The organism is Allobosea sp. BH3 (genome assembly GCF_025499465.1).
In the GTDB taxonomy this organism is placed as follows: Bacteria; Pseudomonadota; Alphaproteobacteria; order Rhizobiales; family Beijerinckiaceae; genus Allobosea.
In genome coordinates, this window is the sequence record NZ_JAIMCA010000009.1 from 1 (window position 1) to 53,996 (window position 53,996).

Here is a 53,996-nt window from a genome sequence, read left to right on the forward strand (position 1 = left end):
CTCGCGCAGGAAGACGGTCTCGCGCTTGTTGTTGGGCAGCTCGATGCCGATGGCGTTCTTGCCCTGCACCACCGCGACGCGCGCCGAGATCGCGCTCATCGAACGCGCGATGTCGTCGGCCAGCGAAATCACCCGCGAGGACTTCGTGCCAGGAGCCGGCTCAAGCTCGTAAAGCGTCACAACCGGGCCGGGGCGGACCTGCGTGATCTCGCCGCGCACGCCGAAATCCTCGAGCACGCCTTCGAGCAGGGTTGCATTCTGCTCCAGCGCGTCGGCCGAGACGGCGTTCGCCGGGGCCTTCTTCGGCTCGGCCAGATAGGTCAGCGGCGGCAGTTCGAAGGAGTCACGGTCGAGGAAGGAGGGTTGCGCCTCGCGCTGGATGCGCTTGCCGGGCTTCGGCGCCGCCTGCGGCAGGGTCACGCGCGAGGCGTTGAGGTCGCGCAGCTCCTGCGGCTCGTCGTCCAGGTCGAAGGGGACGTCGTCGAAATCCTCGGGCTCCGGCTCGGCCAGAGCGGCGCGAGGGCGCGGGTTCGGCAGCGGCTCGGGGTCGAATTCGGGTAGCGGGCGGCGCGGCGCGGGGGCCTCGCCAAATTGCGGCTCGCGCCGGACGCGGCCCTGGCGCTCGGCCGGCATCAGGCCGGTGTCGACTGCAGGCTGGGGCGGCTGCGGCAGGCGGCGGAGGATGGCCGCGCGCAGCGCCATCGCGGCATGGGCCAGCCAGCCGATCAGGATGACGGCGATGCCCGGCTCGTCGTCGCGGCGCTCCTCGGCGTCGGACCAGCTGTCCTCGGCTTCCGATTCGTCGAAAACCGGATCCTCATCGGTGACGAAGCCGAAGCCCGCCGCCGCGGTGACGGCGAGGATGGCGATGCCGGCATAGAGGAAGCCGACCAGGCTGCCGACCGCGCTGCCGGCGATGCCAGCGATGTTGCGGGTGCCGAAAAGCAGGCCATCGCCGATGACGCCGCCCATGCCGGTCGGCAGCGGCCAGCGGGGTGTCGCCGGAAGCGCGCTGGCGACGGCGGCGCTGGCGGCGATGCCGACGACCCAGAGGCCGAGCTTGAGCGCGCCGCGGTCGAAGAGGTGAAAGCGAATCAGCCGCAGCGACCAGATCAACGGCGGGAACAGCAGGGCGATGACGCCGAGCCCGACGAGTTGCATCAGAAGATCGGCGACCATGGCGCCGGGGCGCCCGAGCCAGTTGCGGACGGCCCCGCTGGTGGCGTTGTTGAGGCTGGGATCATCGACCGACCAGCTCGCCAGCGCGACCGCGATGCCTGTCATCAACGCCAGCAGGCCGAGCCCGGTGAGCTCCGACGCGCGGCGCGACAGGAACTCCCGCACCGGATCGGGCAGGCGGTCCATGAGCGATTGGGAGCGGCGGATGGTGCGCATGCGGAGGCGGTCGAGGTCCGGACTGTTGGGCCGCTTCATTCCGGCCGTGATCGGGAGGTTAGGAAGGCGAGGTTAAGACCCGCTTAACCTTGCGGGCCCGAGCGAAGCTCTGCGACGCAGCCCGCAAAGAAAAACCCCGGCGGTTGCCCGCCGGGGTCCTGTTTCACGTGAATCCGTAGTGCGGATCAGTTGTGGTAGGCGCGCTCGCCATGCTCGGCGATGTCGAGGCCTTCGCGCTCCTGGTCGGTGGTGACGCGCAGGCCGACGATCACGTCGACGATCTTGTAGAGGATCGCCGAGCCGACGCCGCCATAGACCAGCGTGAACAGCACCGCCTTGATCTGGGCCATCACGGCCGTGCCGAACTCATAGGTGCCGACGACGAGCTCGCCCGGCTTCGTGGAGTAATCGGGGATGCCGCCGCCGCCGAGGGCGGTGTTGACCAGGATGCCGGTGCCGATGGCGCCGATGATGCCGCCGATGCAGTGGACGCCGAAGACATCGAGCGAGTCGTCGTAGCCGAGCGCGTTCTTCACGGTCGAGCAGAAGACGAAGCAGACCACGCCGGCGACCAGGCCGAGGATGATCGAGCCCATCGGGCCGGCGAAGCCCGCCGCCGGGGTGACGGCGACGAGGCCGGCGACGGCGCCGGAGACCATGCCGAGCATCGAGGGCTTGCCCTTGACCGCCCATTCCGCGAACAGCCAGGCGACGGCCGCGGCCGCGGTGGCGACGAAGGTGTTGATCATCGCCAGGGCGGCGGTGCCGTTGGCCTCGAGGTTCGAGCCGGCGTTGAAGCCGAACCAGCCGACCCAGAGGAGGGCGCCGCCGATCAGGGTCATGGTCAGCGAGTGCGGGGCCATCAGCTCCTTGCCGTAGCCGATGCGCTTGCCGATCAGGATGCAGCCGACAAGGCCCGCGATACCGGCGTTGATATGGACGACCGTGCCGCCGGCGAAGTCGAGCGCGCCCCACTTGAAGAGCATGCCGGCATCGGCGTTGACCGCGTCGAGAGCGGCCTGCGCAGCGACCTTGCCGTCAGCGCCGGCATCGGCGAGCGCCTTGGCGGCGTTGCCGACCGCGTCCGGGCCGCCCCAGTACCAGACCATGTGGGCCATCGGGAAGTAGATGAAGGTGACCCACAGGACGGTGAACAGCAGCAGCGCGGAGAACTTCATGCGCTCGGCGAAGGCGCCGACGATGAGGGCCGGCGTGATGCAGGCGAAGGTCATCTGGAAGCAGATATAGACCAGCTCGGGGATGACCACGCCGTTCGAGAAGGTGCCGACGGTGGTGGTCGGATCGACGCCGCGCAGGAAGGCCTTGGAGAAGCCGCCGACGAAGTCATTGAGGCCGCCGCCATTGGTGAAGGCGAGCGAGTAACCGAAGATCACCCACATCAGGGAGACGATGCTGGTGATGGCGAAGACCTGGGTCAGCACCGAGAGCATGTTCTTGCTGCGGACGAGGCCGCCGTAGAACAGCGCGAGGCCGGGGATGATCATGAGCAGCACGAGCACCGTGGAACTCATCATGAAGGCGACGTCGCCCTTGTTCGGGGTCGGGGCCGCGGGGGCCTGGGCGAACGCGGAGCCCGCGACGCCGGCGAGCGCGAGCCCGACGAGTCCGGCCCGGCTGAGAGTCTTGAAATTCATTGCTGGAAACTCCTGAAAGGGTCGGGGCTCAGAGGGCGTCCGCGTCGGTCTCGCCGGTGCGGATGCGCACGGCCTTCTCGATCGACGAGACGAAGATCTTGCCGTCACCGATCTGGCCGGTGCGGGCGGCGGCGGTGATCGCCTCGATCACCTTGCCGACGAGATCGTCGGAGACCGCGACCTCGATCTTGATCTTCGGCAGGAAACTCACGGCGTATTCGGCGCCGCGATAGATTTCCGTATGGCCCTTCTGGCGGCCGTAGCCCTTAACTTCCGTCACTGTAAGGCCGTGGACGCCGATGGCTGTGAGCCCGTCGCGCACCTCCTCCAGCTTGAACGGCTTGATGATCGCCATCACGATTTTCATATGCTGGGTTTCCCCGTCTGCGCCGCCAAGTCGTCAGCCCCGGCGATCTCGTTGCTCCGTCGCGCGCCCTGCGGACCACAGCGCGTTGGACCCCCAATTCAAGGCGCGTGCCAACAGGCCTCGCGCGCCATCGCGGCGCTGTCCGAGGCAGAATGGCAGCAAATCGTTCGGGTAAAAAAAGCGTGCGCCTAAATTCTGGGCATTCGCACAGATACTAGACAGTCGCCTAAACTCTGTTCAGGCGATCTATTCCTGCCGGGCGTTCAGCCGAGATCGGGCCGGGGGCGGATGAGCCCTTCCTGTGCGACGGAGGCGACGAGCCGGCCCTGCCGGTCGAAGATCAGCCCGCGCGAGAAGCCGCGTGCGCCCGAGGTCGAGGGGCTGTCCTGCGAATAGAGCAGCCAGTCGTCGGCGCGGAAGGGGCGATGAAACCAGAGCGCATGGTCGAGGCTCGCACCCTGGATCTTCTGGTCGAACACCGTGGTGCCGTGGGCGATCAGGCTGGAATCGAGCAGCATCATGTCCGAGGCATAGGCGAGCACGCTCTGATGAAGTGCAGGCTCGTCCGGCAGCGGTTCCATCGCCCGGATCCAGACGTTGAACTTCGGCTCCATCTTGCCGCCGGTCCGGTAACGCTCCAGCTCGACAGGGCGGATCTCGATCGGCCGCTGGCGCTGGTAATAGGCCTGAAGGGGATTCGGCATGTGCGGGAGCAGGCTTGCGGTCATCTCCTCGCGGCCCGGCAGATCCTCGGGCATCGGCACATCGGGCATCGGCATCTGGTGCTCGTAGCCCGGTTCATCGACCTGGAAGGAAGCCGACATGGCAAAGATCGCCTCGCCCTTCTGGATCGCCAGCACACGGCGCGTGGTGAAGGAGCGGCCGTCGCGCAGGCGGTCGACCTCGTAGACGATCGGGATCTCGGGGTCGCCGCCCAGCAGGAAATAGGCGTGCAGCGAATGGGGCTGGCGTCCCTCCACCGTCTTGCAGGCGGCGTAGAGAGCCTGGCCGATCACCTGCCCGCCGAAGACGCGCGGCCAGGTCGATTTGGGGCTGCGACCGCGGAACAGATTGCGCTCCAGCGGCTCAAGGTCGAGGATCGACGTCAGGGAGGCGCTGATCTGTGTCATTGTCGGCGGCGTCGCGGTGTGGTTGACGAGGCGTCCGGCGGTTCAGAATGAACAGCCGGATTCGCTTCGCATCAGCACCGACGCATCCCGCGCCGTCAAGCGCGGCCGCGATAGCATCGGACCGAAAAGTGGAATCCACTTTTCGGAAGAATCCGATGCAACAACAGATGGATAGATCATCGTGATCGCGTCCGGTAGGACGCGCGATGATCTAGGGGAGCAATAGCATGTCCAATGAGCAGGGCCGGCGGGCGCGCATCGTCATCGCGGGCGGCGGCATTGCCGGGCTTTCGCTGGCGCTGGCGCTGAAACAGGCGCTCGGAGCGGATTTCTCGGTCGTTTTGGCCGATCCGGCGCTGGCAGGCGCGCCGCGCGCAGACAACCGCGCCTATGCGGTGGCGGCCGGTGCGCGCGCCATGCTGGAGACGCTCGGCGTCTGGGAGGCGGTGGCGGCGACGTCTCAGCCGATGACCGAGATGGTGATCTCCGACAGCCGCACGAAGGATGCGGTGCGACCGGTCTTCCTGACCTTCGACGGCGAGGTCGAGCCCGGACAGCCCTTCGCGCATATGGTCGAGAACGCAGGGCTGGTGGCGGGTCTGAAGGCGGCCTGCGAGCAGGCGGGCGTCGAGCTGCGCGCCACCGGCGTGCGGCGCTTCGCGACGCAGGAGGGGTCCGTCGAAATCGTCTTCGGCGATGATTCGCGCATGGCGTCCCTGTTGCTCGTGGCGGCCGACGGGGCGCGCTCGAAGCTCCGCGAGCAGGCTGGGATCGGCTGGGTCGGCTGGGGCTATGGCCAGTCCGGCATCGTCGCCACGGTCGGGCATGAGCGGCCGCATCATGGCCGCGCCGTCGAGCATTTCCTGCCGTCGGGGCCTTTCGCGATCCTGCCGCTGGCCGATGGCGGCAGGCTCGGGCATCGCTCCTCGATCGTCTGGAGCGAGCGCACCGGGAATGTGCCGGCGCTGCTGTCGCTCGACAATGAGGACATGCTGACCGAGATCGAGACGCGCTTCGGGCTGGAGCTCGGCGAGATCGCGCTGGAAAGCGCGGTGAGTGCCTATCCGCTCGCCTTCGGCGTGGCGCGCCGCTTCGTCGACGACCGCTTCGCGTTGCTGGGCGATGCAGCGCATCTGATCCACCCCATCGCCGGACAGGGGCTCAATCTCGGTCTCAAGGATGTCGCGGCGCTGGCGGAGACGATCGTCGATGCGGCGCGGCTCGGGCTCGACCCCGGCGCGCTCGACGTTCTGGAGGGCTATGAGAAGGCGCGCCGCTTCGACACGGTGGCGATGGGCGCGATGACCGACGGGCTCAACCGGCTGTTCTCGAACGATGCGACGCCGCTGCGGCTGGCGCGCGATCTCGGGCTCGGACTGGTGGACCGGCTGCCCGGGCTGAAGCGCTTTCTCATCCGCGAGGCGGCAGGCCTCGCCGGAACGCCGCCGCGGCTGCTCAGGGGCGAGGCGCTCTGAAAGGTCGTCATAGTCGGGCTTGACCCGACCATCTCTTGAAGAATGGGCGCCTTTATCGGCACGAGATTCTCGGGTCGAAGCTTCGCTTCGCCCGAGAATGACGCCTTGGCATCACTCCTCTAGCGGCCGGGCCTCTTCCGGCAACATGATCGGGATGCCGTCGCGGATCGGGTAGGCGAGCTTGGCGGCGCGGCTGATCAGCTCCTGCTTCGCCGCATCGTATTCCAGCGTCGCCTTGGTCAGCGGGCAGACCAGGATCTCGAGAAGCTTGGGGTCGATCCGTGTAGTGGTGTCGGTCTCGCTCATCGTCTTGATCCTGTTCAGGCGCTCTTGCGCTCAGGGGTTCTTGCGCGGCAGATCGGCCAGCATGCCTGCCGCTACCATGAGCTTGGGCAGGGTCAAGCCGGAACTCGTGATCGCGTTGACCGTGGTGCGGGTCCGCTCCGTCTCCTCGCCGCGCTCGGAGAGCCAGCTTTCCAGCGTGCCCTTGGCCTTTGCGCTCGCCGCAATTTCGCGCGTCAGGCTGGAATGGGCGTCGTCGAGGGTCTCGATCGCACGTTCGCGGGCGAGGCGCTCGTAGTCGTCGGTCGCCGGGACGGCGGCGGCGGCCGTTTTCAGGTTCGTCAGGCCGAACTGGGCATCGATACCGAAATGGATGCGGGCCACCTCGTCGATGTTGCGCTTGGTCGCTTCGGCGATGTCGACGATGTCGGTCGCCTCGGCCAACGCCGGCAGGCTGGCGATGCGGGCCGCGAGCGTCTGCGGCACGCCTTCCGCCGTCAGCACGGCGATGCGGGCGAGCCTCGCCTGCGCGGCGGCCTCGGGCAATAGCTCGCTGAGATCGGAGGCCAGCGCGGCGACGCCTTTCGCATAGCGGGCGATGGTCTGCTCGATGGTGCCGGGCTTGGCGACGCCGTGGCGCAGGAACCAGCCCATGCGGTCGGTGACGAGCTCCTGGGCGGCAGCATATAGCCCGAGCTGCGTCCTGCCGGGGATTTTCGCGTCGAGTGCGTCGATTTCGCCGTTGAGCGCGATCAGGTCGAAGGAGTCGCGGGCGATGGCGTAGGCGGCGGCGATGGCCGGCGCGTCAGAGCGGGTCAGCGCCGCCAATACCGGGACGAGCGCGGGACCACCACGGTTGACGATGGCGTTGGCGAGCTGCGTCGCCACGATCTCGCGCCGCAGCTTGTGGCTGGCGATGCCGTCCGGATAGGCGTCGCGCAGCGCCTTCGGGAAATAGCGGACGAGTTCGCTGGCGAGATAGGGGTCGTCCGGCATGGCCGATTCCAGCAGCGCGTCGTGGAGCGAGAGCTTCGCATAAGCCAGGAGCACGGCGAGTTCCGGCCGGGTCAGCCCCTCACCGCGCTTCTCGCGCTCGACGAGCAGGGCATCGCTCGGCAGGTACTCGACGCTACGGTCGAGCCGGCCGTCCTGTTCCAGCGTCTGCATCAGGAAGCGCAGACCCGGCGTTGCCGCGATCCCGCGTGCTTCCGTCAGGGAAAGCGAGAGCGTCTGGAGGTAATTGTTGCGCAGGACGAGGTCGCCGACCTCGTCGGTCATCGAGGCGAGCAGGGCGTTGCGCTTGTCTTCCGTCAGGCGCCCGTCCTTTACCGGGCCGGCGAGCGCGATCTTGATGTTGACCTCGACGTCCGAGGTGTTGACGCCGGCGGAGTTGTCGATGGCGTCGGTGTTCAGGCGAACGCCCTTGCGGGCGGCCTCGATGCGGCCGCGCTGGGTGACGCCGAGATTGGCGCCCTCGCCGATCACGAGCGCCCTGATCTCGGCGCCGGCGACGCGGATCGCGTCATTGGCGCGGTCGCCGACCTGGGCGTCGGTTTCATCGGAAGCGCGGATATAGGTGCCGATGCCGCCGAACCAGAGCAGGTCGACGCGCGCCTTCAGGATCGCGGTCATCAGCTCGGGCGGGGACACCTCCTTGCGGTCGATGTCGAGCAGGGTGCGCAGCTCGGCCGAGAGCGGGATGCTCTTGGCCTGGCGCGAGAACACGCCGCCGCCCTTGGAGATCAGTGTCTTGTCGTAATCGGCCCAGGACGAGCGCGGCAGCTTGAACAGGCGCTGGCGCTCGGCCAGCGAAGCGGCCGGGTCCGGATCGGGATCGAGGAAGATGTCGCGGTGGTCGAAGGCGGCGACGAGCTTGATCGCGGGCGACAGCAGCATGCCGTTGCCGAAGACGTCCCCGGACATGTCGCCCACGCCGGCCACGGTGAAGGGCGTGCTCTGGATGTCGACGTCGATCTCGCGGAAATGGCGCTTCACGGCCTCCCAGGCGCCGCGGGCGGTGATGCCCATGCCCTTGTGGTCGTAGCCCTGCGAGCCGCCGGAGGCGAAGGCGTCGCCGAGCCAGTGATGCTTCTCCAGCGAGATGGCGTTGGCGGTGTCCGAGAAGGTCGCGGTGCCCTTGTCGGCGGCGACGACCAGATAGGGGTCGTCGCCGTCATGGCGCACCGTGTCGGCCGGCGGGATCACCGTCTCGCCGTCGAGATTGTCGGTGAGCTCCAGCAGGTTGCGCACGAAGATGCGGTAGCTCTCGGTGCCCTCCGCCAGCCAGGCGGCGCGGTCCGAAGCCGGGGGAAGCTGCTTGGGGAAGAAGCCGCCCTTGGCGCCGACCGGCACGATGACGGCGTTCTTGACCTGCTGCGCCTTGACGAGGCCGAGCACCTCGGTGCGGAAATCCTGTGGCCGGTCCGACCAGCGCAGGCCGCCGCGCGCCACCTTGCCGAAGCGCATGTGCACGCCCTCGACGCGGGGCGAATAGACGAAGATCTCGTAGAGCGGGCGCGGCAGCGGCAGCCCGTCGACCTTGCCGGATTCGAACTTGAAGGTGATCGTCTGGCGCGGATGCCCGTCCGGCGCGGTCTGGAAGAAGTTGGTGCGCAACGCGGCGTCGACCAGGTTGACGAGGCGGCGCAGGATGCGGTCCTCGTCCAGGCTGGTGACGGCGTCGAGCGCCTGCTCGATCTCCTCGCGCTTCTGCGCCGTGCGCTGCTCGCGCTCGCCCGTCGGGATGCGCGGGTCGAACCGGGCGAAGAAATAGCCGACGAGCGCGGAGGCGATCTCGGAATGCCGGGTCAGCGCATCGGCGATGTAGCTTTGGGCATAGGGCGCACCGGCCTGACGCAGATAGCGGCCCAGCGCGCGCAGCAGCGCCGCCTCCCGCCAGGCAAGGCCGGCGGAGAGCACGAGCTGGTCGAAGCGGTCGGACTCGGCGAGCCCGCGGAACTGCGCCATCAGCGCGGCCTCGATGGTCGGGTCCAGGCGCTCGATATCGATCGTGCCGCCGTCGGCGCGCTCCAGCGTCATGTCGTGCAGCCAGACGCGGATGCTCTCGCCGCCCTCGGTGCCGCTGCCCTGCGGCAGCACGTTGTAGGTCCGCTCGTTGATGACGCGGAAGCCCATGTTCTCAAGCACGGGCACGCGGGCCGAGAGCGAGATCGGGCTGCTGCGCGAGAACACCTTGAGGTTAGCGCGCGTGGCGTCGTCGCCCTCGCGACGATAGAGGTTGACCGCGCGGGCCCGCTCGGGCGTGAGCTGCTGCAGCAGGTCGATGTCGACCAGCGCCTCGGCGGGGGAGAAGCGGTCGCGATAGGCGGCGCCGAAGGCGGTGGCGTAGCGCTCGGCCAGCGCCCGGGCGGCGGGACCGGCCCGTTGCTCGTCGAGCACGTCCTTCAGCCCGTCGCTCCAGGTGCGGATGATGGCGCCGATGCCGGATTCGAGCGTGGCGCGGTCGATCTTCGGCGTTTTCCCGTCATCGCGGCCGATGATGTAGTGGGTGCGTGAGAGCGGCCCTTCCGGATAGGCCGGGTAGGCGGCGGAGAGGCGGCCCTTGTAGATCCGCGCCAGGAACTCGCCGACGCGCTGGCGGACGGTGGTGTCGTAGCGGTCCTTGGGGATGAAGACGAGGATCGAGACGAAACGGTCGAATTCGTCGACGCGGGCGAGCGCCCGCACGCGTGGCCGCTCGGTGAGCTGCAGCACGTCGAGGGCGAAATGCTCCAGCGTCGGCACGTCGATCTGGAAGAGCTCGTCGCGCGGATAGGCGTCGAGCACGTTCATCAGCGCGCGGCCGGAATAGCTCGCCGGGTCGAAGCCGATGCTGCGGGTGACGCGGGCGACCTTGAGCCTGAGATAGGGAATCGCCTGGGCGCTGCCGGTATAGGCGTTGGAGGTGAGGAGACCGACGATGCGCAACTCGCCATCGAGCCGCCCCTCGGGGGTGAACAGCTTCACGCCGACATAATCGAGATGGACGCGCCGGTGGACGCGGCTCTTGACGTTGGCCTTGGTGATGATGAGCGCCTGGGGCTTGGCCAGGAAGGCGCGGATCTCGGGCGTGATCGCGACCAGCTCGTGGCCGCGGCGCAGCACCTTGACGGCGGGATCGCGCAGGATGCCGAGGCCCGAGCCTTCGATCGGGTCCGCGGCGACATCGCCGCCGGGGAAGCGGTAGGCGCGGATGCCGAGCAGCGTGAAATTGTCGCCGGCGATCCATTCGAGGAACTGCAATGCCTCGGCGATCTCGTCCTCCGGCAGCGGCGGGGGATTGGCGCGATAGGCCTGGATCACCTCGGTGATGCGGCCGCGCATGGCGGCCCAGTCGTCGACGGCCAGCCCGACATCGGCATAGACGCGGTCCAGCGCGGCGCGCAGGCGCTCGCGAGCCTCGGGCGTGTCGATGCGGTCGATATGGATGTGCAGCAGGCTCTCGCGTCGCGTGCCTTCAGGGGCGCGCCCGGCCGCCTCTCCGGCCAGCGAGAGGAACTTGCCTTCGGCATCGCGCGCCACGGCCAGGATCGGATGGGCGACAAGGCGCGGTTCGTGGCCCTGCTCCTGCAACTCGGCCAAGGTCGAATCGAGCAGGAAGGGCTTGTTGTCGTTGATCACCTCGAGAATCGTGATCTGGCGTCGGCGCTCGCCCTCGCCGAACTCGTCATCGCGGAAACGCAGATTGATCGTTTCGGGCTTTCGGGATTCCGTCAGGTGCTCATAGGCAGCGGCAGCGGCCCGTGCCAGGAGTTCCGGCGGCAGCGCATCGAGGTCCTCGGCGACGGAACGGCCGTAGAGCAAAGCGGGGAATTCCGCCGGCATGGTGCTCTTGAGCCCCGCGGCCGCGGATCCGATTGCGGCAATGGACCCCGCAGTCGCGTTGGTCACCCGTTTGCCCATGTCGCATCCCCCATTTGTCCCTCCGCAGCGATGGCATAGGCTGCGCAGCCCTTCAACTTGCCTTGCCTGGAAAAGCGGCAAATCGACCGCGACCCAGCGAGAGGACGCACCATGGCAACAAAGCGTGACAAACCCAAGTTCGGCGAGATTCCGGCGTCGCAGGATGCACCGCCCGTGGTGATGGCGCTGAATCTGCCTCCAGCGCCGCTGTCAGCGGAGAACGAGGCGTATTTCGAGAAGTGCCGGGAGAAGCTCGGCTTCGTGCCGAATGTGCTTCTCTCCTATGCTCATGACGATGCGAAGCTCACCGTCTTCGCCGCCTTCTACAACGACCTGATGCTGGCGCCGTCCGGACTGTCGAAGCTGGAGCGGGAGATGATCGCCGTCGCGGTTTCGAGCGTGAACCGCTGCTATTACTGCCTCACGGCCCATGGCGCCGCGGTGCGTCAGCTCTCCGGCGATCCTGTGCTGGGTGAGCTGATGGCGATGAACTATCGGGCGGCGGAGCTGTCGGCGCGCCACCGCGCCATGCTCGACTTCGCGGTCAAGCTGACCGAGACGCCGCATCTGGTCGAGGAGGCGGATCGGGAGGCCCTGCGCAAGGCCGGCTTCGGCGAGCGCGACATCTGGGACATCGGCGCGGTCGCGGCCTTCTTCAACATGTCGAACCGGATGGCCTCGGCGGTCGATATGAGGCCCAACGCCGAATATCACGGCCAGGCGCGCTGAGGCGGGAAAGGCATCCCGCAAAAGAAAACGGCCGGCGTAACGCCAGCCGCTAGTTGGCCTCGATGTTGAAGGCCCGGCTCCGCCGGAACTCCGGGGGGCTGGGGGGCTGACAAACCGGAGCTCAGCAAAGCCGGGCCGTCGAGGCAACGAGGGGAGTTGAACCGCGCAACTTGGCGCTCGCTTGGCGCGTTCGCGGCGAAAATGCGGCATTTCGAATGGGACCTTGCACCGGGTTCCACCGGGTCCGCGCGGCAATCGATCTCTTGCCAGCGCAGGAGTGCAGGCGCATCATTGCCAGAGCGAACAGGAGAGGCCCTGCCAGGGAGGCGCCATGAGCGAAAGCGAAACGCCGCAATCGCAGCAGGCCGGCGCGGTGGTCCATTTCCCGGCGCCGGCTCGGCCGACAACCGTGACCTTCGACCGGCGCGAGCTCAGCGAGCTGCTCAATCTCTATGGCCGCATGGTCGCGGCGGGCGAATGGCGCGACTACGCCATCGATTTTCTCAAGGACAAGGCGCAGTTCTCGGTGTTCCGACGCTCCTCCGAGATGCCGCTTTACCGCATCGTCAAGGATCCCGCGCTCGCGCGCCGGCAGGGCGCCTATTCGGTGGTCGCGGCGACGGGGCTCATCCTGAAGCGCGGCTCCGAGCTTTCCCGTGTGCTCAAGGTGCTCGACAAGCAGTTGAGCGTCGTCAGTTAAGGGCTTGATTTCTCATCTGTATCGCCCCCTTCGCCTTCAAAAGGACGGGGGCGTCGACGCGCCTTCGCCCAGCTCCTTCTGCATCAGCATCTGGTCGAGCCAGCGGCCGTGCTTGAAGCCGACCTTCTCGGCGATGCCGATCAGCCGGAAGCCCGCCTTCTCATGCAGCCGCCGCGAGCCGACTGACGCGCCGGTGCCATCGCCGATTACCGCGATCATCTGGCGGAAGCCGCGTTCCGTGCAGGCGCTCATCAGCGCTTCCAGCAACAGGCCGCCGACGCCGAGGCCCTGGGCTGCGGGGGCGATGTAGATCGAGTTCTCGACCGTGGTGCGATAGGCCGGGCGCGGCCGGTAGGCGCCGGCATAGGCATAGCCCAGCACCTCCCCGTTCCTGTCGGCGGCGAGATAGGGATAGCTGCCCGCTAGAATTGCCTCGTAGCGCCGCAGCATCTCGGCCTCTCCCGGCGGCTCGAGCTCCCAGGAGGCCGTGCCGTGGAGCACGGCATGGGCATAAATGCCGGCGATGGCGGGAATGTCCGCAGGGGTGGCAGGGCGAATCGTGGGCGTGGTCATGGCCCGATCTTGAGCAATGCCCATGCCAAGGAGAAGCCGTGCCGACGGCACCCGGCCAAACAAAAAGCCCCGGCCGCGAGGCCGGGGCTGACGCTGCCCGCTTTAGCGGGAAGCCTGGCGATGCTCACTCCTGGCGATTGCCGAAGAGCGAAAGCAGCATCTGGAACATGTTGACGAAGTTCAGGTAGAGCGACAGCGCGCCGTTCACCGAGAGCTTCGCCGCCGACTCGGCGTCGAGGTCGGAATAGAGATACATCTCCTTCAGGCGCTGCGTATCCCAGGCGGTCAGGCCGGCGAAGACGAGCACGCCGATGACCGAGATCGCGAAGCCGAGCGCGCTCGAAGCCAGGAAGATGTTGACCAGCGAGGCGATCACCAGGCCGATCAGGCCCATGATCAGGAACGAGCCCATGCCCGACAGGGACTTCTTCGTGGTGTAGCCGAAGAGGCTCAGGCCGCCGAAGGCCGCAGCCGTGATGAAGAAGACGCGCCCGATCGACTCGCTGGTGTAGACGAGGAAGATCGACGCCATCGACACGCCCATCACCGCAGCGAAGGCGAAGAACATGCTGCGCGCAGCCGAGGAGCTCATGCTCTCGGCCTTGAACGAGAAGAAGAAGATGAAGGCGAGCGGAGCCAGCATCACCACCCACTTCAGCGGGCTGGCGAAGAGCGCGACGCCAAGCGGCGTCAGGCCGGCGACCTTGCCGGTCGGCGTGTAGCCGGCAATGGCGAACATCGAGATGCCGATGGCGAACAGGCCGGTGATGGCCAGGCCGATCGACATGTTGTTGTAGACGCCGAGCATGAACGAGCGCAGGCCCTGATCCATCTCGACGGCGCTGGTCTGCTGTGCGCGGCCGGCACCCCAGACTGGAGCATTGCGGTCGAAGTTGCTCATTAAGAGAGTTTCCCCTGACGTAGTTTCGGACGACGGAGGGCGCGCGAGCGCCAGCCGTCCTCGCGCTTGGTCAGCGCGATGAGGGGAATATGAGGGGCTTTTCCGGTTCTTACAAGACCCCGCCATGGTTAAGGCGGGGCGGGTCATAGAAGTTCGACGCCAGTCCTATGCAAAGTGACAGGACTTTAATGTCTTTCTTATGCCTCTCTCAGATAGTCATCATAAATTCCTGAGATGAGAAGCCGGCGCTTTCGCCAGTATTTTTATCGTCCCCACGAGCCCGAACAGGACGGTAACACCGACAGCAGCAGTCGCGGCCAGTAGTGCGCCGGTCGGATCACTGACGAAATCGATGCGCATCACTTGGGTGACGATGCCCCAGCCCGCCGCACTACCCGCGACAACCCCGAACAGGGCTGCGACGAGGCCGATGGCCGCGTATTCAAGGGCGTACGACGAAAGTATGAAGCGGCGGGTCGCGCCGAGCGTCTTCAGGATCATCGCGTCATAGAGCCGCGCCCTCTGGCCGGCGGCGAGCGCGCCGCCCAGCACGAGCAGGCTCGCGGCGATGGCGAGGCCCGAGGCGCCGCGGATCGCCATGGCGAGCTGGGCGACGATGGTGTTGACCGCCTCGAGCGCGTCCTTGACCCGCACCGCCGTGACGGCCGGGAAGTCGAGCGCGAGCCGGCGCATCAGCGCGGCATCGGTCACGCCCTTGCCGTCCGGGCTGGTCGAGACGGTGGCGAGATTGGTGTGCGGCGCGCCGGCGAAGGTGTTCGGCGAGAACACCATGACGAAGTTGATGCCGAAGGAGCGCCAGTCGACCGTGCGCAGATTGGCGACGCGGGCGGTGATGCTGCGGCCGAGCACGTTGACGGTGAGCCGGTCGCCGATCTTGAGCCCGATGCCGGCGGCATTCTGCGCGTCGAAGGAGACCAGCGGCTCGCCGCGATAATCGGCCGGCCACCATTCGCCGGCCGCGAGCCGGGAGCCCTCCGGCAGGGCGGCGGCATAAGTAATGCCGCGGTCGCCATCGAGCACCCAGGCGGATTGCTCGCTGGCCTTGATGTCCTCGGCGCGGGTTTCGTTCACCGAGAGAATACGCCCGCGCATCATCGGGACGCGCTCGAGCTTGGCGCCGGGGCGCTGCTCGGCGAGGAAGGCGTCGAAGCGATCAGCATCGCGGCTCGGCACGTCGAGGAAGAAGAAGCTCGGTGCCTTGTCCGGCAGCGCGCCGGTGAGCTGCCGCGTCAGGCTGGCGTCGATGAAGGAGAGGGCAGAGAGCAGGGCTACGCCCAGACCCAGCGAGAGCACGAGTGAGGGCGTCAGCGCGCCGGGCCGGTGGCTGTTGGCCAGCGCCATGCGCAGCGAAGGACGGTTCGGGCGGGGCAGGCGCCGGGCCAGCGCCATCAGGCCGGTGGAGACGGCGCGCAGCAGCAGGAAGACGCCGAACATCACGCCGATATAGATCAGCGCGATGCGCCGATCATAGGCGAAGGCGAAGGCGACGCCGACGAGCCCTGCCAGCGCGGCCCCGCAAAGCGCGAGATAGATCCAGCGAGGACGGCGGGAATTCGGCTCCACCTGGTCGCGGAACAGGGCCGAGACCGGAATGTCGTGCGCCCGGCCGAGCGGGATGATGGCGAAAACCAGTGCGGTCAGGAGCCCGTAGAGCGCCGCGACCGCGAGCTCGCCCGGCGCCAGCGTCGGCTCGAAGGGCACGGGCAGGATGCTCTGGACGACCGCGCCGAGGCCGAAGGGGGCCGCGGCGCCGAGGATGAGGCCGATCGTGGTGCCGACCGCGGCGACGAGCATCACCTCGGTCAGGTGGATCGCGACGACACGTCCTCCGGAGGCGCCGACCGCCTTCATGGTGGCGAAATCGAGCTTCTTGGCCTCGACGAAGCGACGCACCGCATTGGCGACGCCGACGCCGCCGACGAGAAGCGCGGTCAGGCCGACCAGGGTCAGGAACTGGGTGAAGCGCTCGAGATTGCGCTGGAAGCTCGGCGCGGCATTGGCCCGGGAGCGGATTTCCCAGCCGGCATCGCGCTGTTCGCGGCCCGCATCGGCGATCAGCCTGTCGAGATCGGCGTCGGTGGTCGCGGTCTGGGGCAATTGGACGCGGTAGGTCCAGCGAATCAGGCTGCCCGGCTGGAGCAGGCCGGTCGCGCGCAGCGCCTCCTGCGAGATGAGGAGGCGCGGGCCGAAGCCGACGCCGGCGGCGATCTTGTCGGGTTCGGAGACGAGATGGGCGCGAAGCTGGAGCGTTGCGTCGCCGAGCCGGATGGTGTCACCGGGCTTGAGGTCGAGCCGGCCGAAGAGGACAGGGTCGGCGGTCGCGCCGAAAATGTCGCCGCGCTGTTCCAGCAAGCCGGGCAGCGGCTGCTGCGGATCTGTCTCGACGCTGCCGATCCCCGGATAGGCGGAATCGACGGCCTTGATCTCGACGAGGGCAGCGCCCTTGTCGCCGGCATTGGCCATGCCGCGCATGCCGGCGATGCTGGAGACGGTGCCGCGCGCCGTCAGGAAGGCGAGTTCCTGCGGCGTGGCCTCGCGATGGATCAGGCTGAAGGCGGTGTCACCGCCGAGGATGCGCCGGCCTTCGCGGGCCAGCCCCTCTGTCAGACCCCGCGAGGCGGAGGCGACAGCCGCGATGGTCATGACGCCGAGCGCGAGACAGGCGATGAAGACGCCGAAGCCGCTCAGGCCTCCGCGCAGGTCACGGATGGCAAGTCGGAAGGCGAGGCCGATGCCGAACGAGCGTGAGGGCGGGTTTGCGGGCGGCTTGACGGGAGCATGCATCGTCAGGCGACCGCCGCTTCGGTTTCCGTTTCGATCACGCCCGAGCGGAGCCGCACGGTGCGCTCGCAGAGGGCTGCGAGCGAGAGGTCGTGGGTGACGAGCACCAGCGTCGCGCCGCGCTCGCGCTTCAGCGCGAAGATCAGGTCGACGATGGAGCGGCCGGTCGATTCATCGAGATTGCCGGTCGGCTCGTCGGCGACGAGGATCGCCGGATCGGGCGCGACGGCCCGCGCGATGGCGACGCGCTGCTGCTCGCCGCCGGAAAGCTGGGCGGGATAGTGGTCCATGCGGTGCCCGAGCCCGACGCTGCGAAGCTCGGCCTCGGCGCGCGCGAAGGCATCGGCCTGGCCGGCGAGTTCCAGCGGCAGCGCGACGTTCTCGCGCGCCGTCATGGTCGGCACGAGGTGGAAGGACTGGAAGACGATGCCTATATGCCGGCCGCGGAAGACCGCGAGCCCGTCCTCGTCGAGCGCGCCGAGATCCTGCCCCGCGACGCGGACGAGGCCGGAATCGGGGCGTTCGAGGCCGGCCATGGTCATCAGCAATGTCGACTTGCCCGAGCCGGAGGGGCCGACCAGGCCGGTCGCCTCGCCATCGTTGAGCGATACGGAGACCCCCTTGAGGATATGGACGCGGGCGGCGCCACGCCCCAAACTCAGATGCACATCCTGCAACTCTATCGCCGGGGCGGCTTTCTCGCTCATCACGCCATGATCCTGACTTACGCTTCCATCGGTGCTGTGCCGCGATATGGGCGCGCCTTCGCGCTTGTCCAATCCGCTGCGGCGTTTTTCATCGTCTTCCTGCTGTCTCTCACCGGTGCATCCAGCATGGCTTCGGCCCAGGCGCCCGCTCCTGAGGCCAAGCCCGTGAAGCTCGTGGCGCTCGGCGATTCGTTGACGGCGGGCTATAATCTCCCCGGCAGCGCGGCCTTTCCGGTGGTTCTGGAGCAAGCGCTGCGCCGGAAGGGGGTCGCTGTCGAGATCGTGAACGCCGGCGTCTCCGGCGACACGAGCCAGGCCGGGCTTGAGCGGCTCGACTGGTCGGTGCCGGACGGGACCGACGGCGTGATCGTCGAGCTCGGAGCGAACGATGCGCTGCGCGGCGTCGATCCGGCGCAGACGCGCCAGGCGCTCGAAGCGATCATCACCCGGCTGAAGCAGCGCGGCATCGCCGTGATGCTCGCCGGCATGTATGCGCCGCGCAATCTCGGTGCCGATTATGCGAAGCGCTTCGACGCCATCTACCGCGAGCTTGCGGAAAAGCACGGGCTGGTGCTTTACCCGTTCTTCCTGGAAGGCATCGCGGGCGACCGCGCGCTGAACCTGCCGGATGGGCTCCATCCCACGGCCGAGGGCGTCAACGTCATCGTCCGCTCCATCCTGCCGACGGTCGAGCGCTTCATCGCCACGCTGCCCGCCAAGCCCTGATCCTCTCCATCCGTCCGCCCCGGACGGATTTCCCGCTTCTCGCCTGATTCTTGCCTGCCGCCTGCCGGCATCGCTTCCGGAGTTGCTTTTCCATGGAATACCGCCGTCTCGGGCGCACCGATCTCAAGGTCTCGGTGATCTGCCTCGGAACCATGACCTGGGGCGAGCAGAACACGGAGGCCGAAGGCCATGCCCAGATGGACTATGCCGTCGAGCAGGGCGTGAACTTCTTCGACACGGCCGAGCTGTACTCGATCCCGCCCCGGCCCGAGACGCAGGGCTCGACCGAGCGGATCATCGGCAGCTGGTTCAAGGCGCGGAAGAACCGCGACAAGGTCATCCTCGCTTCGAAGGTCTGTGGCCGTGGCGGCAACACCTGGTTCCGGGACGATGGCGGCCCGACGCGGGTGACGCGTGCCCAGGTCTTCGAGGCGGTCGACAAGAGCCTGCAGCGGTTGCAGACCGACTATATCGACCTCTACCAGCTTCATTTCCCCGAGCGGACGGTGCCCTGGGGTTCGAACCCGACGCGCTTCTCGGCCGCATCCTATGAGAAGGCCGCCGACGAGGCCTCGATCCCCGAGCAGCTCGACGCCTTCGGCGAACTGGTCAAGGCCGGCAAGATCCGCCAGCTCGGCCTCTCCAATGAGAGCGCCTGGGGCACGATGCGCTTCATCGCCGATTCGGAAGCGCGCGGAACGCCGCGCGTCCAGTCGATCCAGAACGCCTACAACCTGCTGAACCGCACCTTCGAGACGGGGCTGGCCGAGGTGGCGCTGCGCGAGGATGTCGGGCTGCTGGCCTATTCGCCGCTGGCGCAGGGCTATCTCACCGGCAAGTATCTCGACGGCGCCCGACCCGCCGGAACCCGCACGACGCTCTTCAACCGCGGCCAGCGCTATGAGGGCGCGGGCGCGGAGGATGCGATCCGGCTGTATATCCAGGTCGCTCGCGAGGCGGGGCTCGACCCGGCGCAGCTGGCGCTTGCCTTCGTCAATAGCCGGCCCTTCGTGACGTCGAGCATCATCGGGGCGACTTCGATGGAGCAGCTGAAGACCGACATCGCCTCGATCGACGTCAAGCTCCCGCCGGAGATCGAGGCGAAGATCGACACGATTCACCAGCTCGTCGGAAACCCCTGCCCCTGATTCGGGTTTTCGGGTTGAATACGGTCATCCCGGATAGGCGCGCCTTGCGGCCGCCTGTCCGGTATGACGAGGCGGTAGGGCCGGGTATGGCCGGTGGAATACGCGCAATAGCGATTCCGTGAGACGGCTTCCTGTTCTACCGTCTCGCCAGAGTCACAATCGCTTGGCAGGGATTCGCTCATGCCGAGGCTGTTCATCGCTCTGGAAATCCCCGCCGAGGTCGCCAGCGAGCTGACCCTGCACCGCGGCGGCCTGTCGGGCGGACGCTGGATCGAGCCGCCCGATTACCACATCACCCTGCGCTTCCTCGGCGATGTCGACCGGCGCATGGCGAACGATGCCGACCACATGCTCTCCGATCTGCAGGCCTATCCCTTCGAGGTGACGCTCGATGCGCTAGGCTCCTTCGGCGGCGACAAGCCGCGCGCCGTCTTTGCGCGCGTCCAGCCCTCGAAAGCGCTGACCGAGCTGCAGGCCGATGTCGAGCGGCAGATGCGCCGCCTCGGCCTTCCGGTCGAGGGGCGCAAATTCGTGCCGCATGTCACGTTAGCGCGGCTGCGCGACACCTCCCCGGTCGAGGTCGCGCATTATCTCAGCCTGCACCCGATCGTGCGGCCGATCACCTTCACGGCGCGGCGCGTGGCGCTGATGTCTTCGCGCGAATCGACCGGAGGCGGGCCTTATGTGCTCGAGGCCGCCTATCCGCTGGGGCCGTCCTATCCGAACCGGCTGCCGCGGGAGATCCGGAGATGACGCGGCCGAAGCGGCTCAGCCCCGAGGCCCAGGCCGAGGCGCTGGCGACGTTGACGGGCTGGAAGCTCGCGCAGGGCCGCGAGGCGATCACGAAACGCTTCGTCTTCCGCGATTTCAACGAGGCCTTCGGCTGGATGACGCGGGTCGCGCTGCTGGCGGAGGCGATGAACCACCACCCGGAATGGTCGAATGTCTATCGGACGGTCGAGGTGACGCTCGCCACCCATGATGCCGGCGGGTTGACCGAGCTCGACGTCAAGCTGGCGCGGGCCATCGACGGGCTGGGGAACTAGGATTTTCCTAGCGTCATGGTCGGGCTTGACCCGACCATCTCGGAACCAGAGGCCGCCGGTGATGAGATTCTCGGGTCAAGCCCGAGAATGACGCCTGATCAGGCCGACTCGCTCCAGCCGCAGGCCTCGAGCGCGGCCAGCATATGCTCCGGCGGCGGGGCCTCGACACGGATCGGCTCGCGCTTGCGATAGAGCGGCACGGTGATGGAGCGGGCGTGGAGTTGCAGGCCCGGGCCGCCCTCGCGCGGCGCGGAGCCATAGATTTCGTCGCCGAGCATCGGCCAGCCCGAGGCCTGGCAATGGACGCGCAGCTGGTGGGTGCGGCCCGTCAGCGGTTCCATGGCCAGCCAGGCGAGCGGGCCGGTCTCGTCCTGCCCGCGGCCGAGCACGCGGTAGCGGGTCTGCGAGGGCAGGCCGGCGGGATCGACCTTCATCCACCAGCCCCTCTCGGGCGAGCGGCGCTCCAGCGGCAGGTCGATCAGCCCCTCATCCTGCTCGGGGCTGCCCTGCACGATCGCCCAATAGGTCTTGCCGATGCGCCCATCGCGAAACATCTGGTTGAGCTCGGCCATGGCGCGCGGGTGGCGGCCGAGGACGAGGCAGCCGGAGGTGTCCTTGTCGAGCCGGTGCGCCGCTTCCGGTTTGCGGGGCAGACCGAAGCGCAAGGCATCGAGATAGTCCGTGAGGACCGGGATCACGCGCTGCTTCGCCTGGGGGCCGCGATGGACGGGCAGGCCGGCCGGCTTGTCGATGACGAGCATCATGGCGTCGCGATAGAGCAGCGGCACCGGCAGCTCCGCATCGATCGGCGGCTGCGACTGCGAATTTTCTGGTTGATCCGGCGCGGTCATGGCATTGCGCTAGCGAAACCGGCACGGCGGCGCAACCAAATGGGCCGTCGAACCGACGACAGGATGACGATGAGCGAGACCGAACCGAAGAAACGCGGCTTCTTGTCGAGGCTGTTCGGACGCGACGAGGAGCCGGCGAAGCCGGCGCAGGCCCCGGAAACGGTTGCGGAGCCCGCTCTGGAGCCCGTCGAGGAGCCGAAGCCGGAGACCGAAGCGGTCGTCGCTCTGCCGGGCGCCGAGGCGGAAGCGCCTGTGGTGGACGTTCCGGTTGCCGAGCCGATCGTTACAGCGCCGCCGGTCGACATCCCCGAGCTGCCGGCTGAGCTGGAACCGGAACCTGAGCTTGTTGTCGTCGCTCCGCAGCCTGAGCCTTTCGCGGCACCGGAATCCGAGCCGGCGCCTGCGGCCCAGCCGAAGCGGAGCTGGTGGCGGCGCCTGACGGAGGGGCTGTCGCGCACCTCCTCGGCGCTGACGACCGGCATCACCGACCTCTTCACCAAGCGCAAGCTCGATGCCGGCACGCTCGAGGATCTGGAGGACATCCTGATCCAGGCCGATCTGGGTCTCGCAACCTCCGCGCGCATCGCGAAGGCGGTGGGCGAGGGGCGCTACGACAAGCAGATCGAGCCGTCCGAGGTGAAGGCGATCCTGGCGCGGGAGGTCGAGACGATCCTCGGCCCCGTCGCGCTGCCGCTTGCCATCGACGCCACGAAAAAGCCCTTCGTGATCCTGATGGTCGGGGTCAATGGCTCCGGCAAGACCACGACCATCGGCAAGCTTGCGGCGAAGCTGCGGGCTGAGGGCAAGTCGGTGATGCTCGCGGCCGGCGACACCTTCCGCGCTGCTGCGATCGAGCAGCTGCGGGTCTGGGGCGAGCGCACCGGGGCTGAAGTGGTCCATGGCCAGCAGGGTGCCGATGCGGCCGGCCTCGCCTTCGAGGCGCTGCAGAAGGCCAAGACGAACAATACCGACGTGCTGCTCGTTGATACGGCCGGGCGGCTGCAGAACAAGCAGGGATTGATGGACGAGCTCGCCAAGGTGGTGCGCGTCATCCGCAAGCAGGATGCGAGTGCGCCTCATGCGGCACTTCTGGTGCTCGATGCGACGGTCGGCCAGAACGCGATTTCGCAGGTCGAGGCGTTCCGCGAGACGGCGGGCGTCACCGGGCTCGTGATGACGAAGCTCGACGGCACGGCGCGCGGTGGCATCCTGGTGGCGCTGGCGGCGCAGTTCGGGCTGCCCGTGCATTTCATCGGTGTCGGCGAGAGCGTCGACGATCTGGAGCCGTTCTCGGCGCGCGATTTTGCCCGCGCCGTGGCGGGATTGGGAGAAGCGGCGTGAGCGAGACGATACGGCAGGTTCCGGCCGAGGCGACCAAACGCAAGACGGTCAGCCCCTTGCTCAAGCTCGCGCTGGAATTCGGGCCGCTGGCGATCTTCTTCTTCGCCAATTCCTATGGCGACCGCCTGCTCGGCGTGGCCGAGGACCGGCGCATCTTCGTCGCGACCGGCATCTTCATCGTCGCCTCGCTGGTGGCGCTGGCGCTGTCGCGGGCGCTGCTTGGCTATCTGCCGCGCATGGCGATCGTGAACGCCGTCGTCGTCACCGTCTTCGGCGGGCTGACGCTGGCGCTGGACGATGCCTTCTTCATCAAGGTGAAGCCGACCATCGTCAACACGCTGTTCGGCTGCGTGCTGCTCGGCGGCCTGTTCTTCGGCCGCTCGCTGCTGGCGCTCGTGCTGGAGACGGTGCTGCAGCTCGACGAGGAGGGCTGGCGCAAGCTGACCTTCCGCTGGGGGCTGTTCTTCTTCGTGCTGGCGGCGCTGAACGAGGCGGTCTGGCGCACGCAGACCCAGGATTTCTGGGTCGCCTTCAAGGTCTGGGGCGTGATGCCGCTGACGATGGCGTTCGCGCTGGCGCAGACGCCGCTGATCCTGAAGCATGAGATCAAGCCGGCGAAGGTAGGGGAATAGGGCGGGCCGACCTCCGCACGTCACTGCGAGCCCCCGGGTCTTGCCTTCGGCAAGCCCGAGGACAGGCTTCGCGAAGCAATCCAGGGGCGGCAGAGCTCGACGTCCCTCTGGATTGCTTCGTCGCTGTCGCTCCTTGCAGTGACGGTCTTCTCTTGCCATTTGGCGAAATTATCTCCATCTTATGCCAAATGGAGAGCCGCAGCATGAGCGCCCTTCTGCGCATCGAGACCGCCCAGCGCGATTTCGTTCCCGACCCGATCAGCGATGACGAGGCGGCGGCGATGTTTCGCGCTGCGGTCAACCTGTTCCGGCTGTGGCGGATCACCGACGAGGAAGCCGCGGTGCTGATCGACCTGCCGGCGCGGAGCTATGCACGCTGGAAAGCCGGCGGGGTCGGGCGCATCTCGCGGGACGGCAAGGCGCGGCTCTCCAACCTGATGGGCATCCACAAGGCGCTGAGGCTGATCTTCACCGAGCCGCAGCGCGGCTATGACTGGATCAAGCGGCCGAATGCCGCCTTCGGCGGCAAATCGGCGCTCGACATCATGCTGGGCGGCGAGCTCACCGATCTGATGCGGGTGCGTCGGCTGCTCGATGCCGAGCGGGGCGCCTGGTGATCGATCCGGCGAGCCTGCCGGTCTCGCCGATCCAGTGGCGCGGGGTGGTCCGGATCATCCGCAGCATCTTTCCGCCGGTCGACCTGTTCGAGGACATCGCCGACCCGGCCGACTGGCCGCTCCTGATCGCGGCCGAGCAGAAGACCAATCCGCGGCTGATGGAGACGATCGGCAATCTCGATCTCGTCCCGCCCGACAGGCGCGTGGCGGGCGCCGGCGCGAGCTGGCTGATGGCGCCGTTCACGCATGTCAGCCGGGACAGGCCAAGCCGCTTCAGCGACGGCAGCTTCGGCGTGCTCCATGTGGGGAATCGCTTCGAGGTGGCGCTGCTGGAGACGGTGCACCACCATGCCCGTTTCATGCTGGCGACCGCGCAGCCGCCGGGCTGGACCTCGCAGTTCCGCGAGATCGTGCTCGATGTCGACGCGGAGCTGCACGATCTGCGTGCGGGCGGTGATGAAATGACTGCCGTGCTCGACCCGGTCGATTACTCGCAAAGCCAGCAGCTCGGTGCACGCTTGCGGGATGCCGCCTCGGAAGGCGTGGTCTATCCGAGCGTGCGCTGCCCCGGTGGCGAATGCGCCGGGCTGTTCTATCCCGACGGGGCGAGCCAGCCCATGCAGGGCCGGCATCTCGACTATCACTGGAACGGCGAGCGGGTGGACCTCTACCGGGATCGCAGCGCCGGCGAGGTTTACCGCATCGTCTGAGGCTTGCTGCTACTTCGGCGCCAGCCGGATCGCGCCGTCGAGACGGATCGCGGTGCCGTTCAGCATGTCGTTCTCGATGATGCTGCGGGCAAGCGCGGCGTATTCCTCCGGCTTGCCCAGCCGGGAGGGATGCGGCACCGAAACGGCGAGCGAGGCTTTTGCGTCGTCCGGCAGGCCGGCGAACATCGGCGTCTCGAACAGGCCCGGCATGATAGTGACGATGCGGATGCCGACGCCTGCGAGATCGCGCGCGACCGGCAGCGTCATGCCGACGACGCCCGCTTTCGAGGCCGCGTAGGCAGCCTGGCCGATCTGGCCGTCCTCGGCGGCGACAGAAGCCGTGCAGACGATGACGCCGCGGCCGCCATCGGCGGTAACGGGCTCAAGGCCGGCGAGCGCCACGGCCGATTTCGCGATGACGCGGAAGGTGCCGGTCAGGTTGATCGCCACGGCCTTCTCGAAGGTGGCGAGGTCGTGTGCAACCAGCTCGCCGGTATCGCGCTTTTTCGAGACGACGCGGCGGCCGGGCGCGATGCCAGCACAATTCACGATGATACGGGCGACGCCATGGGCGGCGCGTGCCTTGGCGAGCGCTTCGTCGACCGAGGCGTCGCTGGTGACGTCGCAGACGCAGAAGACGCCGCCGATCTCCTTCGCGACCGCCTCGCCACGCTCGGCGTTGAGGTCGAGCAGCGCGACCTTCACGCCCTGGCCGGCAAGCATGCGCGCCGTCGCCTCGCCGAGGCCAGAGGCGCCGCCGGTGACGATGGCGGCAAGGGAGGAATCGAGCTTCATGGCGGTTCCTTTGGCATTTCCCTGAATTTGTCCGAATGCCGGTTTAGAGGGGGGTGGACGGCTCTCCAAGCCGGTTTTCCGAGAAGCCTCTTGTGCAGGATTGCGACGGGGCCATCTTTCCTCACGCGCGCCATCGGGGTGTGCGATCAGCGCGCCGGAAGGCGCAAAGGAGCAAGACAGGAATGAGCGAAGGGTTCAGCGCCCGCTTCAGCCATGAGGAGATGGAGGCGATCCGCAAGAGCCTGCGCGACGAGGCGAAGTTCGGGACCGAGTTCATGGCCCGGCTGAAGCGTGTCGCGAAGCGTATTCCCTTTGCCGAGGACCTGCTGGCGGCGTGGTTCTGCGCGCGCGATCCGGCAACGCCACGGCGCGTCAGGCTGACGCTGCTGGCCGCGCTCGGCTATTTCGTGCTGCCTATCGATGCGCTGCCGGACATCATGCCACTGCTCGGCTTCACCGACGACGCGGCGGTGATTGCTGCGGCGCTCGCAGCCGTGGCCGGCTCGATCCGCCCGGAGCATCGCGAGCGGGCTAAACAGGCGCTGGCCGAGCTTTGATCCTGCGTCATGCTCGGGCTCGATCCGAGCATCTCTTGCGGGAGAAGGCGCCTCTTTCGGCCTGAGCTTCTCGGGTCGCTGCTTGCAGCGCCCGAGAATGACGCTCCGGCGTCGCTCTACAGCGTCAGCACGATCTTGCCCTTGGCCTTGCGGTCGCCGATCAGCGCATAGGCTTCCGTCCAGCGTTCGAGCGGGAAGGTCGCGTGGACATGGGCGCGGATATGCCCGCCCGCCGCCCAGTCCAGCAGGCGCTCCATATTGCGCCGGTGGGCAGCCGGCTCGCGCCTGACGAACTCGCCCCAGAAGACGCCGCGCAGGTCGCAGCCCTTCAGCAGGAGCAGGTTGAGCGGGATCCTGGGGATCTCGCCGCCGGCGAAGCCGACGACCAGATAGCGCCCCTCCCAGGCCATGGAGCGCAGCGCCGGCTCGGCGAGATCGCCGCCGACCGTGTCGTAGAGCACGTCGACGCCGCGCCCTTCGGTCAGTTTCCTCAGCGCGGCGCGCAGGTCGCCCTCGACATAGTCGATTTCCTCCTGCGCGCCATGCTCGCGGGCGAGCGCCAGCTTGTCGGGCGAGGAGGCGCAGGCGATGACATGGGCGCCGAGCAGCGCACCGATCTCCACCGCCGCGAGCCCTGCCCCGCCGGCGGCACCGAGGATGGCGAGATGCTCTCCGGCCTTGAGATGGGCGCGCTGGATCAGCCCGTGCATCGCCGTGCCATAGGTGACGAAGAGGCCGGCGGCCTGCGCGTCGTCGAGCCGATCCGGCACGCGGACCAGCGCTTCGGCCGGCACGACGACCTTCTCGCGTGCCGCGCCGTGGCCGAGCCAGGCCGCGACACGCTCGCCCAGCTCCCAGCCGGTGACGCCTTCGCCGATGGCGGCGATCGTGCCGGCGCATTCGGCGGATGGAGAGAAGGGGAAGGCGGGCTTCGTCTGGTAGCGGCCGCGGATGATCAGGGTGTCGAAGAAGTTGAGGGCGGCCGTCCGGACCGCAACGACGACCTCGCCCGGCCCCGGACTTGGCTCGGGGATGTCGCGGATGACGAGCTCCTCGGCCGGGCCGAGACGTTCACAGAGCAGGGCCTTCATCGTGGCATCCCGACAGCGGCCGGCGCGGCCCCTGCTGCGAATCTCCCGCAAGCAGGTGCCTTGTGCAAGTTTCCATCGGCCCTAGGATCGGCTTGCAAGAGGCTGCGACCGACCGGGCTGTCGCGAGATCGGAGCGGGCCACGCCGGAATGAGGTTCTTCCATGCTGAACCGCGTGCTGCAGTCGATCGCCGTCGTTCTCTCCGTCCTCATCGTCCTGTATTTCGATCTCGTCACGGTCATTCGCGCGCAGGTTCCCACGGCTTATCAGGGCTATTTCGAGCCCAAGACCGTCTTTCCGTTGGCGAGCGGCCTGGCCTATCTCGCGCTGATCGTCATTTTCTTCGCGATATCGGCCATTCCGCCGATCCGGCGCCTGTTCGATCCGCACTATGCCTATGTCGGGCACTATATCGGCCGGCCGCGGGGCGATGACGACCAGGTGAACGTCTTCTCGATCACGGTCAGCCGAATCAGCTTCCGCTATCTGCTGAGCGGCGACAGCTTCAGGCTGTCGACCGGCGAGTGCATCGGCGGCTGGCATTCAGAGTTCATCCATTTCGGCGACGAGGGCGTGATCAAATACGCCTATACCGGCCGGCTTCGCAGCTCGACGACACAGGCTGCCGGAGACACGTTTGCCGGCGAAGGCTATGCCCGCCTCACCTTCTACAACGAGGACAGGGACCAGGGTTTCGGCTACTGGGTCGACGACCGGGCGGGCGGTCTCGATCAGCGCGTATCCGACTATTACCGGGTCAGCGGGACGTTGCGTGCCGCTCTGCTGAGCAAGATGCCGTTCTGGCAACGGCAGATGGCGTGGCTGAAATGGCCGCGCCGGGCCATCCTCACCGCGTATGACACGTATCTGCGATCGGGCGGACGGATCGGCCGGCGCGGCTGACACGCGGTCTATGGAGCCGGAGGCGGCGCCTGCATTCGTATTTTCGCCAGGATCGTAACACTCTATCCTTGCGTGTCGCGGTGGATCGCCCGTCGTCAACAGGTGGTAAACGCGGTGTTAAGATTTTTAGTGACTGATGGCGTTCCATGATCAGCTCGTCCCCCTTTTCCCGCGCTAACGCTTCGTTCCGGAGAGTTCTCGTCGCCGCCGCCATGGCGGGCGGCGGGACCGTGCTGCTGATGCCGGGCGAAGCCGCGGCGCAGCCGGCGCAGAGGGCAAAGCCTGCCGCCGCCGCTTCTGCTGCTGCCACTCCGGCGGCCAGTGGCGGCCAGGGCCAGGCGATGCTGCTGGAGACGTCAGGCAAATGGCAGGCCTTCTCGTCCCAGCAGGGCCGCGCCAAAGTCTGCTATGCACTCTCCAAGGCCGAGGTTCGCCTGCCGGCAAATCTCAAGGACATCGAGGGCATGTTCTTCGTCTCCAGCCGTCCGGGCGAGGGCGTGCGCAACGAGATCAGTTTCGTGATGAACTTCGACCTTAAGGAAGGCGTCGAACATCAAGCAATCATTGGGAATGAGCGCTTCGCACTCGTCGCCAAGGGCCAGAATATGTGGCTGAAGAATCCGGCCGAGGAACCGCGCATGCTCGATGCGATGCGCAAGGGCTCCGGGCTCGAGGTCAAGGGCACCTCGAAGCGCGGCAACCCGACCAGCGACAAGTACTCGCTCGCCGGCATCAGCCAGGTCGTGAAGCGGGCCGAGGACGCCTGCAAGTAAGGGCCTGCATCGCACCCTTCGCCCTCCACGTCATGGTCGGGCTTGTCCCGACCATCCACGTCCTTGCCGGCCGGGCGTGGTGATCGAGACGTGGATGCTCGCCACGAGGGCTAGCATGACGGCGATGTCGTGCGCCCCGATTTCATAAGCGGGCTTTTCGTGCTATGAGGCGCGGAAATCCGGGCCGATAGCGGCCCGCCAAGCAGAGCTCCGATGACCGTGTCCGTTCCCGCTACCGCCGCTCCGGCGGCCGAACCTGTTTTGCGGCGCCCCTCGCTCGTCGGGCGCACGCGCGCCGGCATGGCCGAGGCGCTGGCCGAGATCGGCGTTCCCGAGAAGGAGCGGCGCATGCGCGTCGGCCAGCTCTGGAACTGGGTCTACCATTACGGCGTGCGCGATTTCGACGCGATGACGACAATCGGCAAGGGTCTGCGCGCCCAGCTCGCCGAACGCTTCTCGCTCGATCTGCCAGAGGTCACTGCCGAGCAGGTTTCGAGCGACGGCACGCGCAAGTGGCTGCTGCGGATGCCTTCGGCCGGCCCGCATGATCGCGGCGCCGAGATCGAATGCGTCTATATCCCCGAGGTCGACCGCGGCACGCTCTGCGTTTCCAGCCAGGTCGGCTGCACGCTGACCTGCACGTTCTGCCACACCGGCACGCAGCGCCTGGTGCGCAACCTGAAGACCGAGGAGATCGTCGCGCAGCTGATGGTGGCGCGCGAGCGCCTCGGCGATTTCCCCAACCGCAAGCCGCCGGAAGGCGCGTTCGTGCCCAATGATGGCGGGCGCTTCGTCACGAACATCGTCTTCATGGGCATGGGCGAGCCGCTCTACAATTTCGACGGCGTGCGCGATGCCATCGATGTGATCTCGGACGATCAGGGGCTGTCGCTCGGGCGTCGGCGCATCACGGTCTCGACCTCCGGCGTCGTGCCGCAGATCAGCCCGCTCGGCGACGAGATGGGCACGATGCTGGCGATCTCGCTGCATGCGGTGCGCGACGAGCTGCGCAACGAGCTGGTGCCGCTCAACAAGAAGTATCCGATCAAGGACCTGCTCGAGGCCTGCCGGAATTATCCGGGCCTGTCGAACGCCAAACGCATTACGTTTGAATATGTCATGCTGAAGGGCGTCAACGATTCCGACGCCGAGGCGCGCGAGCTGGTTCGGCTGCTCAAGGGCATTCCGGCCAAGATCAACCTGATCCCGTTCAACCCCTGGCCCGGCACCCGCTACGAGTGCTCGGACTGGGATCGGATCGAGCGCTTCTCCGATATCGTCTTCCGCGCCGGCTATGCCTCGCCGGTGCGCACGCCGCGCGGGCGCGACATCCTCGCCGCCTGCGGCCAGCTCAAGAGCGAGACGGAAAAGCTCTCCGCCCGCGCCCGGCTGATGCTGGACGAGCAGGAAGCGCAGAGCGTGCCGGCCGTCGCTGCGGAGTGAGCCGCTTGCTGCGCTGGGTTCTGCTGATTCCGTTTGCCTGCCTCGTCGCCATGGGGGCGGCGCTGCTCTTCCTGGGTATGGCGAGCGTCGCCTCGCCGGCCGTCGCGCTGCTGATCGGCGGCGGCATCGAGCGGCTCGTCGACCTGCTGTTCGGGCTGGCCGAGAGCGGCATCGATCCGGCGCCGGCCGCGCAGGCCGCCTTCACGGTGATCGGCCAGCTGGGCTTGGCCATCGTCGTGGTGCCGGTGGTGCTGGTCGCGATCGGCTCGGAGCTTTTCCGCCTGCGCAGCGGCCTTCTCCAGAGCGGTTTCACCGGGTTGCTGGCGGCGCTGCTGCCGCTCGCGATGCTGCGGTTGTCGCGCGCACCGAGCCACGCCGAGATCCAGATCATCTCCGGGCTGTTCCTGGTCGGCACAGCGACGGGCTTCGTCTACTGGCTGATCGCCGGGCGTGGTGCTGGCGGGGAGCGTCCGGCGCAGCCGTAATGGGCTGGCACTACCGGGAGCAGGACCCCGGCACTACCGGCGTCAAGCCCGAGAATGACGCTCTACGACCGCCCTCAATCCCCGATCGCGACGCCCTCGCGCCTGCCGTCGGCGCCGCCCAGAAAACCCTCCGGCGTCTTGACGATGGCCTGGGTGCCGGAGGTCATCTCCAGCAGGCGCACCTCATGGCCCTTGGCTTCAAGCGCGGCCTTCCAGGCTTCCGCCTCGCTGCCTTTCTCCAACTCCGTCGGGCCGTTGCGGCTGCCGAAATTGCCGAAGTCCACGGCCTGCTGCGGATCCATCTTCCAGTCGAGCAGGGCGACGAGCGTCTTGGCGACATAGCCGATGATCTGGCTGCCGCCGGGCGAGCCGACGACCGCATAAAGCCGCCCGAAGGCGTCGAAGACCAGCGTCGGGGCCATGGAGGAGCGGGGTCGCTTGCCGGGCTCGACGCGGTTGGCGACGGGCTTGCCGTCCTCTTCCGGTGCGAAGTTGAAGTCGGTCAGCTCGTTGTTGAGCAGGAAGCCGCCCTTCGTCATCAGCCGCGCGCCGAAGCCGTCCTCGATCGTCGTGGTCATGGCGACGGCGTTGCCCTGCGCGTCGACGATGGAGATGTGGCTGGTGCCGTTCTCGATGCCGTCCGAGGGCGCGAGCAGTTGCGCGCGCCTATGCGGCGGATCGCCAGGCTTGGCGCGGCCCATGGAACGATCCGGGCTCACAAGCATGGCGCGGGAGCGAATGTAGTCGCGGTCGATCAGGCCGCGGAGCGGCACCACGATGAAGGCCGGGTCGGCGAGATAGAGCGCGCGATCGGCGAAGGCGAGGCGGCCGGCCTCGCTGAACCAGTGGGCGGCCTCAGTGCCCGGTCCCATCCGCCGCAGATCCTGCGTCTCCAGGGTGCCGAGCATCTGCTGGATGGCAACGGCACCGGAGCTCGGCGGACCCATGCCGCAGAGGCGCCAGACCCGATAGGCGCCACAGACCGGCTCGCGTTCCTCGATCTTGTAGGCGGCGAGGTCGGCCATGGTGATGTCGCCGGGATTGGTCGGGTGGCCAGTGACGGTCGCGACGATGTCCTGTGCAATCTCGCCTTCGTAGAAAGCCTTTGAGCCCTCCGCTGCGATAGCGCGAAGCGTCGCGGCGAAGGCGGGGTTCTTCAGGATCGCGCCCACGGCCTTCGGCTTGCCGTCGGGCTCGTAGAAATAGGCGGCGGCGACCGCGTTCTTCGGAAGCGCCGTTTCGCCCGCGAGCAGGCCGTTGAGACGCGGGGAGACGGCGAAGCCCTCCTCCGACAGCTTCAGGGCGGGCTGGACCAGATCGGGCCATGGCAGCTTGCCCCAGCGCCTGTGCGCCTCCTCCAGCAGCTTCAGCGTACCTGGCACGCCGACCGAGCGGCCGCCAATGACGGCTTCGCGGAACGGCATCGGCTTGCCGTCCTTCATGAAGCGGTCGGGCGTGGCAGCGGCGGGGGCGGTCTCGCGCCCGTCCAGCGTCGCGACTTTGCCGCCAGCCTCGTCCCAATGGACCATAAAGGCGCCGCCGCCAATGCCGGAGCTCTGCGGCTCGACGAGGTTCAGCACGAGCTGGACGGCGATGGCGGCGTCCACCGCGCTGCCGCCAGCGCGCAGGATGTCGCGCCCCGCTGCCGCCGCGAGCGGGTTGGCGGCCGCCGCCATGAAGCGCTGGGCGGTGCCGAGGGTTTTCGTCGCCCGGCCCGTCGAGGCCTCCGGCGCCGGGGCGAGCGTCTGGGCGGCGGCCGTCCCGGCGTTCAGCAGCACAGCCGAGAGCAAGGTGAGGGTGGTCAGGCGCAAGGACGGCATGCGGGCGGTCTCCGGCTCGGAGCGGCACGATAGGCGATTTATCGCTCGGTGACAGCCTGACGACGCGGACAGCTTGGAGGGCTGCGCTGTGGCGGGTAGAGTTCCGAATCACAAGAGCACGCGCCGATCAGATTGTTCCAACCTGATCAGATCCGGCTCTAGGTCTGTGACACTGCCAAAGGGGTTTGGGCATGTCGATTTCCACCCAACTGGGCCGCCCACTGACCTGGGTCGTCCTGAGCCTTGTCGGAATCGTGCTGGCCGGATGCGGCTACAACAACGTTCCAACGCTTGAGGAAAAGGCGAAGGCGGCCTGGTCCGAGGTGCAGAACCAGTATCAGCGCCGCGCCGATCTGATCCCCAACCTGGTCGAGACGGTGAAAGGCTATGCGGCGCAGGAGCGCGAGGTGCTGCAGAGCGTGATCGAGGCCCGCGCCAAGGCGACGCAGGTGAAGGTCGACGCGTCGACCATCAACGACCCGGCGAAGTTCAAGGAATTCCAGGACGCGCAGAACCAGCTCACCGGCGCGCTGGGGCGGCTGCTCGTCACGGTCGAGCGCTACCCGGAGCTGAAGTCGAACCAGAACTTCCTCGCCCTGCAGTCGCAGCTCGAAGGCACGGAGAACCGGGTCGCCGTCGCGCGGCGCGACTACATTCAGGCGGTGCAGGCCTTCAACACCGAGATCCGCACCTTTCCGGGCGTGATTTGGGCCAAGCTGTTCTGGGGCGCCAAGCCGATGGAGACCTTCACCGCGACGACGGGCGCCGAGCGGCCGCCGGCGGTGAAGTTCTGAGGCGGATGGGTCACGGGGATGCCGGAGCGCACGTCATGCTCGGGCTCGACCCGAGCATCTCCTGCTAGAGATTCTCGGGTCTGCGCTGCGCTCCGCCCGAGAATGACGGCATGGGCCGCCGTTCTCGGACTGGTCGTTGTGCTCTGGTCCGGCCTGGCACTGGCCGCCGAACCGTCTTATCCGGCGCTGACCGGCCGCATCGTCGACGCGGCCAATCTGCTGGCGCCCGAGGCGCGGCAGCGCATCGAGGACAAGCTCAAGGCGCATGAGGACAAGACCTCGGACCAGGTCGTGGTCGCGACGCTGCCCTCGCTGCAGGACATCACGATCGAGGACTTCGCCAACGGCCTGTTCCGGCACTGGCAGCTCGGGCAAAAGGCGAAGAACAACGGCGTGCTGCTGGTCGTCGCGCCGAAGGAGCGCAAGGTCCGCATCGAGGTCGGCTATGGCGTCGAAGGCGCACTGACGGACGCGCTTTCCAAGGTCATCATCACGACCGCGATCGCGCCGAAGTTCAAGACGGGCGATTTCGCGGGCGGCATCGAGGCCGGCGTCGATGCGATCCTGACCATTCTCGCAGGCGATGCCGAGGAATGGCAGCGGCGCGCGGAGGTACGCTCGGATGAGAGCACGCTGGGCGAGGACATCGCGGTCATCATCGGGATGATCCTGATCTTCCTGTTCATCGTCGCCTTCCTGCGGGGCTTGAGCCAGCAGGGTGGCGGCCGACGCCATCGCCTGCGCAACGGGCGCTGGGTCACGCTGCCGCAGACGACGGGCTGGAGCACCGGCTCGGGCTCCGGCTGGAGCGGCGGCGGAGGTGGCTGGAGTTCGGGCGGAGGCGGTTTTTCAGGTGGCGGTGGCTCCTCCGGCGGCGGCGGAGCCTCGGGAGACTGGTGATGGACGAGGCTGACAGAGACGCGATTGCCGAAGCCGTGCGCCGTGCCGAGCTGCGGACCGCGGGCGAGATCGTCGTCGTCATCGACCGTGCCGCGTCGAGCTACCGCAACGTGGCCGTGGTGCTCGCGCTTGCGCTGGCTCTCTTCGTGCCTTGGCCGCTGCTCTCGCTGACGGCGATCAGTGCCCAGCGCATCTTCATGACCCAGCTCTTCAGCGCGGCGCTGCTGCTGGGTTCGCTGCTCTGGTATGGGCGCGGCGGGCGTTTCGTTCCGGGCTTCGTCAAGCGGCGGCGCGCTCACGAGGCGGCGTTGCGCGAATTCACCGCCCGCGGCCTGACACGGACCAAGGGGCGCACCGGCGTGCTGCTCTATGTCGCCCTTCAGGAACGCTATGCCGAAATCATCGCCGATACCGGCATCGACGGGCTCGTCGATCAGGAGACCTGGCGCGCCATCATCGAGCCGCTGATCGCCGCGGCGCGCGAGGACAGGCTGACCGAGGGGCTGATCGCAGCGGTGGATGAGGTCGGCGCCGTGCTGGCGCAGCATGTCCCGCCGGTGCCGGGCGACGTCGACGAGCTGCAGAACAAGGTGATCCTGCTTTAGGCCGGCATTCCCGGGCGGAGCGGAACGCCAATCCGAGAATCGCCGAACGAGAGCATCCTAGAGCACGCGCCGATCAGATTGCGCAGCAATCCGATCGGATCCGGCTCTAGAGCGCCACGATGCTGCGGATGGCGACCACGCCAGCGAGGCAAGCCAGCATCCCGGCACTCAAGCGGTATCCGATCTTCGCATGGCCCGCGTCGTGGAACTTCGCGTGGAACGTGCTTCCGAGACGTAGCCAGCCAAAGCCGATCGCGACGATCTCGAGCGAGAGGACCGCGAGCCCGAACAGCAGCCCGTCATCTGCCGTCGGGAGCAGAGAGAAGGCGAAGATCGCTCCCTTCGGATTGAGCAAGGTCGTCAGGAACACGCGCCGGAAGGTGATCGACCGCCCGGCGAGATCGCGAACGTTGCCGCGCTTCCAGACGGCGATGGCGAGATGAAGGACGTAGGCGACGACCGCGGCCTGAAGCGCCAACGCAAATTCCGGCTTTGCGGCGATGATCGGCCCCAGCGCCAGCCTCAAGATCGCTATGGCCAGCAGATACCCGGCGAGCTCCGCAACCAGCAGATGCCTGGCACGGCGCCATCCGACTTCCGCGCCGGCAGTCGCCAGCAAGGTGTTGGTCGGGCCGGGGGTCGCAAGCAAGGATGCGCAGGCGAAGGCGAATACGATCAGATTCATTGACGCGTGTGATGCCATGAACCGGCATCAGATGCCTTGATTTCGATCAGCCTCCGAGGCCCGAGCCCTCTCATCGCCCCTGACCGCTCATCGTGACCACGAAAGACGGTTTGGCGACGGTTACGAAACGGGCGGCCACCGGACATTCGTCGAACGATTCCGAACGCTGATTTCTGGCGCTTGTTATGCTGGGGACGAGCTCGGGCGCGCGGCGGAGCTCAACGCGCGGACGCGCTGCGGGCGGCGCCGAGGATGGCGCCGGGCATGGTCATTCCGTATTTGCTGGGCCGCTCGGCCTGTACGAGCACGACATAGCTGTCGGCCTCCGGCGCCTGTGTCGCCGTCAGCGGCGCGGTGATGGTCGCAGCCTCTCCGTTCCAGTCGCCGACGCGGACGATGCCACGCACGACATTGGCATAGGCCAGTGTCTTGCCCTGGTTCTCGCCGCGCGTGACCGGCACCGTGGCGTGGCGCGTGGTCGGCAGGACCCAGACACCGGCCGGCTCCGTGAGGGAGGCATCCCGCGGCGTGATCGCGATCCGGAGGCTGCCGTTCTCCTCCTTCAGCGCTACCGTCGCAGCAAAGCCCGTCGTCGACAGCTGGTTCACCGCCTTGGTGATCTCCGCCTTCTCCGAGCCAATGGCGTGGGAGGCGCCGTTGATCACGACCTGGGGCGTATAGACCTGCCCGTCACCGCGGGCCTTGGCATAGAATTTCTGCCGCTTGGCGAAGGAGTCCTTGCCGAGCGTATCCTTCCAGCCGAGATAGTCCCAATACGTCACCGGGAGGGTGAGAGCGATCAGCCCCGGCTCCTTGGCCAGTTCGACCACCAGCGCGTCTGCCGGCGGGCAGGAGGAGCAACCCTGGCTGGTGAAAAGCTCGATCACGGCCTTTGGCGCAGGCTCGGCCGTCTGCGCCTGCGCGATCGCCGGGACGAGGGCGAAGGCGGCGAGGATCGCGGCGAGGTGGCGCTTGCAAGCGGACATGGACGAGACTCTGCGGGCGACTTCTTTTTCTGAGGTTACCAAAGCCCGCAATCCGCCCCGGATGGAAATCACGTTGCCTTGAAAACCGGCGTGATCACGCTGCTTTGCTCGAATTCGGCGAGCGCGCTGGCGGAGATCATGTTCGGTCGCCAGCGGCGATGCATCCAGAGCCACTGCTCGGGATATTCTCGCACCCAGCCGTCGACGACCGCCGTCATCATCGCCATGGCGCCCCGCACGTCGATCTCGCCGCCGGCGTCGCGCGGCAGATCGAGCGGCGGCGTCAGCTCCAGCCGGAAACGGTGGCCCGGCAGGCGAATGACGCGCACGCCATGGACCGGGCATTCGAAGCGCCGAGCGAATTTGCCCATGATCGGGTTGGTCAGGGCCGGGCGCCCCAGAAAGGGCACGACGGTGCCGCGGGTGAAATGCTGGTCGATCAGCATGCCGAGATGGCCGCCATTCTCCAGAACAGCCTGCATCGCGAACGCCGCTCCCTGCTTCGCCGCGGCAAGTCCGTCCATGGCGCCCGAGCGAATCTCGTGCACGACGGCCGCGATCGCCGGGTCGTTGGGGGCGCGGAAGACGGCGGTCGTCTTGAGCTCATAGGTTGCGGCGCAGATCGCCGGCAGCTCCCAGTTCGCGAGATGGGCCGAGAAGATCAGGCCGGGCTTGGCATCGTCCTTGAGCGCGACGAAATGCTCAATGCCCTGGACCTCGACGCGCGAAGGCTTGTCGGGATTCTCGGCGTCATAGTCGAACAACGTGCCCAGATGGGCGTATTCCGCGGCGGTGCGGCCGAGATTCTCCCAGGCGCCGCGCGCGATGCGCCGCACCTCCGCCTCGTCCTTCTCGGGGAAGGCGGCGCGGATATTAGCGAGGGCGATGCGGTTGACCGGGAGCAGGGGGCTTGCCGTACGCAGCAGCCAGCCGCCGAGATCGCTGGAGCGCTCCGGGCCGAGCAGGCGCAGGCCGCCGAACAGCGCGCGGATCACGCCGATCATCAGCGCGGCGCCGACGCGGGCGGCGAGTGCCTTCAAACGTTTCAAGATCGCTTCAGCCTCAAATTCCACCCGTGCCGAGAGCAAAACCGGGCCTGAGGGCGCGATCTGGGGCAGGATTTTGCCGGCGTCAAGTCTTCGGCCGGAAAGGCGTGCGCCGATCAGAAGGCGATGACGACCTTGCCGAAGACCTTGCGGCCTTCGATCCGGGCGAGTCCCTTCTCGAATTCGGCGAGCGGGAAGACCGAATCGATCACCGGCTTCATGCCGCCGGCCATTTTCTCGAGCGATTGCGCGATATTCTCGATGCGGCAGCCGAAGGAGCCGGTGATGCGATATTGCTGCTGGAAAAGCTGCATCAGGTTGATCGTGGCCGAGGGGCCGGAGGTCGCGCCGCAGGTGACGAGCCTGCCGCCGCGCTTCAGGCAGAGCAGCGAGCCGTTCCAGGTGTCGGCGCCGACATGCTCGAAGACGACATCCACGCCCTTGCGGCCGGTGAGCTTGCGCACCACACCCTCGAAGCGGTCCTCGCGATAGTTGATGACGTGGTCGGCGCCGAGCGCCTTGGCCTTGGCGCCTTTCTCGTCGTCTCCGACCGTCGTGTAGACGGTGCAGCCGATGGCCTTGGCCATCAGGATCGCGGCCGTGCCGATGCCGGAGCCGCCGGCATGGACCAGAACGGATTCACCAGGCTCGAGCTTCGCATTGTCGAAGAGCATGTGCTGCACCGTGCCGAAGCCGATCGGCGCGCAGGCGGCGTCTTCGAAGGAGACGCCCTTGGGGGCCTTGATCGTCAGCCGCGCCGGGCGGTTCAGCAACTCGCGGGCGAAACCGTCGATATGGAAGCCCATGATGCCGGCGACGTTCTCGCAGAGATTGTCGCGGCCCTCGCGGCAGGCCTTGCACTCACCGCAGGTATCGGCGCCATAGGCGGTGACGACGTCGCCGGGCGCAAAGCCGGTGACGCCCTCGCCGACGCAGACGATCTCGCCAGCCGCCTCGACACCGGCCGCCTGCGGCATCTTGCGCTTGGCGAAGGCCATGCCGCGGAAACCCCAGAGGTCGAGATAGTTCAGCCCCACCGCCTTGATGCGGATCTGCACCTCGCCGGCGGCGGGCGGCGGCGGCGGCTCGATCTCTTCCAGGCGCAGGTCGCGGTCGCCGTGGAGCTGGAGGGAACGCATGAACTTTCGACCTTTCAGAACAGGCTGATCAGCGATGGATGCCGAGTTGCGCGGTCAGGCCACCATCGATCGGCAGCACCGTGCCACTGATATAGGCCGCGGGCTCGCTCATCAGGAAGGTGGCGAGGCCGGCGACCTCCTCGGGCTTGGCGAAGCGGCCGGCCGGAATCTGGCTCTGCATCTTGTCACGATAGGCGGCATAGGGCGCCATCATATCGGTGTCGACGAAGCCGGGCGCGATCACGTTGACCGTGACACCGCGCTTGCCGGTCTCGACGGCGAGCGTTTTGGCATAGGAGATCAAGGCGCCCTTGGAGGCGGCATAGGCCGCATTGCCCGGGTTGCCGCGCAAGGCTGCGACCGAGCCGATGGCGACGATGCGGCCGGCGCGCGCGCGGATCATGTTGCGCATCAGGCTCTTGGCGAGGCGGGTGAAGGCCCAGAAATTGACCTGCATCGCGGCTTCCGCCTTGTCCTGCACCATCATCGCAGCGAGCGAATCATAGGGCTGGCCGGCATTGTGGACGAGGCCGAAATAGGTTTCGTCCTCGCGGTCCTCGCAAAAGGCGTCGAGAGCGGCCTTGTCGGAGAGATCGAGCGGCAGGGCCGAGACCGCGCGGCCGGGATGGGCCTTGGCGATCTCGTCGGCGAGCGCCTTCGCCTGCTCGGCGGAAGAGCGGAAGGTGAAGTCGACATCGTGGCCGGCTGCGACGAGCGCGCGCACGATCGCCGCGCCGACGCCCTTGGCGCCGCCGGTGACGAGAATCCTGGTCATGAGAAAGCCCGGGTCATGCCGCTTCCGGCGGGGCGGTCAGCACCAGGCAGGTGTTCTGGCCGCCGAAGCCGAAGGAGTTGGAGAGAACGGTGCGGACCTTCGCCTTGCGCGCCTCATTCGGCACGACGTCGATGGCCAGCGCCGGGTCGGGGTTGTTGTAGTTGATCGTCGGCGGGATGGTGCCGTTTGCGATGGTCAGGAAGGAGATCACCGCCTCGACCGCGCCTGCCGCCGTCAGTGTGTGGCCGATCATCGACTTGTTCGAGGAGATCGGCAGCTTCGCCATGCGCTCGCCGAAGACAGCGGAGCAGCTCATCGCCTCCATCTTGTCGTTCTCGGGCGTCGAGGTGCCGTGAGCGTTGATGTAGTCGACATCGTCCGGGGTGAGCCCCGCGTCGGCCAGCGCATCCTGCATGGCGAGGATGGCGGGCTTGCCGTCCGGGCTCGAACGGGTGCGGTGGAAGCCGTCGCCGCGCTCGCCGCAACCGGCGACGATGCCGAGGATGGTCGCGCCCCGCGCCAGCGCGTGGTCGTAGTCCTCCAGCACGAGCGCGCCTGCGCCTTCGCCCATGACGAAGCCGTCGCGGTTCTTGGAGAAGGGCTTGGCAGCGCCTTCCGGCGGGTCGTTCTGGGTCGACAGCGCGGAGAGCAGCGAGAAGCGGATCAGCGCCTCGGCATGGATCGAGCCGTCGGTGCCGATGCAGAGCGCAGCTTCAGTCTCGCCGCGGCGGATGGCCTCGACGCCCATCTGGATCGCCGTCGCACCCGAGGAGCAAGCGGTCGAGAGCGAGATCGGCGAGCCCTTGGTGCCGAAACGGTCGGCGATATGGTCGGCGACGCCGCCGAAGACGAAGAGCTCGTGCATGGGCCGGAACTTGCCGGTGGCGGCGGCGCGCAGCAGGCCGTCATAGTCGACCTCGCCCTCGATGGTCGCGGCGATCTCCTGCTTCTGCGGCCATTCCATCTCGACCGGCGGCACGGCCATGAAGAGCTCGCCCGGGAAATCGCCATCCGCGCCGATGCCGCTCTGGGCGACAGCTTCCTCGGCGGCGAGCGTCGCCAGCTTCTCGGAGAGCTGCGGGGCGGTGAAGGCGCCGTCGAAGAGAAAATCGACGGTGCCGCCGATGCTGGTGCGCAACCCCTCGGTCGGGAAGCGGTCGATGCGGTGGATACCGGATTTTCCGGCCGTCAAGGCCTGCCAGTTGGCGTCCTTGCCCTGGCCGAGCGAGGTGACGACGCCCAGCCCGGTTACGGCGACGAGCGGGCGGCCTTTGGCATCACGATGCTTGCTCATGGCTTCGAACCTCTCAGGCTTGCACCAGATGGGCGGCGCCTTCGCCGCGCCAATGGCCTGCGCCGGTGACGATGGCTTCCTTCGCCTGTCCCGTGGCAAGCGCGATCGCGGCGAGCGCGACCGAGACCGGGAAAGCGGCCTCGAGGCCGTGGCCGACCAGATCGCCGGCGGCGATGCGCCTGGCGGAGGGAGCCGCTGTCTTCAGCGCCGCGGCCTCCTCGGCCGTGATGCCGGCGCAGCCGGTTGCGGCAGAGACCGCCATCGCGTCGGGACCGACAGAGCCGAAACCCTGCACCAGCTTGGTCAGCGCGGATTCGACCGAGCCCGGCGTGCGGCGGCTGCGAGCAGCGCCGGCAGCTTTGAGCTTCGCGTAGACCTTTGCGCCCCGAGCCGCGGCACCCTCGGCCGATTCGAGCACGAGGAAGGCGCCGGCGCTGCCGGTGATCAGGCCCGGCTCGTCGTCGCGTGTGAAAACGGGAGCAAAGGTGCCATGGCGCAGATAGCCGCCGAGCTCCAGGAGCAGCAGCATGTCGCGGCGCTCGGCACTATAGGCCCCGCCGACCAGCATGAGATCGGACTGGCCGGAGGCGATGCGGGCCTGCGCCGTGCGGATCGCGTCGACGCCGGCCTGCTCCTCGCCCATGAAGGTGCGCGAGGGGCCAGTGATGCCGTGGACGATGCCGATATTGCCGGCGAGCAGGTTCGACAGCTGGGCGAGGAAGAGCGTGGGCCTGAGATCGCCCATCAGCCGTTCGTTGAGGAAGGCGCCGGGCTCGTTCGCTCCGCGAAGGCCCGTGAGGATGGCGGAATCGACGGCATGGTCGCGCTCGCCGCCGCCGGCGGCGACGATGACCTGCAGCGCGCTCCTGGCCTCGGCATCCTCCTTCAGCCCGGCGGAATCGAGGGCGAGGCCCGCCGAATAGACGCCGAGGCGCTGCCAGGGCTCCATCTGGCGCTGGTCGGACTTCTTCGGGATCTGCTTGTCGAGCTCCAGCGCGGCAATCGGATGCACCGGATAGGGCTTGAAGCTCTCGGTATCGACCGCCGGCGGGCCGCCGGCCGTCAGGGCCGCGGCGTGGGTTTCGACGCCCTCGCCGAGGCTGGAGGCGATGCCGATGCCGGTAATGACCACGTCTCGGCGGCTGGTCGTGGTCATGGTGCAGGCTCCGGCGTCAGGCCGATCGCTTCGATGCGGCTCTGCATGAGCGCGCGCATATCGGCGGGGAAGGGCATCAGGCGGAAGCGCAATTCGGCGTCACAGATCGGCTTGCCTTCGCTGGAGAGCTTCGCCTTGGTCGCGGCGTAGCCCGAGCCCTCGATGATGAGTTCGGCCTCGGCCAGGAGTTCCGTGCGGGGTTCGACGAAGGTGCGGAAGCGGGCCTTGTCGACGGTCATCAGGAAGGGCATCTGCGTCAGCCCGTTCAGGCCGAGCAGCAGATAGCCCGAGGCCTGCGCCATGGTCTCGGTCAGCAGCACGCCGGGCACCAGCGGGTGGCCGGGGAAGTGCCCTTCGAAGACGGGGCTTTCGGCCGGGACCGTGGAGCGCGTGACGATGCGCTTCTGCGACGGATCGAAGGTCACGACCCTGTCGATCATGTCGAAATATTCGAGACGCATGCGATCCTTGGTCTGATGGGCGCCGGAACGGCGCAAGGCCGCGGTACGGATCCGGCTCGATCCGCTCGCGGCCTATGCTCTATCGGGAGCGGGACGCCGGCTCAAGTCCGGCGGCGCTTAGCGCGTCAGGCCCGAGCTCTCAGGCCTGGGTCTTCAGGCCTTCTTGGCGGCGACGAGATCGTCGATGCGCTTGCACAGGTTCTCGAGCACGAAATACTGCTCGGCCGGTGCCTTGCCCTCGTTCACTTCCTGCGTCCACTGCTCGAGCGGCAGCTTGATGCCGAAAGCCTTGTCGATCGCGAAGGCGATGTCGAGGAAGGCGAGGGAATCGATGCCGAGGTCTTCGATCGCGTGGCTTTGGGGCGTGATCTTCTCGCGCGGAATATCGCAGGTCTCGGAAATAATGCCGGCGACCGTCTCGAACGTGGCGGACATGCTGCGGGTGCTCCCGTCTCTTGTCGATGATGGCGGATGACATCCGAGCGCGGGAGTGTTCCCTGCGCCTGCCCCAAGTCGCCGCCGAGGATGACTGAACCGCCCCCTTACACCGCAGAGGGCGCAAGGACAACCGGGGCGGGCTTCGAGTGCAACATGGCCGGCTTGCGCCGGCCATGAGGTGTTTCATGCGTGATGCGGCCTCCGGGAAGGCCGCGGCCGCGCCGGATCAGGCGGCCAGGCCGCGCAGCACGTAGTGCAGGATGCCGGCGTTACGGAAATAGTCGATCTCGTCCAGCGTATCGATGCGGCAGAGGATCGGCACTTTCTTCATCGTACCGTCTGCATAGGTGATCTCGGCTTCCATCATCTGGCGCGGCTTGACGGTGGCCAGGCCCTTGATGCTGACGAGCTCGTCGCCCTTGAGGTCGAGCGAGGCCCAGCTCGTGCCTTCCGGCAGGGTGAAGGGGACGACGCCCATGCCGACCAGGTTCGAGCGGTGGATGCGCTCGAAGCTCTGAGCGATCACCGCCTTGACGCCGAGCAGGTTGGTGCCCTTCGCCGCCCAGTCACGCGAGGAGCCGTTGCCGTATTCGACGCCGGCGAAGATCACGAGCGGGACGCTCTCCTGCTTGTAGCGCATGGCCGCATCGTAGATCGGCAGTTCTTCCTTCGACGGGTAGTGGATGGTGTAGCCACCCTCACGCCCGTTCGGGCCGAGCATGTGGTTGCGGATGCGGATGTTGGCGAAGGTGCCCCGCATCATCACCTCATGGTTGCCGCGGCGCGTGCCGTACTGGTTGAAGTCGGCCACCGCGACGCCGTGCTCGGTCAGGTAGCTGCCAGCCGGCGAGGCCGCCTTGATCGAACCGGCCGGGGAGATGTGGTCGGTCGTGATCTTGTCGCCGAACAGGCCCAGCACGCGGGCGCCGGCAATGTCGGTGATCGGCTTCGGCGTCTTGCCCATGCCCTGGAAATAGGGCGGGTTCTGCACATAGGTCGAATCGTCGTCCCAGGCGTAGGTCTCGCTCTCGGTCGTCTGGACGGCCTGCCAGTGCTCGTCGCCCTTGAACACGTCGGCATACTTCTTCTCGAAGATGGCGCGCGTGACGTTCTTGGCGATGAAGTCCTGGATCTCCTTGTTGGAGGGCCAGATATCCTTCAGATAGACGTCCTTGCCGTCAGAACTCTGACCGATCGGCTGCGTGGTCAGGTCCATCTGGACGGAGCCGGCGAGCGCATAGGCAACGACCAGCGGCGGCGAGGCGAGGTAGTTCGCCTGCACGTCCGGCGAGACGCGGCCTTCGAAGTTGCGGTTGCCGGAGATGACGGCGCCCGCAATCAGGCCCTTCTCGTTGATCGTCTTGGAGATCGGCGCCGGCAGCGGGCCGGAATTGCCGATGCAGGTGGTGCAGCCGAAGCCGACCAGGTTGAAGCCGAGCTTGTCGAGATCGGCCTGCAGGCCGGCCTTCGCCAGATACTCGGCAACGACCTGCGAGCCGGGCGCCAGCGAGGTCTTGACCCAGGGCTTGACCTTCAGGCCCTTGGCCACGGCGTTGCGGGCGAGCAGGCCCGCGGCCATCAGAACCGACGGGTTCGAGGTGTTGGTGCAGGAGGTGATCGCGGCGATCACCACGTCGCCATGCCCGAGGTCGAAGTCTTCGCCCTCGACAGGTACGCGGCGCGAGATCTCGGCGCCCTTCTTGTAGTCGGTGTCCATCGCGGCAGCGAAGCCGGCCTTGACGCCGGAGAGGTCGACGCGGCCCTCGGGGCGCTTCGGGCCGGCCATCGACGGCTTGACCGAGGAGAGATCGAGCTCGAGCGTGTCGGTGAAGACCGGATCGGCCGACTCGCGGGTGGCGAAGAGGCCCTGCGCCTTGCTGTAGGCCTCGACCAGCGCGATGCGGTCCGAGGCGCGGCCGGTGGTGGTGAGATAGTCCAGCGTCTCGGTGTCGACCGGGAAGAAGCCGCAGGTCGCCCCGTATTCCGGACCCATGTTCGCGATCGTCGCGCGGTCGGCCAGCGTCAGGTTGTAGAGGCCGGGGCCGAAGAACTCGACGAACTTGCCGACGACGCCCTTCTTGCGGAGCATCTGGGTGACGGTCAGCACGAGGTCGGTGGCGGTGATGCCTTCCTTGAGCGAGCCGGTCAGCTTGAAGCCGATCACCTCCGGCAGCAGCATCGACTGCGGCTGGCCGAGCATGGCGGCCTCGGCCTCGATGCCGCCGACGCCCCAGCCCAGGACCGCGAGGCCATTGACCATGGTGGTGTGCGAATCGGTGCCGACGACCGTGTCGGGATAGGCGACCTCGACCTCAGCGCCGTCGATCGTCTCCTTGCGGGTCCAGACCGTCTGGGCGAGATATTCAAGATTGACCTGGTGGCAGATGCCGGTGCCGGGCGGGACGACGCGGAAATTATCGAAGGCGCCCTGGCCCCATTTCAGGAACTTGTAGCGCTCGGCATTGCGCTCGTATTCGAGCTCGACGTTCTGCTGCAGCGCCTTGGGCGAGCCGAATTCATCGACGATGACCGAGTGGTCGATGACGAGATCGACGGGGACGAGCGGGTTGATCTTCTGGGCGTCGCCGCCGAGCGCCTTGACGCCGTCGCGCATCGCCGCGAGGTCGACCACCGCCGGGACGCCGGTGAAGTCCTGCATCAGCACGCGGGCGGGGCGGAAGCCGATCTCCCTGCCGGCCGTGCCCTTGTCGTCGAGCCAGGCGACGAAGCCCTCGATGTCAGCCTTGGTGACGGAGCGGCCATCCTCGAAGCGCAGCAGGTTCTCCAGCAGCACCTTCATCGAGAAGGGCAGCTTCGAGATGCCCGGCAGGCCGTTCTTCTCGGCGTCGGGGAGGGAGTAATAGGTGTAGGTCTTGCCGCCCGCGGTGAGCGTCTTGCGGGCTTTGAAGGAGTCGAGCGAGGCCATGTCGGGCTTGATCCTGATCAAGGGGTTGTGGTCGCGACCGGCACGCCCTTGCGGAGAATGCCGTTCGAAGGCCTAATGCGCATGACGCGCGCGCCGCCCCGGGAGTGCCCGAGCCCCGCGCCGGATCGGCGTGCGGCGTAGCCGCGGGTTCTATAGATCAATTCCAAGAAGCGCGCTAGATGAACGATATATGGTCGAAGGCGTCGGCGGCAGCGCTGTCTTGAGGCAAGATTCATTCCCCCCGACGCGTCTCGATGCCGAGAATCTCGCCTGTCGCCGCGGTGGCAGGCTGATCTTCGAGGGCGTGAGCCTGACTTTGGGGCAGGGCGAGGCGATCGCGCTGACCGGACGCAACGGTGCCGGCAAATCGAGCCTGATCGCGATGCTCTGCGGACGGCTGCGGCCTGACGGCGGCACAATCCGTATCGAAGGCGACGAGGAGGATGTGCAGCTCGCCGAGATCTCGCATCTCATCGGCCATCGCGATGGGCTCAAGACGGCGCTGACGGCGCGGGAGAACCTCGCTTTCGCGCAGGATGTGCTCGGGGATGCGGCGGCCTCTCCGGAGGAAGCGCTGACAGTCGTGGGGCTCCCCCATGCGGCGGAGCTACCCGTCGGCTATCTCTCGGCCGGGCAGAGGCGAAGGGTCGCTCTGGCCCGGCTTCTGGTGTCGGCGCGCCCGTTCTGGCTGCTCGACGAGCCGATGGCCGCGCTCGATACCGCCTCCCAGGCCATGCTGACCGGGTTGATGCAGGCGCATCTGAAGCAAGGTGGCGCGATCCTGGCCGCGACGCATGGACCGCTCGGGCTGGATGGTGCGCGGGAACTGAGGATCGGCCCGTGAGGCGGGCCTTTGTCGCCATCCTGAAACGCGACCTCGCGCTTGCGGCGCGTGCCGGCGGCGGCGGCGAGCTGGCGCTCGTCTTCTTCCTGACGCTCGTCGTGCTTGTGCCCTTCGCGCTCGGGCCGGATCTCGACCTGCTGTCGCGGATCGGCCCGGCGATCCTCTGGCTCGGTGCGCTGCTCTCGGTCCTGATCGGGCTCGACCGGCTGTTCCAGGGCGACGAGGAGGACGGTTCGCTCGACCTGATCCGCGCCTCCAGCCTGCCCCTGGAACTGGCCGTGCTGGCGAAGGGGCTGGCGCATTGGCTGACGACCGGCCTGCCGCTGGCCGTCGTATCGCCGTTGCTCGGCCTGCTGGTGGCGCTGCCCGGCGAGGGTGTCCTTCCGCTCGTGGCGACGCTGCTCGTCGGCACGCCGGCGCTGAGCTTCATCGGTGCGGGGGGCGCAGCGTTGGCGGCAGGCCTGAGGCGTGGCGGACTGATCGTGCCGGTGCTGGTCGCGCCGCTGACGATCCCGGTTCTGATCTTCGGCGTCTCGGCTGCCAATGCGGCGCTGGGCGGCACGGTGCCGTTCCTGACGCCCTTCCTGATTCTCTGCGCGATCTCGCTTTCGGCGATCGTGGTCGGCACCATGGCCGCGGCGGCGGCGCTGCGGTCCGCCGAGTAGACGGCTTCAGTCGCGCTGCGGCGCGAACGCGACGAGTTCGACCGGATAGCCGCATTGCGTCGCGAACCGGGCGACGGATGTGGCGATATCCTCGAGCGCGACATTCCGTTCCGCGAAGATCCGGCGAATCTCCTCGGCGGTGGCGTTGACGTCAAGGACGGCCACCTCGTCGATTTTGCTGCGCACCGTCGTTTCGACGGCGTGCTGCATGTCTTCCGACAATTTGATCAACATCGCCGTTCCTCCTATCGGGAAGCTAGTACGAAACAGCACCGATAGCAACGGGAGAATTATAAAAAATTGAATAAATTCAATAACTTAGTAAGTTAAGGAATTGCTGGAACCGTCTCCGATAGCCATATTGGCGCCTCCACTTGCATATAAGCCTTTTGTGCTGTTATCGTCACTTACTCATTTTTATGTGGTTGCAACAAAATGCCGCCAGAAGATCGCGTCGAACGCCTTCAGATCATGCTCAGCCAGGACGAGCTGCGCGCCCTCGAGAACTGGCGCTTCGACAAGCGCATGCCGAGCCGTGCGGCGGCCGTGCGCGAGTTGCTGCGACGAGGGCTGGCTGCCGAGGGTTTCGACCTGGCCGGGGAAGGCATCCAGTCCAAGCAGTTCGGGATCGTCGACAAGGGCGGCGCCGAGGCCTCCTCCGAGGAGGACGGCTGAGCCAAGCGCGATTGTCGCAGTCGCTCGCCACGCATTGCTTAGAAGCGGTGGAGATTGCTAAAGCAGCGCCATGGCGCCCAAGCCCCCGCAGATGACACCGCCGGCACAATGGCCAGCCTGATCGATCTCGCCAATCCGACGCGCTTCATGCGCTTTTCGGCCGTGGTGCTGCCGTGGCTCGCGGCGGCCTCGGCGGTGCTCGTCATGGCCGGGCTCTATCTGGCGTGGTTCGTGGCGCCGTCCGATTACCAGCAGGGCGAGACCATCCGCATCATGTTCATCCATGTCCCGGCGGCGTGGCTGGCGATGATGTTCTATTCGATGATGGCGGTGTCGGCGCTCGGCACGCTGGTCTGGCGCCACCCGCTGGCCGATGTGGCGCAGAAGGCCGCGGCGCCGATCGGCGCCTGCTTCGCGCTGGTCTGCCTCATCACCGGAGCACTCTGGGGCAAGCCGATGTGGGGAACCTACTGGGTCTGGGATGCGCGGCTGACCTCGGTGCTGGTGCTGCTCCTGATCTATCTCGGCATCATCGCACTGTGGCGCGTGCTGGACGAGCCGCTGCGGGCGGCGCGGGCCGTGGCGATCCTGACGCTGGTCGGCTTCGTCAATGTGCCGATCATCAAGTTCTCCGTCGATTGGTGGAACACGCTGCACCAGCCCGCCTCGGTGTTGCGCATGGGCGGTCCGACCATCCATCCCTCCATGCTCTGGCCGCTGCTGATCCTCGCGGTCGGCTTCACGCTCTTCGCGCTGGCCCTGCACATGGTCGGGATGCGCGCCGAGATCATGCGCCGGCGGGTCCGGACGCTGACGATCCTCGAAGCCGAGCGCCTCGACCGGCTGGCGACGCAGGGATTGCCGGCATGAGCATCGTAAGCAGTCTCGGCCCCCATGCCGGCTTCATCCTCGCCTCCTACGGCGCCTCGGCGCTCGTCCTTGCGGGGCTGACGCTGGCGATCCTGCGCGATCACCGCGCCCAGAAACAGGCGCTCGATGCGCTGGAGCAGCGCGGAGCCGGCCGCCGGCCCGGGCGGGAGACGTCATGAGCGAGGCCGAAGCCGCGCCGCGGCGGCGCTCGCCGCTCGTCTTCCTCGTGCCGCTGCTGATCTTCGGCGCGCTTGCCATCGTCTTCGGCGTCGGCCTGTTCTCGGGCGACAAGAGCAAGGTGCCTTCCGCCCTGATCGGCCGGGTCGCACCCGCTATTTCGCTCGTGCCGCTCGAAGGCTTGCAGCGGGACGGGCAGCCGATACCGGCCTTCGGCAACGCCGATCTCGGCAAGGGCCGGGCGACGATCGTGAACGTCTTCGCGAGCTGGTGCGCGCCCTGCCGGGTCGAGCATCCCGTGCTGATGGGGCTCGCCGAGGCCGACGCCGTGAAGCAGGGCAAGGTCGCGCTGGTGGGGATGAACTACAAGGACGAGGCCGAGAATGCTCGCCGCTTCCTCGGCGCGCTCGGCAATCCGTTCTCGGCGGTGGGGGTCGACCGTGCCGGACGGGCCGCGATCGAATGGGGCGTGTACGGCGTACCCGAGACCTTCGTCATCGGGCCGAACGGGCACATTCTCGACAAGCATGTCGGCCCGCTCGACCAGGCGGCAGCGGGCAAGCTGCTGCAGCGGGCGCTGCAGGCGCGCTGACAGTCCAGGGTCATGCTCGGGCTCGACCCGAGCATCTCATGCCGAAAAAGGCGTCTTATCCTGGAAGAGGTTCTCGGGCCTGCGCTTCTCCTCGCCCGAGAATGGCGCGGTTCAGGCGGCCACGAGGCTCTGGAACAGGCCGCGCCCATCCGTGCCGCCGACCAGCGAATCGATCAGATTCTCCGGATGGGGCATCAGCCCGAGCACGTTGAAGCCGGGCGAATAGATGCCGGCGATGTTGTTGAGCGAGCCGTTCGGGTTGGCTTCCGGCGTCACCTTGCCCTGAGCGTCGGCATAGCGGAAGGCGACGAGGCCTTCGCCTTCGAGGCGTGCCAGCGTCTCGGCATCGGCGATGTAGTTGCCTTCGCCATGGGCGATGCAGACGTCGATCGCCTGCCCCTTGGCGTAGGCGCTGGTATAGGGCGTGTCGTTGCGCTCGACCGTGAGGTGCTGGCGCTTGCAGACGAATTTCAGATGGGCGTTGCGCACCAGGATGCCGGGCAGCAGCCCCGCCTCGCAGGCGATCTGGAAGCCGTTGCAGATGCCGAGCACATAGCCGCCGCGGGCGGCATGGGCGCGGGTGGCGTCCATGATATGGGCGCGGCCGGCGATGGCGCCGGTGCGCAGATAGTCGCCATAGGAAAAGCCGCCGGGCAGGACGACGAGGTCGGTGCCCTTCGGCAGCTCGCTGTCACCGTGCCAGCTATGGACGACCGTGGCGCCGGCCTGCGTCAGGGCGCGGGCGACGTCGCCGTCACGGTTGGAGCCCGGAAAGGTTATGACGGCGGCCTTCATGGCTCAGGCTCCGATCTCGACGCGATAATTCTCGATGACGGTGTTGGCGAGCAGCTTCTCGCAGGCCGACTTCAGCGCGGCCTCGGCGGCGGCCTTGTCGGCGGTCGAAAGCTCGATGTCGAAGACCTTGCCCTGCCGCACCGAGCCGACGCCGTCGATGCCGAGCGACTTCAGCGCACCTTCGATCGCCTTGCCCTGCGGATCGAGCACGCCGTTCTTCAGGGTGACGGTGACGCGGGCTTTCATGGAAGTCTCCGGGCAGGATTTTCGTATCAGGTCAATAGGTTGAGGCATAAACTTGAAGCAAGTTATCGCCCCGCGCTCGATTGTTCCTGGCTATGGAACATGCTCTAGCGGCGAATCGGGGCGGGCTCAACCGTTTCGCGCGGATTTCCGGCATTTCAGCGGCTGCGCCATGCGGATTCCGCGTCGCGGCGGGCGGCATCGGCGCTGTCCGCGACGGCGAGCGCGACCACGAGCCGGTCGGCCTCGCGACCGTAGAGGATGGCGGTGGTGGCCTGCCGTCCCGGCGCATCGAGCGAGCGGATCGTGACGAGAACGCCGCGGCTGTCCGCGGAATCGAGCCGGACGATGTCCGTCGCGCTACGAGCGGGCTTGGGCTCCGGCTTCTTCTTCTGGCCTGTCTGGCCTTTGCGGCGCTCTGCGGCCTTTTCCGCAGCGAGTTTCGCAAAGGCCTGCCCAAGCTGGGCCGGGCTTTCGGACAGCGCCTGCTCCATCTGCCGGCCACGGGCGCCCGCGAAGGAGAGGACGGCGGCGAAACCCTGCCGGTCGCAGTCGGCGCGCGGGCAGAACACCATGGCGCGGGCTTCGAGCCCGTCGTTCAGCACCCAGGAGCCGATCGGCAGGGGCTGCCAGCCCTGGCTCGCCGGCAGATCGGCGATGCCAGCGCCGAAATGATGCGAGCAGGCGGAGAGCAAAAGCCCGCCCACCAGCGCCAGAAGCACGGCCGGAAGACGCACGACATGAAAACGGGAGCGCATGCGCTCCCGTTTCACAGGCGATGATGGCCGGCTTGGGGCGTTCACTGCACGAGGCGGGGCCCGGACTGGCCGGGGTTCTCGTTCTCGCCGAGGATGCCGAGGCGGCGGGCGACTTCCGTATAAGCTTCGATCAACCCGCCCATGTCGCGGCGGAAGCGATCCTTGTCGAGCTTGTCCTTGGAGCGGATGTCCCAGAGGCGGCAGGAATCCGGGCTGATCTCGTCGGCGACGACGATGCGCATCATGTCGCCTTCCCAGAGCCGGCCCGTCTCCATCTTGAAGTCGACGAGGCGGATGCCGGCGCCGAGGAAGAGGCCGGAGAGGAAGTCGTTGACGCGGATGGCGAGCGCCATGATGTCGTCGATCTCCTGCGGCGTCGCCCAGCCGAAGGCGGTGATGTGCTCTTCCGAGACCATCGGATGGCTGAGAGCCTCGTTCTTGTAATAGAACTCGATGATCGAACGCGGGAGCTGCGTGCCCTCTTCGAGGCCGAGCCGGGTCGCCAGAGAGCCGGCCGCGACATTGCGCACCACCACCTCGAGCGGAATGATCTCGACCTCGCGGATGAGCTGCTCGCGCATGTTCAGCCGGCGGATGAAATGCGTCGGCACGCCGATGTCGTTCAGGTTCGAGAAGATGTGCTCGCTGATGCGGTTGTTGAGCACGCCCTTGCCGTCGATGACCTCGTGTTTCTTCGCATTGAAGGCGGTGGCGTCGTCCTTGAAATGCTGGATCAGCGTACCGGGCTCCGGTCCTTCATAGAGGACCTTCGCCTTGCCTTCGTAGATGCGACGGCGGCGATTCATGGGGATGTACCGTGGCTTGAGGAAATCCAAAGGTCGGCCCTTTTCTGGACGCGATGTCGTCGCGGCGGGATCTTGGCCCCTGATCTGTCAAATCCAACACCATCGCCCCGGATGATTCGCCTTGAATCACGATCCGGGTCATTTTCGATGCTAGTTTATATGCGCGTATATGGGGCCTTAGCGACGCAAACGCAACAAAAGCACCTTCGAGAGCTTTCGGCAGTCTTAAGAGCCGCCGGATGAGCCCTGTGCGGCGATCAAGGCTGGCTCTTGCCGCCACGGCAGCCTATATGGTTCCCCGGAACACGAACCCGCCCCCGCAGAGGATACGGACGCCGCCAATGACGACCTTCGACCAGCGCAAGGACGCTTTCGAGAACAAGTTCGCCCATGACGAGGAGCTGCGCTTCAAGGCCACGGCCCGGCGCAACAAGCTGCTCGGGCTGTGGGCAGCGGAGAAGCTCGGCAAGAGCGGCGCCGATGCGGAGGCCTATGCCAAGTCCGTCGTCGTCGCCGATTTCGAGGAGGCCGGCGACGAGGACGTGGTGCGCAAGATCAAGAACGATTTCGCCCTCGCCAACGTCAACGCGGCGGACACCGAGATCCGCACCGTGATGACCGAGCTGCTGCTCAAGGCTGCCGAGGACATTCAGGCCGGCCGCTGATCCGGTTTCGGCATCGGATTTCCCGAAAAGGGTTCCCTGTCCGGCCCGCTGCTTCCGCAGACGCAGGCCATCTCTGAAACGGGCGCATGGGCGCCCGTTTGCTTTTCGGGAGCCGCCCGGTCCAACGTGAGAAGCCGCCGCGCCGCCTGAAGCGCGGGCTCGAAACGGATGAACGCACCATGGCCAAGCCCACCGTCCTGTCCTCGCTCGCCGATCGCCTCGCGAAGGGCGACAGCCTCGTCTCCGCCTGGTGCGGCCTGCCCGATCCCTCGATTTCGGCGATCCTGGCGCAGGAGGATTTCGATGCGGTCACGCTCGACATGCAGCACGGGCCGATCACGCTCGGCGAAGTCATTCGCGCGGTGCCGCTGATCAATGCCGCCGGCAAGCCGGCGGTCGCCCGCATCCCGGTCGGCGAGTTTCAGAACGTCTCGCGGCTGTTCGATGCCGGCGTCTCCGGCGTGATCGCGCCGATGATCAACACCATGGAGGATGCGCGGACCTTCGCTGCCTATGCGAAGTACCCGCCGCTCGGGGAGCGTAGCTGGGGCAGCTATGGCGGGCTCGGGGCCTCCGGCCTCGACCAGAACAGCTATCTGAAGGCCGCGAACGGCTTCTCGCTCACATTCGCGATGATCGAGACGCGCGAAGCGATGGCGATCCTCGACGACATCCTGGCGCTTGAAGGCATCGACGCCGTCTTTGTTGGCCCTTCCGACCTCTCGATCGCGCTCTCGGGTGGGGCGAAGATCGATGCGGCCGCGAAGGAGGTCGATGAGGCCATCAAGCACATCGTCGCCCGCGCCTCGGCCGTGAACAAGCCGGTCGCTTTCTATGCGGGCACCGCCGAACGCGCCAAGCAGGCTCTTGCCATGGGGGCCCGCTTCGTCACCGTCATGAGTGATTCAGGTATGCTGCGCGCCGGCGCGCAGACGGCGCTCAAGATCACGCGGAGCTGATTTCCGCGGAAACGCGCCGTCATTCCGAGGCAGGCCGCCGGCCTGTCCCGGAATGACGGCGTGGGTCCGTGTAAAATCAGCACGCTCTAAGCGTTGATGCCTTCGCGGCGCTTCAGCACGGCATAATAAGCCCAGAGCAGCCGTGCGGCGACGCCGCGCCAGGGTCGCCAGGCTTCGGCCATGGCGG

At 67.3% G+C, this 53,996-nt stretch carries 57 protein-coding genes (1 of these 57 running past the window's edge); 27 read left to right on the plus strand and 30 right to left on the minus strand.

What is annotated here, in order from left to right; all coding sequences use genetic code 11:
* The 4 genes from BoBH3_RS23835 to tesB all read right to left on the minus strand — a co-directional run.
* On the minus strand, positions 1 to 1,395 hold a 1,395-nt coding region (locus BoBH3_RS23835), incomplete at its 3' end, for a DNA translocase FtsK 4TM domain-containing protein (RefSeq protein WP_262333359.1).
* Positions 1,396 to 1,580: 185 nt separating this feature from the next.
* The gene (locus tag BoBH3_RS23840) at positions 1,581 to 3,050 is read right to left on the minus strand and encodes an ammonium transporter (RefSeq protein WP_316045129.1); all 1,470 of its coding nucleotides are present in this window, start codon (positions 3,048 to 3,050) and stop codon (positions 1,581 to 1,583) included.
* A gap of 28 nt (positions 3,051 to 3,078) precedes the next feature.
* Positions 3,079 to 3,417 (minus strand): P-II family nitrogen regulator, encoded by a 339-nt coding sequence (locus tag BoBH3_RS23845; RefSeq protein WP_262333360.1) that lies wholly within the window; start codon positions 3,415 to 3,417, stop codon positions 3,079 to 3,081.
* Between the two features lie 263 nt (positions 3,418 to 3,680).
* The gene (gene tesB / locus BoBH3_RS23850; protein WP_262333361.1) at positions 3,681 to 4,547 is read right to left on the minus strand and encodes an acyl-CoA thioesterase II; all 867 of its coding nucleotides are present in this window, start codon (positions 4,545 to 4,547) and stop codon (positions 3,681 to 3,683) included.
* Between the two features lie 227 nt (positions 4,548 to 4,774).
* Here tesB and BoBH3_RS23855 point away from each other — a divergent pair, with 227 nt between their 5' ends.
* A complete protein-coding gene (locus BoBH3_RS23855) occupies positions 4,775 to 6,022 on the plus strand; it encodes a ubiquinone biosynthesis hydroxylase (protein WP_262333362.1) in 1,248 nt (415 codons plus the stop codon).
* A 111-nt stretch (positions 6,023 to 6,133) separates the two neighbouring features.
* On the opposite strand, the gene BoBH3_RS23860 is transcribed toward BoBH3_RS23855, so the two are convergent.
* On the minus strand, positions 6,134 to 6,328 hold the full coding sequence (locus BoBH3_RS23860) for a Trm112 family protein (RefSeq protein ID WP_262333363.1): 195 nt from the start codon (positions 6,326 to 6,328) through the stop codon (positions 6,134 to 6,136).
* A 30-nt stretch (positions 6,329 to 6,358) separates the two neighbouring features.
* A complete protein-coding gene (locus BoBH3_RS23865; RefSeq protein WP_262333364.1) occupies positions 6,359 to 11,206 on the minus strand; it encodes an NAD-glutamate dehydrogenase in 4,848 nt (1,615 codons plus the stop codon).
* Positions 11,207 to 11,386: 180 nt separating this feature from the next.
* Between BoBH3_RS23865 and BoBH3_RS23870 the strand changes: the two genes are divergently transcribed.
* Complete coding sequence (locus tag BoBH3_RS23870; RefSeq protein WP_262333416.1) at positions 11,387 to 11,935, plus strand: peroxidase-related enzyme; 549 nt, start codon at positions 11,387 to 11,389, stop codon at positions 11,933 to 11,935.
* Between the two features lie 331 nt (positions 11,936 to 12,266).
* Positions 12,267 to 12,635: a DUF2794 domain-containing protein gene (locus BoBH3_RS23875; RefSeq protein WP_262333365.1), complete on the plus strand. Its 369-nt coding sequence runs from the start codon at positions 12,267 to 12,269 to the stop codon at positions 12,633 to 12,635.
* Between the two features lie 36 nt (positions 12,636 to 12,671).
* Here BoBH3_RS23875 and BoBH3_RS23880 read toward each other — a convergent pair whose 3' ends face one another.
* The 4 genes from BoBH3_RS23880 to BoBH3_RS23895 all read right to left on the minus strand — a co-directional run bounded on the left by BoBH3_RS23880 (position 12,672) and on the right by BoBH3_RS23895 (position 17,618).
* Positions 12,672 to 13,208, minus strand: coding sequence for a GNAT family N-acetyltransferase (locus BoBH3_RS23880; protein WP_262333366.1), 537 nt, complete (start codon positions 13,206 to 13,208; stop codon positions 12,672 to 12,674).
* 124 nt (positions 13,209 to 13,332) lie between these two features.
* Complete coding sequence (locus BoBH3_RS23885; protein WP_262333367.1) at positions 13,333 to 14,109, minus strand: Bax inhibitor-1/YccA family protein; 777 nt, start codon at positions 14,107 to 14,109, stop codon at positions 13,333 to 13,335.
* Positions 14,110 to 14,328: 219 nt separating this feature from the next.
* A complete protein-coding gene (locus tag BoBH3_RS23890; RefSeq protein WP_262333368.1) occupies positions 14,329 to 16,914 on the minus strand; it encodes an ABC transporter permease in 2,586 nt (861 codons plus the stop codon).
* 2 nt (positions 16,915 to 16,916) lie between these two features.
* Complete coding sequence (locus BoBH3_RS23895; protein ID WP_262333369.1) at positions 16,917 to 17,618, minus strand: ABC transporter ATP-binding protein; 702 nt, start codon at positions 17,616 to 17,618, stop codon at positions 16,917 to 16,919.
* A gap of 6 nt (positions 17,619 to 17,624) precedes the next feature.
* Here BoBH3_RS23895 and BoBH3_RS23900 point away from each other — a divergent pair, with 6 nt between their 5' ends.
* From BoBH3_RS23900 to BoBH3_RS23915, 4 genes are all read left to right on the plus strand, one after another.
* Complete coding sequence (locus tag BoBH3_RS23900) at positions 17,625 to 18,344, plus strand: arylesterase (protein WP_410050649.1); 720 nt, start codon at positions 17,625 to 17,627, stop codon at positions 18,342 to 18,344.
* 92 nt (positions 18,345 to 18,436) lie between these two features.
* On the plus strand, positions 18,437 to 19,492 hold the full coding sequence (locus BoBH3_RS23905; protein ID WP_262333370.1) for an aldo/keto reductase: 1,056 nt from the start codon (positions 18,437 to 18,439) through the stop codon (positions 19,490 to 19,492).
* Positions 19,493 to 19,672: 180 nt separating this feature from the next.
* The gene (gene thpR / locus BoBH3_RS23910; protein ID WP_262333371.1) at positions 19,673 to 20,245 is read left to right on the plus strand and encodes an RNA 2',3'-cyclic phosphodiesterase; all 573 of its coding nucleotides are present in this window, start codon (positions 19,673 to 19,675) and stop codon (positions 20,243 to 20,245) included.
* Positions 20,242 to 20,538, plus strand: coding sequence for a 4a-hydroxytetrahydrobiopterin dehydratase (locus BoBH3_RS23915; protein ID WP_262333372.1), 297 nt, complete (start codon positions 20,242 to 20,244; stop codon positions 20,536 to 20,538). The genes thpR and BoBH3_RS23915 overlap by 4 nt, the downstream gene beginning before the upstream one ends.
* A 98-nt stretch (positions 20,539 to 20,636) precedes the next feature.
* On the opposite strand, the gene BoBH3_RS23920 is transcribed toward BoBH3_RS23915, so the two are convergent.
* Entirely contained in the window at positions 20,637 to 21,389 is a 753-nt protein-coding gene (locus BoBH3_RS23920) for an RluA family pseudouridine synthase (protein WP_262333373.1), read from the minus strand.
* 69 nt (positions 21,390 to 21,458) lie between these two features.
* Here BoBH3_RS23920 and ftsY point away from each other — a divergent pair, with 69 nt between their 5' ends.
* The 4 genes from ftsY (at position 21,459) to BoBH3_RS23940 (ending at position 24,689) form a co-directional block, all read left to right on the plus strand.
* The gene (ftsY, locus tag BoBH3_RS23925; protein WP_262333374.1) at positions 21,459 to 22,730 is read left to right on the plus strand and encodes a signal recognition particle-docking protein FtsY; all 1,272 of its coding nucleotides are present in this window, start codon (positions 21,459 to 21,461) and stop codon (positions 22,728 to 22,730) included.
* Positions 22,727 to 23,362 carry a septation protein A gene (locus tag BoBH3_RS23930; RefSeq protein ID WP_262333375.1) on the plus strand — a complete coding sequence of 212 codons (636 nt, stop codon included), beginning with the start codon at positions 22,727 to 22,729 and terminating at the stop codon, positions 23,360 to 23,362. Before ftsY ends, BoBH3_RS23930 begins: the two co-directional genes overlap by 4 nt.
* A gap of 203 nt (positions 23,363 to 23,565) precedes the next feature.
* The gene (locus BoBH3_RS23935; RefSeq protein WP_262333376.1) at positions 23,566 to 23,979 is read left to right on the plus strand and encodes an MbcA/ParS/Xre antitoxin family protein; all 414 of its coding nucleotides are present in this window, start codon (positions 23,566 to 23,568) and stop codon (positions 23,977 to 23,979) included.
* Positions 23,976 to 24,689 (plus strand): RES family NAD+ phosphorylase, encoded by a 714-nt coding sequence (locus BoBH3_RS23940; protein WP_262333377.1) that lies wholly within the window; start codon positions 23,976 to 23,978, stop codon positions 24,687 to 24,689. The genes BoBH3_RS23935 and BoBH3_RS23940 overlap by 4 nt, the downstream gene beginning before the upstream one ends.
* Before the next feature lie 9 nt (positions 24,690 to 24,698).
* Here BoBH3_RS23940 and BoBH3_RS23945 read toward each other — a convergent pair whose 3' ends face one another.
* Entirely contained in the window at positions 24,699 to 25,484 is a 786-nt protein-coding gene (locus tag BoBH3_RS23945) for an SDR family NAD(P)-dependent oxidoreductase (protein ID WP_262333378.1), read from the minus strand.
* Between the two features lie 182 nt (positions 25,485 to 25,666).
* Between BoBH3_RS23945 and BoBH3_RS23950 the strand changes: the two genes are divergently transcribed.
* Positions 25,667 to 26,041 (plus strand): YkvA family protein, encoded by a 375-nt coding sequence (locus BoBH3_RS23950; RefSeq protein WP_410050650.1) that lies wholly within the window; start codon positions 25,667 to 25,669, stop codon positions 26,039 to 26,041.
* 116 nt (positions 26,042 to 26,157) lie between these two features.
* Here BoBH3_RS23950 and BoBH3_RS23955 read toward each other — a convergent pair whose 3' ends face one another.
* Positions 26,158 to 27,132 (minus strand): NADPH:quinone oxidoreductase family protein, encoded by a 975-nt coding sequence (locus BoBH3_RS23955; RefSeq protein ID WP_262333379.1) that lies wholly within the window; start codon positions 27,130 to 27,132, stop codon positions 26,158 to 26,160.
* 161 nt (positions 27,133 to 27,293) lie between these two features.
* On the opposite strand from BoBH3_RS23955, the gene BoBH3_RS23960 reads away from it, so the two are divergent.
* The 4 genes from BoBH3_RS23960 to BoBH3_RS23975 all read left to right on the plus strand — a co-directional run bounded on the left by BoBH3_RS23960 (position 27,294) and on the right by BoBH3_RS23975 (position 30,735).
* Positions 27,294 to 28,034 carry a hypothetical protein gene (locus tag BoBH3_RS23960; protein WP_262333380.1) on the plus strand — a complete coding sequence of 247 codons (741 nt, stop codon included), beginning with the start codon at positions 27,294 to 27,296 and terminating at the stop codon, positions 28,032 to 28,034.
* 146 nt (positions 28,035 to 28,180) lie between these two features.
* The gene (locus tag BoBH3_RS23965) at positions 28,181 to 28,807 is read left to right on the plus strand and encodes a hypothetical protein (protein ID WP_262333381.1); all 627 of its coding nucleotides are present in this window, start codon (positions 28,181 to 28,183) and stop codon (positions 28,805 to 28,807) included.
* 213 nt (positions 28,808 to 29,020) lie between these two features.
* The gene (gene rlmN / locus BoBH3_RS23970; RefSeq protein WP_262333382.1) at positions 29,021 to 30,250 is read left to right on the plus strand and encodes a dual-specificity RNA methyltransferase RlmN; all 1,230 of its coding nucleotides are present in this window, start codon (positions 29,021 to 29,023) and stop codon (positions 30,248 to 30,250) included.
* 5 nt (positions 30,251 to 30,255) lie between these two features.
* Positions 30,256 to 30,735, plus strand: coding sequence for a hypothetical protein (locus BoBH3_RS23975; RefSeq protein WP_262333383.1), 480 nt, complete (start codon positions 30,256 to 30,258; stop codon positions 30,733 to 30,735).
* Positions 30,736 to 30,809: 74 nt separating this feature from the next.
* Here the strand turns inward: BoBH3_RS23975 and ggt are convergent, their stop codons facing one another.
* On the minus strand, positions 30,810 to 32,555 hold the full coding sequence (gene ggt / locus BoBH3_RS23980) for a gamma-glutamyltransferase (RefSeq protein WP_262333384.1): 1,746 nt from the start codon (positions 32,553 to 32,555) through the stop codon (positions 30,810 to 30,812).
* A 191-nt stretch (positions 32,556 to 32,746) separates the two neighbouring features.
* Between ggt and BoBH3_RS23985 the strand changes: the two genes are divergently transcribed.
* The 3 genes from BoBH3_RS23985 to BoBH3_RS23995 all read left to right on the plus strand — a co-directional run bounded on the left by BoBH3_RS23985 (position 32,747) and on the right by BoBH3_RS23995 (position 34,854).
* The gene (locus BoBH3_RS23985; protein ID WP_262333385.1) at positions 32,747 to 33,349 is read left to right on the plus strand and encodes a LemA family protein; all 603 of its coding nucleotides are present in this window, start codon (positions 32,747 to 32,749) and stop codon (positions 33,347 to 33,349) included.
* 102 nt (positions 33,350 to 33,451) lie between these two features.
* Positions 33,452 to 34,249, plus strand: a complete 798-nt coding sequence (locus BoBH3_RS23990; protein WP_262333386.1) for a TPM domain-containing protein — start codon at positions 33,452 to 33,454, stop codon at positions 34,247 to 34,249.
* Positions 34,249 to 34,854: a TPM domain-containing protein gene (locus BoBH3_RS23995; protein WP_262333387.1), complete on the plus strand. Its 606-nt coding sequence runs from the start codon at positions 34,249 to 34,251 to the stop codon at positions 34,852 to 34,854. The genes BoBH3_RS23990 and BoBH3_RS23995 overlap by 1 nt, the downstream gene beginning before the upstream one ends.
* Before the next feature lie 106 nt (positions 34,855 to 34,960).
* On the opposite strand, the gene BoBH3_RS24000 is transcribed toward BoBH3_RS23995, so the two are convergent.
* The 10 genes from BoBH3_RS24000 to acnA form a co-directional block, all read right to left on the minus strand.
* Positions 34,961 to 35,539: a LysE family translocator gene (locus tag BoBH3_RS24000; protein ID WP_262333388.1), complete on the minus strand. Its 579-nt coding sequence runs from the start codon at positions 35,537 to 35,539 to the stop codon at positions 34,961 to 34,963.
* A 218-nt stretch (positions 35,540 to 35,757) separates the two neighbouring features.
* A complete protein-coding gene (locus BoBH3_RS24005; protein ID WP_262333389.1) occupies positions 35,758 to 36,525 on the minus strand; it encodes a DUF1223 domain-containing protein in 768 nt (255 codons plus the stop codon).
* Between the two features lie 68 nt (positions 36,526 to 36,593).
* The gene (locus BoBH3_RS24010) at positions 36,594 to 37,529 is read right to left on the minus strand and encodes a lipid A biosynthesis lauroyl acyltransferase (RefSeq protein ID WP_410050651.1); all 936 of its coding nucleotides are present in this window, start codon (positions 37,527 to 37,529) and stop codon (positions 36,594 to 36,596) included.
* Between the two features lie 158 nt (positions 37,530 to 37,687).
* A complete protein-coding gene (locus BoBH3_RS24015) occupies positions 37,688 to 38,710 on the minus strand; it encodes a zinc-binding dehydrogenase (RefSeq protein WP_262333391.1) in 1,023 nt (340 codons plus the stop codon).
* A gap of 28 nt (positions 38,711 to 38,738) precedes the next feature.
* On the minus strand, positions 38,739 to 39,485 hold the full coding sequence (locus tag BoBH3_RS24020) for an SDR family NAD(P)-dependent oxidoreductase (protein WP_262333392.1): 747 nt from the start codon (positions 39,483 to 39,485) through the stop codon (positions 38,739 to 38,741).
* Between the two features lie 13 nt (positions 39,486 to 39,498).
* The gene (locus tag BoBH3_RS24025) at positions 39,499 to 40,779 is read right to left on the minus strand and encodes a beta-ketoacyl-ACP synthase (RefSeq protein WP_262333393.1); all 1,281 of its coding nucleotides are present in this window, start codon (positions 40,777 to 40,779) and stop codon (positions 39,499 to 39,501) included.
* Positions 40,780 to 40,792: 13 nt separating this feature from the next.
* Positions 40,793 to 41,935 carry a beta-ketoacyl-ACP synthase gene (locus BoBH3_RS24030; RefSeq protein ID WP_262333394.1) on the minus strand — a complete coding sequence of 381 codons (1,143 nt, stop codon included), beginning with the start codon at positions 41,933 to 41,935 and terminating at the stop codon, positions 40,793 to 40,795.
* Positions 41,932 to 42,396, minus strand: a complete 465-nt coding sequence (locus BoBH3_RS24035) for a 3-hydroxyacyl-ACP dehydratase FabZ family protein (RefSeq protein ID WP_262333395.1) — start codon at positions 42,394 to 42,396, stop codon at positions 41,932 to 41,934. Before BoBH3_RS24035 ends, BoBH3_RS24030 begins: the two co-directional genes overlap by 4 nt.
* Before the next feature lie 153 nt (positions 42,397 to 42,549).
* Positions 42,550 to 42,831, minus strand: coding sequence for an acyl carrier protein (locus tag BoBH3_RS24040; protein ID WP_047580420.1), 282 nt, complete (start codon positions 42,829 to 42,831; stop codon positions 42,550 to 42,552).
* Positions 42,832 to 43,060: 229 nt separating this feature from the next.
* Positions 43,061 to 45,760, minus strand: coding sequence for an aconitate hydratase AcnA (acnA, locus tag BoBH3_RS24045; protein ID WP_262333396.1), 2,700 nt, complete (start codon positions 45,758 to 45,760; stop codon positions 43,061 to 43,063).
* Positions 45,761 to 45,980: 220 nt separating this feature from the next.
* On the opposite strand from acnA, the gene ccmA reads away from it, so the two are divergent.
* Positions 45,981 to 46,604, plus strand: a complete 624-nt coding sequence (ccmA, locus tag BoBH3_RS24050; RefSeq protein WP_262333397.1) for a heme ABC exporter ATP-binding protein CcmA — start codon at positions 45,981 to 45,983, stop codon at positions 46,602 to 46,604.
* Complete coding sequence (gene ccmB, locus BoBH3_RS24055) at positions 46,601 to 47,269, plus strand: heme exporter protein CcmB (protein WP_262333398.1); 669 nt, start codon at positions 46,601 to 46,603, stop codon at positions 47,267 to 47,269. The genes ccmA and ccmB overlap by 4 nt, the downstream gene beginning before the upstream one ends.
* A gap of 6 nt (positions 47,270 to 47,275) precedes the next feature.
* Here the strand turns inward: ccmB and BoBH3_RS24060 are convergent, their stop codons facing one another.
* Entirely contained in the window at positions 47,276 to 47,479 is a 204-nt protein-coding gene (locus BoBH3_RS24060) for a hypothetical protein (protein WP_262333399.1), read from the minus strand.
* Positions 47,480 to 47,704: 225 nt separating this feature from the next.
* Between BoBH3_RS24060 and BoBH3_RS24065 the strand changes: the two genes are divergently transcribed.
* The 4 genes from BoBH3_RS24065 (at position 47,705) to BoBH3_RS24080 (ending at position 49,583) form a co-directional block, all read left to right on the plus strand.
* A complete protein-coding gene (locus BoBH3_RS24065; protein ID WP_262333400.1) occupies positions 47,705 to 47,944 on the plus strand; it encodes a hypothetical protein in 240 nt (79 codons plus the stop codon).
* Between the two features lie 108 nt (positions 47,945 to 48,052).
* Entirely contained in the window at positions 48,053 to 48,814 is a 762-nt protein-coding gene (locus BoBH3_RS24070; protein WP_262333401.1) for a heme ABC transporter permease, read from the plus strand.
* Positions 48,811 to 48,993: a heme exporter protein CcmD gene (gene ccmD, locus BoBH3_RS24075; RefSeq protein ID WP_262333402.1), complete on the plus strand. Its 183-nt coding sequence runs from the start codon at positions 48,811 to 48,813 to the stop codon at positions 48,991 to 48,993. Before BoBH3_RS24070 ends, ccmD begins: the two co-directional genes overlap by 4 nt.
* On the plus strand, positions 48,990 to 49,583 hold the full coding sequence (locus tag BoBH3_RS24080) for a DsbE family thiol:disulfide interchange protein (RefSeq protein ID WP_262333403.1): 594 nt from the start codon (positions 48,990 to 48,992) through the stop codon (positions 49,581 to 49,583). Before ccmD ends, BoBH3_RS24080 begins: the two co-directional genes overlap by 4 nt.
* Positions 49,584 to 49,694: 111 nt before the next feature.
* Here BoBH3_RS24080 and purQ read toward each other — a convergent pair whose 3' ends face one another.
* The 4 genes from purQ to purC all read right to left on the minus strand — a co-directional run bounded on the left by purQ (position 49,695) and on the right by purC (position 52,215).
* Complete coding sequence (purQ, locus tag BoBH3_RS24085; RefSeq protein WP_262333404.1) at positions 49,695 to 50,378, minus strand: phosphoribosylformylglycinamidine synthase subunit PurQ; 684 nt, start codon at positions 50,376 to 50,378, stop codon at positions 49,695 to 49,697.
* Between the two features lie 3 nt (positions 50,379 to 50,381).
* Positions 50,382 to 50,624, minus strand: a complete 243-nt coding sequence (gene purS / locus BoBH3_RS24090) for a phosphoribosylformylglycinamidine synthase subunit PurS (protein WP_262333405.1) — start codon at positions 50,622 to 50,624, stop codon at positions 50,382 to 50,384.
* Positions 50,625 to 50,779: 155 nt separating this feature from the next.
* Positions 50,780 to 51,379, minus strand: a complete 600-nt coding sequence (locus tag BoBH3_RS24095) for a hypothetical protein (protein WP_262333406.1) — start codon at positions 51,377 to 51,379, stop codon at positions 50,780 to 50,782.
* 41 nt (positions 51,380 to 51,420) lie between these two features.
* Positions 51,421 to 52,215: a phosphoribosylaminoimidazolesuccinocarboxamide synthase gene (purC, locus tag BoBH3_RS24100; protein WP_262333407.1), complete on the minus strand. Its 795-nt coding sequence runs from the start codon at positions 52,213 to 52,215 to the stop codon at positions 51,421 to 51,423.
* A gap of 311 nt (positions 52,216 to 52,526) precedes the next feature.
* On the opposite strand from purC, the gene BoBH3_RS24105 reads away from it, so the two are divergent.
* Positions 52,527 to 52,850, plus strand: coding sequence for a DUF1476 domain-containing protein (locus BoBH3_RS24105; protein WP_262333408.1), 324 nt, complete (start codon positions 52,527 to 52,529; stop codon positions 52,848 to 52,850).
* Positions 52,851 to 53,029: 179 nt separating this feature from the next.
* Positions 53,030 to 53,809 (plus strand): HpcH/HpaI aldolase family protein, encoded by a 780-nt coding sequence (locus BoBH3_RS24110; RefSeq protein WP_262333409.1) that lies wholly within the window; start codon positions 53,030 to 53,032, stop codon positions 53,807 to 53,809.
* Positions 53,810 to 53,895: 86 nt separating this feature from the next.
* Here BoBH3_RS24110 and BoBH3_RS24115 read toward each other — a convergent pair whose 3' ends face one another.
* Positions 53,896 to 53,996: the 3' portion of a DNA-3-methyladenine glycosylase family protein gene (locus BoBH3_RS24115; RefSeq protein ID WP_262333410.1), read on the minus strand. 544 nt of this gene lie beyond the right edge of the window; only the last 101 of its 645 coding nucleotides appear in the window; the start codon falls outside the window, past its right edge; the stop codon is at positions 53,896 to 53,898.

Bases quoted from the DNA above. Each gene is read 5' to 3' on its own strand.
- BoBH3_RS23840 (WP_316045129.1), bottom strand. From the start codon at position 3,050: ATGAATTTCAAGACTCTCAGCCGGGCCGGACTCGTCGGGCTCGCGCTC.
- BoBH3_RS23845 (WP_262333360.1), bottom strand. From the start codon at position 3,417: ATGAAAATCGTGATGGCGATCATCAAGCCGTTCAAGCTGGAGGAGGTG.
- tesB (WP_262333361.1), bottom strand. From the start codon at position 4,547: ATGACACAGATCAGCGCCTCCCTGACGTCGATCCTCGACCTTGAGCCG.
- BoBH3_RS23855 (WP_262333362.1), top strand. From the start codon at position 4,775: ATGTCCAATGAGCAGGGCCGGCGGGCGCGCATCGTCATCGCGGGCGGC.
- BoBH3_RS23860 (WP_262333363.1), bottom strand. From the start codon at position 6,328: ATGAGCGAGACCGACACCACTACACGGATCGACCCCAAGCTTCTCGAG.
- BoBH3_RS23865 (WP_262333364.1), bottom strand. From the start codon at position 11,206: ATGGGCAAACGGGTGACCAACGCGACTGCGGGGTCCATTGCCGCAATC.
- BoBH3_RS23870 (WP_262333416.1), top strand. From the start codon at position 11,387: ATGGCGCTGAATCTGCCTCCAGCGCCGCTGTCAGCGGAGAACGAGGCG.
- BoBH3_RS23875 (WP_262333365.1), top strand. From the start codon at position 12,267: ATGAGCGAAAGCGAAACGCCGCAATCGCAGCAGGCCGGCGCGGTGGTC.
- BoBH3_RS23880 (WP_262333366.1), bottom strand. From the start codon at position 13,208: ATGACCACGCCCACGATTCGCCCTGCCACCCCTGCGGACATTCCCGCC.
- BoBH3_RS23885 (WP_262333367.1), bottom strand. From the start codon at position 14,109: ATGAGCAACTTCGACCGCAATGCTCCAGTCTGGGGTGCCGGCCGCGCA.
- BoBH3_RS23890 (WP_262333368.1), bottom strand. From the start codon at position 16,914: ATGCATGCTCCCGTCAAGCCGCCCGCAAACCCGCCCTCACGCTCGTTC.
- BoBH3_RS23895 (WP_262333369.1), bottom strand. From the start codon at position 17,618: ATGAGCGAGAAAGCCGCCCCGGCGATAGAGTTGCAGGATGTGCATCTG.
- BoBH3_RS23900 (WP_410050649.1), top strand. From the start codon at position 17,625: ATGATCCTGACTTACGCTTCCATCGGTGCTGTGCCGCGATATGGGCGC.
- BoBH3_RS23905 (WP_262333370.1), top strand. From the start codon at position 18,437: ATGGAATACCGCCGTCTCGGGCGCACCGATCTCAAGGTCTCGGTGATC.
- thpR (WP_262333371.1), top strand. From the start codon at position 19,673: ATGCCGAGGCTGTTCATCGCTCTGGAAATCCCCGCCGAGGTCGCCAGC.
- BoBH3_RS23915 (WP_262333372.1), top strand. From the start codon at position 20,242: ATGACGCGGCCGAAGCGGCTCAGCCCCGAGGCCCAGGCCGAGGCGCTG.
- BoBH3_RS23920 (WP_262333373.1), bottom strand. From the start codon at position 21,389: ATGACCGCGCCGGATCAACCAGAAAATTCGCAGTCGCAGCCGCCGATC.
- ftsY (WP_262333374.1), top strand. From the start codon at position 21,459: ATGAGCGAGACCGAACCGAAGAAACGCGGCTTCTTGTCGAGGCTGTTC.
- BoBH3_RS23935 (WP_262333376.1), top strand. From the start codon at position 23,566: ATGAGCGCCCTTCTGCGCATCGAGACCGCCCAGCGCGATTTCGTTCCC.
- BoBH3_RS23945 (WP_262333378.1), bottom strand. From the start codon at position 25,484: ATGAAGCTCGATTCCTCCCTTGCCGCCATCGTCACCGGCGGCGCCTCT.
- BoBH3_RS23950 (WP_410050650.1), top strand. From the start codon at position 25,667: ATGAGCGAAGGGTTCAGCGCCCGCTTCAGCCATGAGGAGATGGAGGCG.
- BoBH3_RS23955 (WP_262333379.1), bottom strand. From the start codon at position 27,132: ATGAAGGCCCTGCTCTGTGAACGTCTCGGCCCGGCCGAGGAGCTCGTC.
- BoBH3_RS23960 (WP_262333380.1), top strand. From the start codon at position 27,294: ATGCTGAACCGCGTGCTGCAGTCGATCGCCGTCGTTCTCTCCGTCCTC.
- BoBH3_RS23965 (WP_262333381.1), top strand. From the start codon at position 28,181: ATGATCAGCTCGTCCCCCTTTTCCCGCGCTAACGCTTCGTTCCGGAGA.
- rlmN (WP_262333382.1), top strand. From the start codon at position 29,021: ATGACCGTGTCCGTTCCCGCTACCGCCGCTCCGGCGGCCGAACCTGTT.
- ggt (WP_262333384.1), bottom strand. From the start codon at position 32,555: ATGCCGTCCTTGCGCCTGACCACCCTCACCTTGCTCTCGGCTGTGCTG.
- BoBH3_RS23985 (WP_262333385.1), top strand. From the start codon at position 32,747: ATGTCGATTTCCACCCAACTGGGCCGCCCACTGACCTGGGTCGTCCTG.
- BoBH3_RS23990 (WP_262333386.1), top strand. From the start codon at position 33,452: ATGACGGCATGGGCCGCCGTTCTCGGACTGGTCGTTGTGCTCTGGTCC.
- BoBH3_RS23995 (WP_262333387.1), top strand. From the start codon at position 34,249: ATGGACGAGGCTGACAGAGACGCGATTGCCGAAGCCGTGCGCCGTGCC.
- BoBH3_RS24000 (WP_262333388.1), bottom strand. From the start codon at position 35,539: ATGAATCTGATCGTATTCGCCTTCGCCTGCGCATCCTTGCTTGCGACC.
- BoBH3_RS24005 (WP_262333389.1), bottom strand. From the start codon at position 36,525: ATGTCCGCTTGCAAGCGCCACCTCGCCGCGATCCTCGCCGCCTTCGCC.
- BoBH3_RS24010 (WP_410050651.1), bottom strand. From the start codon at position 37,529: ATGATCGGCGTGATCCGCGCGCTGTTCGGCGGCCTGCGCCTGCTCGGC.
- BoBH3_RS24015 (WP_262333391.1), bottom strand. From the start codon at position 38,710: ATGCGTTCCCTCCAGCTCCACGGCGACCGCGACCTGCGCCTGGAAGAG.
- BoBH3_RS24020 (WP_262333392.1), bottom strand. From the start codon at position 39,485: ATGACCAGGATTCTCGTCACCGGCGGCGCCAAGGGCGTCGGCGCGGCG.
- BoBH3_RS24025 (WP_262333393.1), bottom strand. From the start codon at position 40,779: ATGAGCAAGCATCGTGATGCCAAAGGCCGCCCGCTCGTCGCCGTAACC.
- BoBH3_RS24030 (WP_262333394.1), bottom strand. From the start codon at position 41,935: ATGACCACGACCAGCCGCCGAGACGTGGTCATTACCGGCATCGGCATC.
- BoBH3_RS24035 (WP_262333395.1), bottom strand. From the start codon at position 42,396: ATGCGTCTCGAATATTTCGACATGATCGACAGGGTCGTGACCTTCGAT.
- BoBH3_RS24040 (WP_047580420.1), bottom strand. From the start codon at position 42,831: ATGTCCGCCACGTTCGAGACGGTCGCCGGCATTATTTCCGAGACCTGC.
- acnA (WP_262333396.1), bottom strand. From the start codon at position 45,760: ATGGCCTCGCTCGACTCCTTCAAAGCCCGCAAGACGCTCACCGCGGGC.
- BoBH3_RS24060 (WP_262333399.1), bottom strand. From the start codon at position 47,479: ATGCAGCACGCCGTCGAAACGACGGTGCGCAGCAAAATCGACGAGGTG.
- BoBH3_RS24065 (WP_262333400.1), top strand. From the start codon at position 47,705: ATGCCGCCAGAAGATCGCGTCGAACGCCTTCAGATCATGCTCAGCCAG.
- BoBH3_RS24070 (WP_262333401.1), top strand. From the start codon at position 48,053: ATGGCCAGCCTGATCGATCTCGCCAATCCGACGCGCTTCATGCGCTTT.
- ccmD (WP_262333402.1), top strand. From the start codon at position 48,811: ATGAGCATCGTAAGCAGTCTCGGCCCCCATGCCGGCTTCATCCTCGCC.
- BoBH3_RS24080 (WP_262333403.1), top strand. From the start codon at position 48,990: ATGAGCGAGGCCGAAGCCGCGCCGCGGCGGCGCTCGCCGCTCGTCTTC.
- purQ (WP_262333404.1), bottom strand. From the start codon at position 50,378: ATGAAGGCCGCCGTCATAACCTTTCCGGGCTCCAACCGTGACGGCGAC.
- purS (WP_262333405.1), bottom strand. From the start codon at position 50,624: ATGAAAGCCCGCGTCACCGTCACCCTGAAGAACGGCGTGCTCGATCCG.
- BoBH3_RS24095 (WP_262333406.1), bottom strand. From the start codon at position 51,379: ATGCGCTCCCGTTTTCATGTCGTGCGTCTTCCGGCCGTGCTTCTGGCG.
- BoBH3_RS24105 (WP_262333408.1), top strand. From the start codon at position 52,527: ATGACGACCTTCGACCAGCGCAAGGACGCTTTCGAGAACAAGTTCGCC.
- BoBH3_RS24110 (WP_262333409.1), top strand. From the start codon at position 53,030: ATGGCCAAGCCCACCGTCCTGTCCTCGCTCGCCGATCGCCTCGCGAAG.